Origin of the sequence: Massilia sp. Root351 (genome assembly GCF_001425045.1) — a bacterium.
Classification (GTDB): Bacteria; Pseudomonadota; Gammaproteobacteria; order Burkholderiales; family Burkholderiaceae_D; genus Rugamonas.
In genome coordinates this window covers 1-57671 of the sequence record NZ_LMDJ01000007.1, presented here as the reverse complement: position 1 = coordinate 57671, position 57671 = coordinate 1, and the positions used below count along the sequence as shown (strand labels likewise).

42 protein-coding genes (1 of these 42 running past the window's edge) are annotated in these 57671 nt (G+C 66.1%); 27 read left to right on the top strand and 15 right to left on the bottom strand.

The annotated features are described in order from the left end of the window. Positions 1-649, bottom strand: partial view of an SGNH/GDSL hydrolase family protein gene (locus tag ASD15_RS11365; RefSeq protein ID WP_229418152.1) — the 5' portion only. It extends 605 nt beyond the left edge of the window; the window shows 649 of its 1254 coding nt (coding positions 1-649); its start codon is at positions 647-649; its stop codon lies beyond the left edge, outside the window. 96 nt (positions 650-745) lie between these two features. On the opposite strand from ASD15_RS11365, the gene ASD15_RS11360 reads away from it, so the two are divergent. The 12 genes from ASD15_RS11360 (at position 746) to ASD15_RS11305 (ending at position 17481) form a co-directional block, all read left to right on the top strand. Then, positions 746-2134, top strand: a complete 1389-nt coding sequence (locus ASD15_RS11360) for an enolase C-terminal domain-like protein (protein ID WP_057154970.1) — start codon at positions 746-748, stop codon at positions 2132-2134. 21 nt (positions 2135-2155) lie between these two features. Then, positions 2156-3355: a fumarylacetoacetate hydrolase family protein gene (locus ASD15_RS11355; RefSeq protein WP_057154969.1), complete on the top strand. Its 1200-nt coding sequence runs from the start codon at positions 2156-2158 to the stop codon at positions 3353-3355. A 34-nt stretch (positions 3356-3389) separates the two neighbouring features. Beyond that, entirely contained in the window at positions 3390-4157 is a 768-nt protein-coding gene (locus tag ASD15_RS11350; protein WP_057154968.1) for an SDR family NAD(P)-dependent oxidoreductase, read from the top strand. A gap of 17 nt (positions 4158-4174) precedes the next feature. After that, positions 4175-5044 carry an SMP-30/gluconolactonase/LRE family protein gene (locus tag ASD15_RS11345; RefSeq protein WP_229418151.1) on the top strand — a complete coding sequence of 290 codons (870 nt, stop codon included), beginning with the start codon at positions 4175-4177 and terminating at the stop codon, positions 5042-5044. Next, entirely contained in the window at positions 5044-6810 is a 1767-nt protein-coding gene (locus tag ASD15_RS11340) for an IlvD/Edd family dehydratase (protein ID WP_057154966.1), read from the top strand. The genes ASD15_RS11345 and ASD15_RS11340 overlap by 1 nt, the downstream gene beginning before the upstream one ends. 40 nt (positions 6811-6850) lie before the next feature. Beyond that, entirely contained in the window at positions 6851-7861 is a 1011-nt protein-coding gene (gene xylF, locus ASD15_RS11335; protein ID WP_057154965.1) for a D-xylose ABC transporter substrate-binding protein, read from the top strand. Between the two features lie 15 nt (positions 7862-7876). After that, positions 7877-9400 carry a D-xylose ABC transporter ATP-binding protein gene (gene xylG, locus ASD15_RS11330; RefSeq protein WP_057154964.1) on the top strand — a complete coding sequence of 508 codons (1524 nt, stop codon included), beginning with the start codon at positions 7877-7879 and terminating at the stop codon, positions 9398-9400. Positions 9401-9493: 93 nt separating this feature from the next. Continuing rightward, positions 9494-10627 carry a sugar ABC transporter permease gene (locus tag ASD15_RS11325; RefSeq protein ID WP_057154963.1) on the top strand — a complete coding sequence of 378 codons (1134 nt, stop codon included), beginning with the start codon at positions 9494-9496 and terminating at the stop codon, positions 10625-10627. Positions 10628-10667: 40 nt separating this feature from the next. Then, complete coding sequence (locus ASD15_RS11320) at positions 10668-13055, top strand: glycoside hydrolase family 3 N-terminal domain-containing protein (RefSeq protein WP_057154962.1); 2388 nt, start codon at positions 10668-10670, stop codon at positions 13053-13055. Positions 13056-13144: 89 nt separating this feature from the next. Next, entirely contained in the window at positions 13145-15370 is a 2226-nt protein-coding gene (locus tag ASD15_RS11315) for a hypothetical protein (protein WP_057154961.1), read from the top strand. A gap of 145 nt (positions 15371-15515) precedes the next feature. Continuing rightward, the gene (locus ASD15_RS11310; protein WP_057154960.1) at positions 15516-16265 is read left to right on the top strand and encodes an ABC transporter substrate-binding protein; all 750 of its coding nucleotides are present in this window, start codon (positions 15516-15518) and stop codon (positions 16263-16265) included. Between the two features lie 82 nt (positions 16266-16347). Then, entirely contained in the window at positions 16348-17481 is a 1134-nt protein-coding gene (locus ASD15_RS11305) for a branched-chain amino acid ABC transporter substrate-binding protein (protein ID WP_057154959.1), read from the top strand. A 96-nt stretch (positions 17482-17577) separates the two neighbouring features. Here ASD15_RS11305 and ASD15_RS11300 read toward each other — a convergent pair whose 3' ends face one another. Beyond that, positions 17578-17802 (bottom strand): hypothetical protein, encoded by a 225-nt coding sequence (locus ASD15_RS11300; protein WP_157200902.1) that lies wholly within the window; start codon positions 17800-17802, stop codon positions 17578-17580. 202 nt (positions 17803-18004) lie between these two features. Between ASD15_RS11300 and ASD15_RS11295 the strand changes: the two genes are divergently transcribed. Next, positions 18005-19165, top strand: coding sequence for a zinc-dependent alcohol dehydrogenase (locus tag ASD15_RS11295; RefSeq protein WP_057154957.1), 1161 nt, complete (start codon positions 18005-18007; stop codon positions 19163-19165). Here ASD15_RS11295 and ASD15_RS11290 read toward each other — a convergent pair. Further along, positions 19162-19398, bottom strand: coding sequence for a hypothetical protein (locus ASD15_RS11290; RefSeq protein WP_157200901.1), 237 nt, complete (start codon positions 19396-19398; stop codon positions 19162-19164). The genes ASD15_RS11295 and ASD15_RS11290 overlap by 4 nt on opposite strands. A gap of 332 nt (positions 19399-19730) precedes the next feature. Between ASD15_RS11290 and ASD15_RS11285 the strand changes: the two genes are divergently transcribed. The 4 genes from ASD15_RS11285 (at position 19731) to ASD15_RS11270 (ending at position 23793) form a co-directional block, all read left to right on the top strand. Then, positions 19731-22766: a Calx-beta domain-containing protein gene (locus ASD15_RS11285; RefSeq protein ID WP_057154955.1), complete on the top strand. Its 3036-nt coding sequence runs from the start codon at positions 19731-19733 to the stop codon at positions 22764-22766. Continuing rightward, a complete protein-coding gene (locus ASD15_RS11280) occupies positions 22763-23131 on the top strand; it encodes a hypothetical protein (RefSeq protein WP_057154954.1) in 369 nt (122 codons plus the stop codon). Before ASD15_RS11285 ends, ASD15_RS11280 begins: the two co-directional genes overlap by 4 nt. A 17-nt stretch (positions 23132-23148) precedes the next feature. Further along, the gene (locus ASD15_RS11275) at positions 23149-23430 is read left to right on the top strand and encodes a hypothetical protein (RefSeq protein ID WP_057154953.1); all 282 of its coding nucleotides are present in this window, start codon (positions 23149-23151) and stop codon (positions 23428-23430) included. Positions 23431-23514: 84 nt separating this feature from the next. After that, a complete protein-coding gene (locus tag ASD15_RS11270; RefSeq protein WP_057154952.1) occupies positions 23515-23793 on the top strand; it encodes a hypothetical protein in 279 nt (92 codons plus the stop codon). Between the two features lie 5 nt (positions 23794-23798). On the opposite strand, the gene ASD15_RS11265 is transcribed toward ASD15_RS11270, so the two are convergent. The 3 genes from ASD15_RS11265 to ASD15_RS11255 form a co-directional block, all read right to left on the bottom strand. Continuing rightward, a complete protein-coding gene (locus ASD15_RS11265) occupies positions 23799-25163 on the bottom strand; it encodes a Gfo/Idh/MocA family protein (protein ID WP_200953958.1) in 1365 nt (454 codons plus the stop codon). A 38-nt stretch (positions 25164-25201) separates the two neighbouring features. Continuing rightward, the gene (locus tag ASD15_RS11260; protein ID WP_200953957.1) at positions 25202-28171 is read right to left on the bottom strand and encodes a TonB-dependent siderophore receptor; all 2970 of its coding nucleotides are present in this window, start codon (positions 28169-28171) and stop codon (positions 25202-25204) included. Between the two features lie 98 nt (positions 28172-28269). Then, positions 28270-31629: a TIM-barrel domain-containing protein gene (locus ASD15_RS11255; RefSeq protein ID WP_057154950.1), complete on the bottom strand. Its 3360-nt coding sequence runs from the start codon at positions 31627-31629 to the stop codon at positions 28270-28272. A 293-nt stretch (positions 31630-31922) separates the two neighbouring features. Between ASD15_RS11255 and ASD15_RS11250 the strand changes: the two genes are divergently transcribed. The 6 genes from ASD15_RS11250 to ASD15_RS11225 are packed head-to-tail and all read left to right on the top strand — an operon-like array spanning position 31923 to position 39263. Beyond that, entirely contained in the window at positions 31923-33059 is a 1137-nt protein-coding gene (locus ASD15_RS11250; protein WP_057154949.1) for an SIS domain-containing protein, read from the top strand. Then, complete coding sequence (locus ASD15_RS11245) at positions 33046-34005, top strand: ROK family protein (RefSeq protein WP_057154948.1); 960 nt, start codon at positions 33046-33048, stop codon at positions 34003-34005. The genes ASD15_RS11250 and ASD15_RS11245 overlap by 14 nt, the downstream gene beginning before the upstream one ends. Further along, entirely contained in the window at positions 34002-35423 is a 1422-nt protein-coding gene (locus tag ASD15_RS11240) for a D-tagatose-bisphosphate aldolase, class II, non-catalytic subunit (protein ID WP_200953956.1), read from the top strand. Before ASD15_RS11245 ends, ASD15_RS11240 begins: the two co-directional genes overlap by 4 nt. A gap of 35 nt (positions 35424-35458) precedes the next feature. After that, positions 35459-36226: a DeoR family transcriptional regulator gene (locus tag ASD15_RS11235; RefSeq protein WP_057154946.1), complete on the top strand. Its 768-nt coding sequence runs from the start codon at positions 35459-35461 to the stop codon at positions 36224-36226. Positions 36227-36229: 3 nt separating this feature from the next. Beyond that, positions 36230-37327, top strand: a complete 1098-nt coding sequence (locus ASD15_RS11230) for an N-acetylglucosamine-6-phosphate deacetylase (RefSeq protein ID WP_057154945.1) — start codon at positions 36230-36232, stop codon at positions 37325-37327. 13 nt (positions 37328-37340) lie between these two features. Beyond that, the gene (locus tag ASD15_RS11225; protein WP_082551760.1) at positions 37341-39263 is read left to right on the top strand and encodes an MFS transporter; all 1923 of its coding nucleotides are present in this window, start codon (positions 37341-37343) and stop codon (positions 39261-39263) included. Here ASD15_RS11225 and ASD15_RS11220 read toward each other — a convergent pair. From ASD15_RS11220 to ASD15_RS11195, 6 genes are all read right to left on the bottom strand, one after another. Further along, complete coding sequence (locus ASD15_RS11220; protein WP_057154944.1) at positions 39260-40126, bottom strand: T6SS immunity protein Tli4 family protein; 867 nt, start codon at positions 40124-40126, stop codon at positions 39260-39262. The genes ASD15_RS11225 and ASD15_RS11220 overlap by 4 nt on opposite strands. A 113-nt stretch (positions 40127-40239) precedes the next feature. Beyond that, on the bottom strand, positions 40240-41967 hold the full coding sequence (locus tag ASD15_RS11215; RefSeq protein ID WP_057154943.1) for a triacylglycerol lipase: 1728 nt from the start codon (positions 41965-41967) through the stop codon (positions 40240-40242). Between the two features lie 120 nt (positions 41968-42087). Continuing rightward, the gene (locus ASD15_RS11210) at positions 42088-44670 is read right to left on the bottom strand and encodes an MXAN_6230/SCO0854 family RING domain-containing protein (protein ID WP_082551759.1); all 2583 of its coding nucleotides are present in this window, start codon (positions 44668-44670) and stop codon (positions 42088-42090) included. A gap of 253 nt (positions 44671-44923) precedes the next feature. Continuing rightward, on the bottom strand, positions 44924-45670 hold the full coding sequence (locus tag ASD15_RS11205) for a DUF4386 domain-containing protein (RefSeq protein ID WP_057154941.1): 747 nt from the start codon (positions 45668-45670) through the stop codon (positions 44924-44926). Positions 45671-45696: 26 nt separating this feature from the next. Next, positions 45697-45954, bottom strand: a complete 258-nt coding sequence (locus ASD15_RS11200) for a hypothetical protein (RefSeq protein WP_157200900.1) — start codon at positions 45952-45954, stop codon at positions 45697-45699. 8 nt (positions 45955-45962) lie between these two features. After that, complete coding sequence (locus tag ASD15_RS11195; protein WP_057154939.1) at positions 45963-46295, bottom strand: helix-turn-helix domain-containing protein; 333 nt, start codon at positions 46293-46295, stop codon at positions 45963-45965. Positions 46296-46383: 88 nt separating this feature from the next. On the opposite strand from ASD15_RS11195, the gene ASD15_RS11190 reads away from it, so the two are divergent. Then, positions 46384-47568: a GGDEF domain-containing protein gene (locus tag ASD15_RS11190; RefSeq protein ID WP_057154938.1), complete on the top strand. Its 1185-nt coding sequence runs from the start codon at positions 46384-46386 to the stop codon at positions 47566-47568. Between the two features lie 66 nt (positions 47569-47634). Next, positions 47635-48390 (top strand): hypothetical protein, encoded by a 756-nt coding sequence (locus tag ASD15_RS11185; RefSeq protein WP_157200899.1) that lies wholly within the window; start codon positions 47635-47637, stop codon positions 48388-48390. Here the strand turns inward: ASD15_RS11185 and ASD15_RS11180 are convergent. Genes ASD15_RS11180 through ASD15_RS11170 form a run of 3 tightly spaced genes read right to left on the bottom strand, consistent with a single transcriptional unit; the run spans position 48387 to position 54275 of the window. After that, a complete protein-coding gene (locus ASD15_RS11180) occupies positions 48387-49304 on the bottom strand; it encodes a diguanylate cyclase (protein WP_057154936.1) in 918 nt (305 codons plus the stop codon). The two genes, ASD15_RS11185 and ASD15_RS11180, sit on opposite strands and share 4 nt — an antisense overlap. Continuing rightward, positions 49297-49731 (bottom strand): response regulator, encoded by a 435-nt coding sequence (locus tag ASD15_RS11175; RefSeq protein ID WP_082551758.1) that lies wholly within the window; start codon positions 49729-49731, stop codon positions 49297-49299. The genes ASD15_RS11180 and ASD15_RS11175 overlap by 8 nt, the downstream gene beginning before the upstream one ends. Positions 49732-49733: 2 nt before the next feature. Next, positions 49734-54275 carry a CHASE domain-containing protein gene (locus tag ASD15_RS11170; protein ID WP_057154935.1) on the bottom strand — a complete coding sequence of 1514 codons (4542 nt, stop codon included), beginning with the start codon at positions 54273-54275 and terminating at the stop codon, positions 49734-49736. 253 nt (positions 54276-54528) lie between these two features. Here ASD15_RS11170 and ASD15_RS11165 point away from each other — a divergent pair, with 253 nt between their 5' ends. Beyond that, positions 54529-55308, top strand: coding sequence for a hypothetical protein (locus ASD15_RS11165; protein ID WP_057154934.1), 780 nt, complete (start codon positions 54529-54531; stop codon positions 55306-55308). 1345 nt (positions 55309-56653) lie between these two features. Next, positions 56654-57520 (top strand): phage integrase N-terminal domain-containing protein, encoded by an 867-nt coding sequence (locus ASD15_RS11160; protein ID WP_057154933.1) that lies wholly within the window; start codon positions 56654-56656, stop codon positions 57518-57520. The last annotated feature ends 151 nt before the right edge of the window (positions 57521-57671 follow it).

The window sequence follows — 57671 nt, the reverse complement described above, 5'->3', positions numbered from 1 at the left end:
TGGCGCCATGGCCATCGGTGATGGAGTCGCCGATGGCGACCACCGCGCCCACGCTGCGCGGCGCCTGCACTTCCACGTCCGCCAGCGCGTACCAGCGTTCCACCTTGGTGGCGGCGGGCCATTCGGCGTCCATCAGGCGGTTGCCCTTGATGACGTAACTATTGGTGCGCGAACCCGGATGGCCGGTCTGGCGCGCCGGCTCGCCCTTGAAGTACATGGAAATGGCCAGGTCCGCGCCTGGCTTGTGCTCGATCGCTACCGGATCGCTGTAGTACTCGGCGCCGGAGGGAATCAGCACGCTGCTGCGGCCGTTGAAGGTCAGCGGGCGGGCGGTGGCGCCGTCGATCTCCGGCTTGCCGGGCGCCCTGGCCAGCGCCACGGCCGCGCCTTCCAGGACCAGCGGCGTGGTGCCGTAAGTGTTGCTGATGCGGACCCGCAGCTTGCTGCCGCCCAGCGAGAGGTGCACGATCTGGCGCAGGCTGCCCTCGCGCCAGTGTTCCGCCGCCAGTTCATTCTGGCCCTCGGGAACCATCACGGCCGTGCCCCAGGAGGCGACCCAGTGCGTGCCGCCCGCCTGGCCCGGCAGGTCCGCAGCCTTCTCCTTTGCTGCCACTTCGGCAACCGCTGCGAACGCACCGGCTGCAAACAACACGCCTGAAAACCAGGCGCACAACTTGTGTTGACTTGACCGCATAAATCCCTCACACTTGTGTTATGTTAGCGCTATTCATTTTAGGACAAAGCGATGGTACACGCAACAAATCAAAACGGTTCCCCCAGAATTATTGAAATGCAGGTCATCCCGGTGGCGGGTTATGACAGCATGCTGCTCAACCTGTGCGGCGCGCATGCGCCTTTCTTCACTCGCACCCTGGTGCTGCTGAAAGATAGCGCAGGCCATACCGGCATGGGCGAGGTACCTGGCGGCGCGGGCATCCTGCAGGCGCTGGAGAAAGCCATCCCGCTGGTGACGGGTACGGAAATCGGCCGCTACAACCGCACGCTGAACGCGGTGCGCCTGTCCATTGCCGGCAAGGGCAGCGGCCACCAGCACCAGGTCACCTCCGCTGCCGAAGCGGCGGTACTGAAGCAGCCGCACGAAATCAACCTGCGCCTGGAAAACGTGGTGACCGCGATCGAAGCGGCACTGCTGGACCTGATGGGCCAGCACCTCGGCGTGCCGGTGTGCGAACTGCTGGGCGCAGGACAGCAGCGCGACAGCGTGCCCATGCTGGCCTACCTGTTCTATATCGGCGACCGCCGCCGCACCGACCTGCCCTACCTGGACAGCACCGGCCCGCAGGACAGCTGGTACCACATGCGCCACCAGGAAGCGCTGACGCCGGAAGCCATCGCCGACCAGGCCGCGGCCACGGTGGAAAAGTACGGCTTCCGCGACTTCAAGCTGAAAGGCGGCGTGATGCACGGCGCCGAGGAAATGCAGGCGATCGCCGCCATCAAGAAGCGCTTTCCCGATTCGCGCGTGACGCTGGACCCGAACGGCGCCTGGTCGCTGGACGAATCGATCGCCCTGTGCAAAGGCCAGGGCCACATCCTGGCCTACGCGGAAGACCCTTGCGGCCCCGAGAACGGCTATTCCGGCCGCGAGATCATGGCCGAATTCCGCCGCGCCACCAGCATCCAGACCGCCACCAACATGATCGCCACCGACTGGCGCCAGATGGCCCACTCGCACCTGCTGGGCGCGGTGGACATTCCGCTGGCCGACCCGCACTTCTGGACCATGCAGGGTTCGGTGCGCCTGGCGCAGCTGTGCCACGACTGGGGCCTGACCTGGGGCTCGCACTCGAACAACCACTTCGACGTGTCGCTGGCCATGTTCACCCATGCCGCCGCCGCCGCGCCGGGCCGCATCACCGCCATCGACACGCACTGGATCTGGCAGGAAGGCCAGGAGCGCCTGACGCGCAACCCGCTGCAGATCGTGGGCGGCGAAGTGCAGGTGCCACAAGCGCCGGGCCTGGGCATCGAGCCGGACATGGACCGCATCATGGCCGCCAACGCGCTGTACAACAAGGTGGCCACCGGCGCCCGCGACGACGCGATGGCGATGCGCTACCTGGTTCCCGGCTGGACCTATTCGCCCAAGCTCCCCAGCCTGGGCCGCAACTGACAATAACCAAGGATAGAGACAATGACATTTGCCCAAGTTACCCAATCTCTGCCCGCCGACCTGGCCGGCGCCCTGCTGGTTGGCCGCGTATGGCGCGGCGGTGCGATCAACGGCCCGTGCGTGGTGGTGGTGCGCAACGGCGAAGTATTCGACATCACGGCGCAAGCGCCCACCGTGTCCGAACTGTTTGAACGCAGCGACCTTGCCGCCTTCGTGCGCGGCGCACAGGGCGAATCGCTCGGCCCCGTGCAGCGTTTGCTGGACGCCGCGCTGGCAGCGCAGCCGGATGCGGACGTGCCGCAACTGCTGGCCCCGTGCGACCTGCAAGCCCTGAAAGCCTGCGGCGTAACGTTCGCCGTGAGCCTGCTGGAACGCGTGATCGAAGAACAGGCCGGCGGCGACAAATCGCGCGCCGACGCGCTGCGCGCCTCGCTGCTCGAATCGATCGGCGCCGACCTGTCCAGCATCAAGCCCGGCTCGCCGGAGGCGGAGCAGCTGAAGCAGCAGTTCATCGCCCGCGGCGCCTGGTCACAATACATGGAAGTGGGCATCGGCCCTTACGCCGAAGTGTTCTCCAAGTCGCAGCCCATGTCTGCCGTCGGCTTCGGCGCCGATGTCGGCCTGCACCCTGAATCGAAGTGGAACAACCCGGAACCGGAAATCGTGCTGGCCGTAAACAGCCGCCGCGAAGTGGTCGGCGCCTCGCTGGGCAACGACGTCAACCTGCGCGACATCGAAGGGCGCAGCGCGCTGCTGCTCGGTAAAGCCAAGGACAACAACGGCTCCTGCGCCATCGGCCCCTTCATCCGCCTGTTCGACGACGGCTTCACCATGGACACCGTGCGCAACGCAGAAGTGCGCATGGTCATCGAAGGCAAGGAAGACGGTTTCCGCCTGGACGGCGCCAGCTTCATGCGCGAAATCAGCCGCGACCCGCTGGACCTGGTGTCGCAGACCAGCGGTGCGCACCACCAGTACCCGGACGGCTTCATGCTCTTCCTGGGCACCATGTTCTCGCCGATCAAGGACCGTGGCCAGGCCGGCGCCGGCTTCACCCACCACATGGGCGACCGCGTGACCGTCACCAGCCCGGCACTGGGTTCGCTGATCAACCACGTCCACCGCAGCAACGAGATCACCCCCTGGACTTTCGGCGTACGCGCCCTTTACAACAACCTGGCCGCACGCGGCCTGCTGAACAACTCGAATGGAGCGAATTAAGATGGTGGCGCCTGTATCAAATGAACGCAAACCCATGGTGTACGCCACCTACCACGACCTGGCCGAAAAGCTGGTGGTCATCACCGGCGGCGGCACCGGCATCGGCGCCGCCATGGTGGACGCCTTCGCCAAGCAGGGCGCGCAGGTGGTGTTCCTGGATATCGCCGAGGAAGCCTCGCGCGCACTGGAACAGTCGCTGGCCGGCTGCAAGCGCCCGCCGCGCTTCATCCGCTGCGACCTGACCGACCTGGACGCGCTGGGCAACGCCTTCGCCGCCATCCAGATCGACTTCGGCAAGGTCGACGTGCTGCTCAACAACGCGGCCAACGACAACCGCCACCACGTCAAGGACGTCACCGGCAAGTACTGGGACGACAGCCTGAACGTGAACCTGCGCCACCAGTTCTTCTGCGCGCAGGCCGTGGCGCCCGGCATGAAGGCCAAGGGCGGCGGCGTGATTTTGAACTTCGGCTCCATCTCCTGGCACCTGGCGCTGCCGCAGCTGTCGCTGTACATGACGGCCAAGGCCGCCATCGAAGGCCTGACGCGCGGCCTGGCGCGCGACCTCGGTCCGGACGGCATCCGCGTCAACACCATCATCCCCGGCTCGGTGAAGACCCCGCGCCAGATGGCGCTGTGGCATTCGGCCGAAGATGAAGCGGCCATCCTGGCGGCCCAGTGCCTGCACGAGCGCGTGGAAACCGAGGACGTGGCCGCGCTGGCCCTGTTCCTGGCCTCCGACAACGCCGCCCGCTGCTCCGGCCGCGATTACTTCGTCGATGCGGGCTGGTACGGCGCATGAAGCCTGAGGTGACCGCCATGCAGCCACAGTGCATCTGGGAGCTGGGCGCCAAGCTCGGCGAAGGTCCGTTCTGGCACGCCGCCGAAGCGGCGCTGTACTTGGTGGACATCAAGGGCCAGCGCCTGCACCGCTGCGCCGAAGACGGCAGCGCGCGGCAAAGCTGGGACATGCCGGCCGAAACCGGCTTCGCCCTGCCGATGGCCGATGGCGGCCTGGTCTGCGGCCTGCCCGGCAAGCTGCTGCGCTTCTCGCCCGAAACCGGCGAGTTCACGCCCCTGCTGCAGCTGGAAACGGACATCCCCGGCAACCGCCTGAACGACGGCTACGTGGACAGCCAGGGCGCCCTGTGGTTCGGCTCCATGGACAACGGCGAAAGCGCGCCTACCGGCTCGCTGTACCGCCTGTCCATCGACGGCACGCTGCAGCAAAAGGACAGCGGCATCATCATCACCAACGGCCCGTGCCACAGCCCGGACGGCCGCACCTTCTACCACACCGATACGCTGGCCAAGGTGGTGTACGCCTATGACGCCGCGCCGGACGGCTGCCTGTCCAACAAGCGCGAGTTCGTGCGCACGGCCGAACCGGGCCACCCGGACGGCTCGGTGGTCGACGCCGAAGGCTGCGTGTGGGTCGCCATGTTCGGCGGCGCCCGCGTGGACCGCTATTCGCCACAGGGCGAAGTAATCGACACCATCGCCTTCCCCTGCCCCAACGTCACCAAAGTGGCATTCGGCGGCGCGGACCTGCGCACCGTCTTCGCCACCACCGCCTGGAAAGGCATGCCGGACGAGGCGCGCGCCGCCCATCCGCTGGCCGGCGGTGTATTCTCGTTCCGTGTGGAGACCCCGGGACAGCAGCAACATAAATACAAAGGAAACCTGTAATGACTCGCCGCTATCGCTCGCAAGACTGGTTCGACAATCCAGACCATATCGACATGACCGCGCTGTACCTGGAGCGCTTCATGAACTACGGCATCACGCCGGACGAACTGCGTAGCGGCCGTCCCATCATCGGCATCGCGCAGTCGGGCAGCGACATCAGCCCGTGCAACCGCATCCACCTGGAACTGGCCAAGCGCGTGCGCGACGGCATCCGCGACGCGGGCGGCATCGCCATGGAATTCCCGCTGCATCCGATCTTTGAAAACTGCCGCCGTCCCACCGCCGCCATCGACCGCAACCTGGCCTATATGGGCCTGGTCGAGATCCTGCACGGCTACCCGATCGACGCGGTGGTGCTGACCACCGGCTGCGACAAGACCACCCCGGCCCAGATCATGGCCGCCGCCACGGTCGACATCCCCGCCATCGTGCTGTCCGGCGGCCCGATGCTGGACGGCTGGCTGGACGGCGAGCTGGTAGGTTCCGGCTCGGCCATCTGGAAGGCGCGCCGCCGCCTGGCCGCAGGCGAAATCGACAACGAGAAATTCCTGCAGATCGGCGCCGCCTCCGCGCCGTCGGCAGGCCACTGCAACACCATGGGCACCGCGTCGACCATGAACGCCATCGCCGAGGCGCTGGGCATGTCGCTCACCGGCTGCTCCGCCATTCCGGCGCCGTACCGCGAACGCGGCCAGATGGCCTACGAAACCGGCCGCCGCATCGTGGAGCTGGCCAAGCTGGATATCCGCCCGTCGAGCATCCTGTCGCGCGAAGCCTTCCTGGACGCCATCGTGGTCAACGCCGCCATCGGCGGCTCCACCAACGCGCAGCAGCACATCGTCGCCATGGCGCGCCACGCCGGCGTGGAACTGCGCGAATCGGACTGGATGGAATACGGCCACGACGTGCCGCTGCTGCTGAACATGCAGCCGTCCGGCAAATACCTGGGCGAGCGCTTCCACCGCGCCGGCGGCGTGCCGGCCATCATGTGGGAGCTGGAACAGAAGGGCAAGCTGCGCTCCAACCGCGCCACCGTCACCGGCAAGACCATGGCGGAGAACCTGCAGGGCCGCGAATCGAACGACCGCGAAATGATCACGCCGTTCGACGCGCCGCTGAAGACCAAGGCCGGCTTCTTCGTCCTGAAGGGCAACCTGTTCGACTTCGCCATCATGAAGACCTGCGTCATCTCGCCGGACTTCCGCGCCCGTTACCTGGAGCGCGCCGGCGCCGAGAACGTGTTCGAGTGCCGCGCCGTGGTGTTCGACGGCTCCACCGACTACCACAACCGCATCAACGATCCCTCGCTCAACATCGACGAGAACTGCATCCTGGTGATACGCGGCGCAGGTCCGGTGGGCTGGCCCGGCTCGGCCGAGGTGGTCAACATGCAACCGCCGGACGCCCTGATCAAGCGCGGCATCCTGAACCTGCCGACGCTGGGCGACGGCCGCCAGTCCGGCACCTCGGACAGCCCGTCCATCCTGAACGCGTCGCCGGAAAGCGCCGTCGGCGGCGGCCTGGCCTACGTGCGCACCGGAGACACCATCCGCATCGACCTGAACACCGGCAGCTGCGATATGCTGATCACGGAAGACGTGCTGGCCGCGCGCAAGGCCGAAGGCATCCCGGCCGTGCCGGCGAGCCAGACGCCGTGGCAGGAACTGTACCGCTCCACGGTGGGCCAGATGCACGACGGCGCCTGCATGGAACTGGCGGTGAAGTACCGCGGCGTGGCGGAGACCATGCCGCGCCATAACCATTGAGCCACTAAAAAAATAACATACCTACCTTAGGAGACCGACGATGAACACCAGACTGAAAGCAGTAGCAGCAATTGCGGGCGCGGTAATGGCCCTGTCCAGCGGCTTCGCGCACGCCGACGCCAAGAACCCGAAAATCGGCTTCTCGATCGACGACCTGCGGGTGGAGCGCTGGACGCGCGACCGAGACTTCTTCAACGCCGAAGCCGAGAAGCTCGGCGCAAAGGTGTTCGTCCAGTCGGCCGACGCCAGCGAGCAGCGCCAGATCGCGCAGATCGAAAACCTGATCTCGCGCGGCGTGGACGTGCTGGTCATCGTTCCCTACAACGCCACGGTGCTCAACAACGCGATCCGCGAAGCCAAGAAGGCCAAGATCAAGGTGCTCTCGTATGACCGCCTGATACTGAACTCCGACATCGACGCCTACATCTCCTTCGACAACGTGAAGGTCGGCGAGCTGCAGGCCGACGCCGTGGTCAAGCTGAAACCGAAGGGCAACTACTACCTGCTGGGCGGCGCGCCCACCGACAACAACGCCAAGATGCTGCGCGAAGGCCAGATGAAGGTGCTGCAGCCGCTGGTGGACAAGGGCGACATCAAGATCGTCGGCAAGCAGTGGGTGAAAGACTGGAGCGCAGCCGAAGCGATGACCATCGTGGAAAACGCGCTGACCGCCAACGGCAACAAGATCGACGCCATCGTCGCCTCCAACGACGGCACCGCCGGCGGCGCCATCCAGGCGCTGACCGCGCAGAAGCTGGGCGGCAAGGTGCCGGTGTCCGGACAGGACGCCGACCTGGCGGCCGTCAAGCGCGTCATCGCCGGCACGCAGGCCATGACGGTGTACAAGCCGCTCAAGCTGATCGCCTCCGAAGCGGCCAAGCTGGCCGTGCAGCTGGTGCGCAATGAGAAGCCCGCCTACAACTCGACCTACGAGAACGGCATGAAGAAGGTCAACACCGTGCTGCTCAAGCCTATCCCGCTGACCAAGGCCAACGTCAACGTGCTGGTCGACGACGGCTTCTACACCAAGGCCCAACTGTCCATCAACTGATTGCCGACGACGAGCATGGCCGATTATCTTTTAGAGATGAGGGGCATCGTCAAGCAGTTCGACGGTGTGAAGGCGTTAAACGGGATCGACATCCAGATGAAGGCCGGCGAATGCATCGGCCTGTGCGGCGAGAACGGCGCCGGCAAATCGACGCTGATGAAGGTGCTGTCCGGGGTCTACCCGCACGGCACCTGGGACGGCGAAATCCTGTGGAAAGGCGAGCCGCTGCGCGCCCAGTCCATCCGCGACACGGAGGACGCCGGCATCGTCATCATCCACCAGGAGCTGATGCTGGTGCCCGAACTGTCGGTGGCCGAGAATATCTTTCTCGGCAACGAGATCACGCTGGCCGGCGGGCGCATGGACTACGCGGCCATGAACCGCCGCGCCGCCGAGATCCTCACCTGGCTCAACATCCACGACGTGAACGTGGTCGAGCCGGTGAAGAACTACGGCGGCGGCCACCAGCAGCTGATCGAGATCGCCAAGGCGCTCAACAAGCGCGCGCAGCTGCTGATCCTGGACGAGCCGTCGTCCTCGCTGACGGCGTCCGAAATCCAGGTGCTGCTCAAGATCATCCGCCGGCTCAAGGCGGAGGGTGTGACCTGCGTCTACATCTCGCACAAGCTGGACGAAGTGGAAGCGATCTGCGACACCATCGTGGTGATCCGCGACGGCCAGCACATCGCCACCACGCCGATGAGCGAGATGAACGTGGACCGCATCATCGCGCAGATGGTGGGGCGCGAGATGAACCAGTTGTACCCGCAGCGCCGGCACGCGCCGGGCGATGTGGTGTTCGAGGCGCGCAACATCAGCTGCTACGACGCCGACAACCCGGCGCGCAAGCGGGTCGACAACATCTCGTTCACGCTGCGCAAGGGCGAGATCCTCGGCATTGCCGGGCTGGTGGGCGCCGGACGCACGGAGCTGGTGTCATCGATATTCGGCGCCTACCCCGGCGCGCACGAAGGCGAAGTATGGCTCGACGGCCAAAAGCTCGACACCGGCACGCCGCAGAAGGCCATCAAGGCCGGGTTGGCGATGGTGCCGGAAGACCGCAAGCAGCACGGCATCGTGCCCGATTTAAGCGTGGGCCAGAACATCACCATGTCGGTGCTGGGGCAGTTCGCGCGCGCCACGCGGATCGACCAGGAGGCCGAGCTGAAGACCATCAAGCGCGAGATCGCCAGCGTCAAGCTGAAGACCGCCAGCCCCTTCCTGCCGATCACCGGGCTCTCCGGCGGCAACCAGCAGAAGGCCGTGCTGTCCAAGATGCTGCTCACCAAGCCGAAGATCCTGATCCTGGACGAACCCACGCGCGGCGTCGACGTCGGCGCCAAGTTCGAAATCTACCAGCTCATGTTCGACCTCGCCGCGCAAGGCATGTCCATCATCATGGTCTCCTCCGAACTGGCCGAAGTGCTCGGCATCTCCGACCGCGTGCTCGTGATAGGCGAAGGCCAGCTGCGCGGCAACTTCGACAACGACAACCTCAGCCAGGAAACCGTCCTCGCCGCCGCCCTCGACCAAGCCTAGCGACCTGAGCCGCATTCCCCCAACTTCGGGGTCTGACCCCGAAGTTGGGGAAATGCGGCTCAGCTCGGTACAAACTGACAGAATCGATAGCCAATGACTATTAAGAAAATTTTCACGCAGTACAAGATGCTGGCCTTGCTGATCGCGATCGCGCTGATCTGGGGCTTTTTCAGCATGAAGACCGATGGCGGCTTTATTTCGCCACGGAACTTGTCCAACCTGATGCGCCAGATGGCCATCACCGGCATCGTCGCCTGCGGCATGTCGCTGGTCATTATCGCCGGCGAGATCGACCTGTCGGTCGGCTCGCTGCTGGGCCTGCTGGGCGGCGTCGCGGCCGTGCTGGATGTGACACACCACCTGCCGCTGCCCGTCAACCTGCTGCTGGTGCTGACCTTCGGCCTGCTGGTGGGCCTGTTCAACGGCTACCTCACCGCCTACCTGAGCATCCCCTCCTTCATTGTCGGCCTGGGCGGCATGCTGGCCTACCGCGGCATCGTGCTCGGCGTGACCGGCGGCACCACCGTGGCGCCGGTGTCGGACGACCTGGTTTATCTGGGCCAGGGCTACCTGCCGCCGCAGCTGGGCATCCTGCTCGGCGTGGCGCTGTTCGCCATCGCCGTGGCGCTCACCTGGCAGCAGCGCCGCAGCCGCGCCGAGCACGGCCTGGAAGCGGCGCCGCTGTGGCGCGACGCGCTCAAGGTGGTCGCCATCGGCGCCATCGTGGCGGCCTTCGTGGTCACGCTCAATTCCTACGAGGGCATTCCGCTGCCGGTGTTGCTGCTGCTCGCGCTGCTGGGCATCTTCACCTACATGACCACGCAGACCGTGTTCGGCCGCCGCGTCTACGCGGTGGGCAGCAATATGGAGGCGACCCGCCTGTCGGGCATCAACGTCAAGTCGATCAAGCTGTGGATCTTCGGCATCATGGGCCTGATGTGCGCGCTGGCCGGGGTGATCAACACGGCGCGCCTGGCGGCCGGCTCGCCTTCGGCCGGCACCTCGGGCGAGCTGGATGCGATCGCGGCCTGCTTCATCGGCGGCACGTCCATGCGCGGCGGCTCGGGCACCGTGTACGGCGCGCTGATCGGCGCGCTGGTGATGGCCAGCCTCGATAACGGCATGTCCATGCTGGACGTGGACACCTACTGGCAGATGATCGTCAAGGGCTTCATCCTGACCCTGGCGGTGTGGATCGACGTCAGCACGCGCTCGTCCAAGCGTTAAAAAAACAAGCGTCAAAAGATACTACAACGGAGACAACGCAATGAGCAAAAACCGCAGGCAGTTCCTGTCCACCGCAGGAAGCCTGGCGGGTCTGGCCGCCCTTCCCGCGCCCATGGCCTTCGCCGCCGCAGTACCGGTCTACAAGAATCCTTCCGCTCCCGTGGCCAAGCGCGTGCAGGATCTGCTGGGCCGCATGACGCTGCAGGAAAAAATCGAGCAGATGCAGTGCGTGTGGCAGGACAAGAAGAAGATTGAGGACAGCAGCGGCAACTTCTCGCCCGAGAAGGCCAGCCAGCTGCACCCGCACGGCATCGGCATGCTGGGCCGCCCGTCGGACCGCCAGGGCCAGGCCGCACCAGGCGGCGCCGCCGGCGACAGCGGCCGCCGCGTCAACCGCAATGCGCTGGAAACGGCGACCTATGTGAACACGGCGCAGAAGTGGGCCATGGAGCAGACGCGCCTGGGCATTCCGATGTTCACGCACGAGGAGGCGCTGCACGGCTACGCCGCGCGCGACGCCACCAGCTTCCCGCAGTCGATCGCATTGGCGTCCTCCTTCGATCCGGACATGGTGCGCAAAGTGTACGCCGTGGCGGCGCGCGAGATGCGCGTGCGCGGCTCGAACTTTGCGCTGGCGCCGGTGGTGGACGTGGCGCGCGAGCCGCGCTGGGGCCGCATCGAGGAAACCTATGGCGAAGACCCGCACCTGGCCGGCGAAATCGGCAAGGCCGCCGTGCTGGGATTCCAGGGCGAGAGCAAGCAGCTTGCAAGGGACAAGGTGTACACCACCCTCAAGCACATGACGGGCCACGGCCAGCCGGAGAGTGGCACCAATATCGGCCCGGCCGAAGTGACCGAGCGCACCTTGCGCGAGGAGTTCTTCCCGCCGTTCGAGAAGATCGTGAAGGAGACCAATGTGGCCGCCATCATGCCTTCGTATAACGAGATCGGCGGCGTGCCGTCGCACGCCAACCGCTGGCTGCTGCACAAGGTCACACGCGAGGACTGGGGCTTCAAGGGCGTGATGGTGTCGGACTATTTCGGCATCAAGGAGCTGATCACGCGCCACAAGCTGGCTGCCACCCCCAAGGAAGCTGCCCTGCGCGCCATCAAAGCGGGCGTAGACATCGAGACGCCGGACGGCTTCGGCTACAAGGAATTGGCCGCGCTGGTGAAGGAAAAGCGCGTGTCGGTGGCGGAGATCGACGCCATGGTGGCGCGCATCCTGGAGCTGAAGTTCAACGCCGGCCTGTTCGAGAATCCGTACGTGGACGCGAACATCGCCGACAGCCTGACCGCGACGCCGGACGCGGTGGCGCTGGCGCGCGAGGCGGCCTGCCGCTCGGCCGTGCTGCTGAAGAACGACAAGGGCATCCTGCCGCTGGACCCGAAAAAAGTGGGCAAGGTGCTGCTGCTGGGTACCCACGCCAAGGACACGCCGATCGGCGGTTATTCGGACGTGCCGCGCCACGTGGTGTCGATTTACGAGGGGCTGAAAGCCGACAGCGAAAAGCATGGCTTCCAGCTGACCTGGTCCGAGGGCGTGCGCATCACCGAGAGCCGCGTGTGGGGTGCGGACGAAATCGTGTTCACGCCGAAGGCCAAGAACGATCAGCTGATCGCCGCCGCGCTGGAGGCGGCGAAGTCGGCCGACACCATCATCATGGTGCTGGGCGACAACGAGCAGACCGCGCGCGAAGCATGGGCCGACAATCACCTGGGCGACCGCGAAACGCTGGACATGCTGGGCCAGCAGAACGAACTGGCCAAGGCCATCTTCGACCTGGGCAAGCCTACCGTGGTGTTCCTGCTGAACGGCCGTCCGCTATCGGTGAACCTGCTGGCCGAGCGCGCACCGGCGCTGATCGAGGGCTGGTACCTGGGCCAGGAAACCGGCTACGCGGCGGCCGACCTGCTGTTTGGCCGCGCCAACCCGGGCGGCAAGCTGCCGGTGTCGATTGCGCGCAGCGTGGGTCAGCTGCCCATCTTCTACAACCACAAGCCGTCCGCGCGGCGCGGCTACATCGACGGTTCCACCAAGCCGCTATACCCGTTCGGTTTTGGCCTCAGCTATACGACGTTTGCGATCTCCGAACCGCGTCTTGCGAAGGCGGCGATCCGCGTGGGCGAGTCGACCCAGGTGTCGGTGGACGTGCGCAACACCGGCAAGCTGCTGGGCGACGAGGTGGTGCAGCTTTACATCCGCGACGACGTCAGTTCAGTCACCCGCCCGGTGCTGGAACTGAAGGCCTTCAAGCGCGTGACGCTGGCCCCCGGCGAGTCGCGCACGCTCACGTTCGACATCAAGCCGTCCGACCTGTGGTTCTTCAATATGGACATGAAGCGCGTTGTCGAGCCGGGGTCGTTTACCATCCATGCTGGCCCGAACAGCGTGGAGTTGAAGTCCGTGAAACTGATGGTGAGCTAGGGCAAGCCGCCCTTGTGTTCGCCAGCCCACAGACGGGCGCGGCACGAGGGCGCATTCTCGCGGGATAAACTTGCCCGCAAGGTGATGCCATGCTGCCCCCGATCTCCAACGCGGCCGACGCCGCAGCCATTCCTCCCGTCCAGCCTATCGGCGCGCCGGCCGTCGGCTCTGCCGCAGAACCCGCGCCTGCGGTACTGGCCGCCGCTGCCACTGTCGAGTTTTCCGATCTGGCGCAGTTCCTGTCCACGGTGGCGCTTACGCGCAGGCAGTTGCTCGAGCTGCAGGGAACGCCCGAATCGCCGCAGCCCACCGAGGCGCAATTGCGGCTGCTGACCGATGCTGCCGACGCGCTGCGCCTGTCCTTCAACCAGTTGCCGCCCGCCTCCACTGACCTGACTCCGCTGCTGACCGACGATGACGGCAGCAGCACGCTGGCCGAACGGCTGGCGGACACGCTGCGGCAGCAAGGCGCCACCGGACTGCCAGGCTCCCAGCTCGCAGCCCGCACACTGGCGGACATCGGCCTGACACTGGATCCGCTGGCGCCCGAATCGGCCAGCGATATCCTGAACCTGAATACGCGCGTGCTGGAAGCGGCTTTCCAGATCGACCGCGAAGGCACGCTTAACGTGCTGACGCAAGCCAGCGATGAATTCAGCGCGTTGGGGAACGCGCTGGCGCGCCAGGTCAGCGCCAGCACCGCGCTGGAGGAAACCTTGCCCAGTGCGTTGCAAGCCGAGACCGCCGCGTCGCAGCTGCAGCTGTCCGACGAGGCGCTGCGCAACGCCATCCTGGAGAGCACGCCCGCGCTGACTCAAGCGGAGATCGTGCGCCAGCAGCAGCTTGAAGTCGCGCGCCAGGTGCTGGCAGAGCAGGCCGACAGTGTGCTGGCCGAGACCCAGGCCGAGCGCCTGGCCGCCAACCGCGCGGCGGAGGAACGTCAGCTCAACAGCACCCGGGAGCAGGACCTTGCCGCCACCGCGCTGGCGGACCGGCTCGAGAACGAGCGCCTGGCAGCGCAGCGCCAGGATGCGACGGCGCAAGCCATCCTGGCCGACCGCCTGGAGAACGAACGCGCCGCCGTCCAGCGCCAGCAAGCGGCGGACGCTGTCGCTGTCCGCCAGGCGGTGGAAGCCCGCGCCGCGCAAACCACTGCCGAGCAGCGCAGCGCCGGCCAGCAAGCGGACGAGCTACGCACCGCTGAGCAGCGCTTGTCCGAGCAACGCCTCGCAGACCAGCGCATCACCGCGCAGCGCACCGCCGAACAGCGCCTGGCAGACCAGCAGGCCGACGAGCAGCGCATAGCCGAACAACGCGCTGCGGACCAGCGCATCACCGCGCAGCGCACCGCCGAACAGCGCCTGGCAGGCCAGCAGGCCGACGAGCAGCGCATAGCCGAACAACGCGCTGCGGACCAGCGCATCACCACGCAGCGCACCGCCGAACAGCGCCTGGCAGACCAGCGGGCCGACGAGCTGCGAATAGCCGAGCAACGCACGGCAGACCAGCGCGTCACAGCCCAGCGCACTGCAAAGCAGCGTCTTGCGGACCAGCAAGCCGACGAGCAGCGCGTAACCGAACAACGTGCCGCAGACTTGCGCGTCACCGCCCAGCGCGTGGCCGACCCGCGCGCTGCCGAATTGCGCGCACCAGAACGCCGCGAAGCGGCGCAAGCGGCCGACGCCCAGCGCGCCGAAACGCAACGCGCAGACGCCGACCGCGAAGCCGGCCGCCAGCTTCAGTTGCGCGCCGCGCAACAGTCCGACAACCCTGCCAATCCCGCCTCGCCAGCTGCCCAGCGCGCGGCTGAACAGCGGGCCGCAGACCTGCGCCTGGCTGATGACCAGCGCGTTGCAGACCAGCGCATCGCCGACCAGCGCGTGGTGGCAGACCAGCGCCTGGCAGCGGAACAGCGCATAGCGGCCGAGCAGCGAGCGGCCCGTAACGCCGCCACGGCCGCCGCAAGCGCCACTTCCGGCACCGCCGCCGCTGCCGCCGCTGCAGCAGCTGATGCCGCAGCGGCGGCCGGCGCCGCCGATGCAGCCGCCCAGGCCGCCGTGCAAGCAGCCGAAGCCCAGCGCGCCAACGCCGCCCGCGACGCCAACCGCCAGCAAGCGCCCAACGCCGCCGACCCGGCCCTGGCCGCCGCCATCGCCGCCTACAATTCCGCCAACATCGCCGCCGCCTCCGGGGCCCGCCCGCCCGGCCCGCCTCCCGCCGCCGACCGCATCCGTCCGGTAGCCCCGGTCACCGCCGTCACACCCGCTCAGCCGGCGGACAGCGGTGGCGGCGACACCACAAGAACGCCGCGCTGACAGCCGCCCGGCCACTGATCCACGCAAAACTCTGCAATAATCAGTGGTCGATGAAATACACGAGTCCCGCATGCCGACCTTCAGCAAGCGTACCTTTCTGCTAACAGGCTCCCTGCTTGCTTGCACCGTGCTAGCCGCAAAAGCAGTGGCACAGACCGCCACGCGTCCGGCAGCGCCGCCGCAGATGCAGTCGCCGTCCCAGCCGCAGACGGTCACGCTGCTGCTGGGCGACACGCTCGACCTGACCGGCAAACAACAGCCGCCAAAAGCCGCGCGCCGCAAGCTGTTCGACTACCTGGAACAAGAGCTGAATGTCAGTTTCGACATCAAAGCCTACCCCTGGCCGCGTGCCGAGCGCCACGCGCGCGACGGCGCCGGCCTGATCTTCGGCCTGCCGAAAAACGCCGACCGCTTGCGCGACTTGCGTTTCTCCGACCCCGCCTCCAGCAACACGCTCTGGCTCGTCACCCGCAGCGACGCCACCTTCCCCTTCCGCACCATCGACGACCTGCGCGGCAAGACCATAGGCGCGGTGCGCGGCTACAGCTACGGCGACGAATTCGAACGCGGCCGCAACAAGCTGTTCAGGGTGGACGACGACATCGCCTCGCGCGCCACTCGGCTGCAGCGCCTTCTGCTGAAGCGGGTGGACGCGCTGCTGCTGTATCAGCCCTCCTCGGAAAGCCAGGCCGACGTCGAGACGTCGCTGGACCAATTCATCCGCCCGCACCTGAAAGACCTGACCCTGCCGCCCGGCGTCCACCTGGCCGTGCTGCCCAAGCCACTGCAAGTGGAAAACGGCATGCATTTCGCCGTCTCCCGCAACCATGACGACGGGCTGATAGACCGCATCAACGCCGCCCTTGCACGCCAGCGCAAGCTCGCGCAGCGCTAGTGAGCGCTCCCACAAGTTTTCAGTTGCCCTGCCCCCTCCACTTGGCGATAATGCACCCGCATATCGACCACAAGGAGACGCAATGAATTTGAAACTGACCACGGGCGTACTGGCCCTGCTGGGCGCCATCAGCGCCATGAACAGCGCAGCGGCGCAGGACACCATCGTCAAAATCGGCCACAGCGGTCCGCTGTCCGGCCCACAAGCCTTTTCCGGCAAAGATAATGAAAACGGCGCCCGCCTGGCGGTGGAGGAACTGAACGCCAAGCCAATCACCGTGGCCGGCAAGAAGCTCAAATTCGAACTGCAATCCGAGGATGACCAGGGCGACCCGAAAGCGGGCGTGCAGGTAGCGCAGAAGTTCATCGACAGCGGCATCAAATACGTGGTCGGCCCGTACAACTCCGGTGTGGCCATCCCCGCCTCGCGTGCCTACAACGACGCCGGCGTGATCTTCGCCACCGTTGCCACCAATCCGAAAATCACGCAGCAGGGCTACAAGGGCCTGTACCGCGTGAACGCCAGCGACACCCAGCTCGGCTCCAAAATGGCCATGTACGCCGCGCAGGAACTGAAAATGAAAACGGTGGCCGTGATCGACGACCGCACCGCCTTCGGCCAGGGCGTGGCCGAGGAATTCAAGAAGCAGGCCAAGGCTTCCGGCATGACCGTGGCCGGCCATGAGTTCACCACCGACAAGGCCTTCGATTTCACCTCGATCCTGACCAAGCTCAAAGCCAAGAAGGTGGAAGCGATCTTCTTCGGCGGCTATGCGCCGCAGGGCGCCCCGATGGCGCGCCAGATGAAGCAGCTGGGCATCAACGCCAAGCTGCTGGGCGGCGACACCATCTGCACCGCTGAAATGGGCAAGCTGGGCGGTGACGCTGTGGCCGACAACGTGCTGTGCTCGCAAGGCGGCGCCATCCTGGACAAGGCCGCCAGCGGCCCACAGTTCAAGGCAGCGTTCAAGAAGCGCTACAACCGCGATGCCGACGTGTATGCCGCGTCCTACTACGATGCCACCATGATGTACGCGCAAGCGATGCAGAAGGCCAATTCGATTGATCCGGCCAAGGTGGGCGCGGTGATTTCGTCCAGCGCCTACAAGGGCGTGGCCGGCACCTACGCCTTCGACGCCAAGGGCGACATGAAGGAATCGCCGGTGACGATCTTCACCTTCAAGAACGGCCAGCCGGTGGCGCTCACCAGCTACTAAGCAGCAACTAAGCAGCAACTAAGCAGCTACTAAGCAGCTACTAAAAAACAAAAAGGGCAGCCACCATGGTTGCCCTTTCTTCTACAGCGCTATGGATTAGCGGCTTTTGCTGCCACCGCCGCTACCGGTTTCCCGGTTCATCTCCTGATCATCCAGGCGCCCGCCCTGCGTCGTACCCTTTTGGCCGCTCTGCTGGCTCTGTCCCGGGCGGCTGCCGCTCTGCTGGTTTTGCTGATCTTGCTTGCCACCCTGCTGACCACCCTGGCGGCTGCCCTGGTTCAGGTCGCGGTCTTTATCGATATCGTTTTGATTGCTAGCCATGTTCATCTCCTTGATGTTATGGATGCCTCGCCCAGCCATGCGGCAAGGTGGAATCATGGTAGACCCGCCGCCGTCGCGTTCGCATAGGCGCGCGGGCAAGTGAAAGGTAGGAATGTTCCTACTTCGTATTCAGCGGAACACCCCTGCCGGGAGGCCGCAGCCGGCACTACCCTGAATGCCTAAACCTGCCAAGGAGGCTTTCATGCGCGCACTCGTTTACCATTCCGCACACGACGTGCAGGTCGACACGGTTGCCGACCCCATCATCCAGGAACCGGACGACATCATCCTTAAAATCACCGCCACCGCCATCTGCGGCTCCGACCTGCATCTGTACCGGGGCAAGGTGCCCGGCATGAAGGAAGGCGATATCATGGGCCACGAATTCATGGGCGTGGTGGTGGACGCCGGACCCGGCGTAGCCCATTTGCACAAAGGCGACCGCGTGGTCGTGCCGTTCGTGATCGCCTGTGGCAGCTGCTTTTTCTGCGACTTGCACCTGTACTCGGCCTGCGAAACCACCAACCCCGACCGTGGCGCCATCATGAACAAGAAAGATCTGCGGCCCGGCGCCGCACTGTTCGGCTTCAGCCACCTGTATGGCGGCGTGCCCGGCGGCCAGGCGGAGTACGTACGCGTGCCCAAGGCCAACGTCGGCCCCATCAAGATTCCGGACACGCTGGCGGACGAAAAAGTACTATTTCTCAGCGACATACTGCCCACCGGCTACCAGGCGGTGCTCAACGCCGGCGTGACGCGCGGCTCCAGCGTGGCCATTTTCGGCGCCGGGCCGGTCGGTCAGATGGCGGCGGCGTGCGCGCGCATGCTGGGCGCCGAGCGCATTTTCATGGTCGACCACCACCCCTACCGGCTGGAATTCGCGCGCGCCACCTACGGCGTGATCCCCTTCAATTTCGACCAGGTGGATGCGGCCGAAGCCATCATCGAGGCCACCAGCTTCCGTGGCGTGGACGCGGTGATCGACGCGGTAGGCTTCGAAGCCAAGGGCAGCGCATTGGAGACCGCGCTCACCAACCTGAAGCTGGAGGGCAGCAGCGGCAGCGCGCTGCGCCAGTGCATCGCGGCCGTGCGGCGCGGCGGCACCGTCAGCGCACCGGGCTTGTACTCCGGCTTCATCCACGGCTTCCTGTTCGGCGACATCTTCGAAAAGGGCATCAGCGTGCGCGCCGGCCAGACCCACGTGCAGAAGCACATGCCGGAATTGCTGCGTTTCATCGAGGAAGGCAAGCTGCACCCGGAAGTGATCATTTCGCACCGCCTGCAACTGGAGCAGGCCGCAGACGGCTACCGCATGTTTGACAAGAAGGAGGACAACTGCCGCAAGGTGGTGCTGCGGCCTTAAGCGGGACCGATGTTGGGCGCCGGCGTTTCCTCAGGGTATGGGCGCGCCACGGCGCGCCGGTCCGCATCCGGCACCAGCATGGCCGTGTAGCTGCGCACCTGCCCCAGCGGGCGCGCCAATACCTCGCAGATCAAGCGCTTGGGGATGCCGGACAGTTCGGCATAATTGAGCGCGGTGCCGACGCCAAAAGCGGCCCGCGTCAACAAGGCAACAGAGACCCTTTCAGCTGTCATTCCATCAACACGTCGGCTCATGGCCACAGTCTAGAGCAGCGAGCTCAAGTCCGGCGCATGATAGGCGTGGCTGGCTACCATCTCCCACGATGCAAGCTAGCCCAACGATGGCAAGCCTGGCGACGCGTTCCGCCGACGGCGCGCTGACGGCTGAGCGCGGTGCTGTGTCATGCGGGCCACACCGGCAGCAGGCATTGATTGCACTGATGCAACTGCGTGCGGTAGACTGCTTTCCGGCCCCAACACTGCCACCTCTCGCCGGAATGCCGGCATGCCTATCTTAATTTTCCGTCACATCAATGCCGTGACTCCACTTTCTCAGGAGTCTCGTCATGGCCAATACCACTGTCTCAGTCTCGTTCGCCAACGGTTTCGTTGGCGACGCAAGCCGCAACAACGAAGCATCCAATGCGGCCTACCTGACCGCCAAGGGCTGGTCCAATTTCCAGTTTTCGCAAGTGACCAATAACGGGCAGTTCGGCGGCTCCCAAGGCAATGACTACTCGGGCACGATACTGATCACCGACGCAGCCGGCGTGCAGCATGCGATCGACGGCGTGATCAACTGGCGCACGCCGAGCGGCGCGGTCAGCACCATCGTGTTCTACGCCACCGGCAGCGCCCACACGCTGGCAACCGCGGGCGGCGGCAGCTACGTGATCGATCCCTACACGGAAGTAAACGGCGACGCGCGCAGCTTCATAGGCCTCACCTTCAATAACGCCACGCTGGCGATCAACAACGGTTCGGTGACCGGCAATGCCGCCACCAACGGGCTGATGTCGGCGCTCAACACCTACCTGGCCGACCAGCCGCAGCTGAGCGTCAGCGACGCGACGGTCGACGAGGCGGCAGGCACGGTCAGCGTCACTATTTCGCTCAGCAAGGCGAGTGCCGACACGGTAACGGTAAAGTACGCGACGGAAGACGGTTCGGCCGGCGCCGGCACGGACTACGGCGCGGCCAGCGGCACGGTCAGCTTCGCACCGGGGCAACTGACCCGGACCATACAGATTCCCATCACCGACAACGCCGTCGTGAACGGCGCCAGGGATTTCACCGTGGTCCTCAGCGACAGCGCCTTCGCCGCCATTATCGATAATACCGGCATGCTGACCATCACGGATAACGACGTCGCGCCCGCCGTGCCGATCATCAGCAGCGTGCTGGCCGAAGACGCGGCGCACACCGGCGCCAATCCGGTGGACAGTTCGGTCGGGGAGACCGGCACGCTGCTGTACACGGTTACCCTGAACGTCTCCAGCCCCTCCCCCACCGAATACAGCCTGGCGCTGAGCGGCTCGGCCAGCGGCGCCGACCTGGGCGCCGTTAGTTTCAGCGATGGCGTCGACTGGAAAAATGCGGATGCATCGACCGGCACCGTGGCCATCGCCGCCGCCGACGACAGCGTCATCGAACAAGCTGAGAGTGTGGTGCTGACCGTGGGCGGTGTGAGCGCCACCGGTACCATTACCGACAATGACAGCCAGAGCGTAACCAGCGTGCGGGCCGAGGACGCGGCCGCCACCGGGGCCAATCCGGTCGACAGCACCGTCGTGGAGGGCGGCAGCCTGCTGTTCACCGTGGCGCTGAATACCATCAGCCCCGCGCCAACCGAGTACGCGTTTGCGCTGGGCGGCTCCGCCACGGGCGCCGACCTGGGCAGCATCGCCTTCAGTTACGGCGTCGCCTGGAAAAATGGCGATCCCGCGACCGGCACGATAGTGGTGTCGGCCAATGTGGGCAGCTTTGACGTGCTTATCGCTACTACTGACGACAGCGCGATCGAAAATGCCGAAAGCGTGGTGCTGACCGTGGGCGGCGTGAGCGCTACCGGCACTATCACGGACAATGACACGGCTCCCCCGGTTGTGCTGCCGCCAGTGGTCCAACCGCCCATCGTACAGCCGCCCATCGTTCAGCCGCCCATCGTGCAGCCGCCGGTGGAACCACCGGTCACCGAGCCGCCGGTCGTGCAGCCTCCCGTGGTGCAGCCTCCCGTGGTTCAGCCTCCCGTGGTGCAGCCGCCCGTGGTTCAGCCGCCAGTGGTTCAGCCTCCCGTGGTGCAGCCACCCGTGGTGCAGCCACCCGTGGTTCAGCCGCCCGTGGTGCAGCCGCCAGTCGTGCAGCCACCGTCGATCAAGGCAACGCTGACGCAGGCGTCAGACAACGGCGCCAACGCCAGCGACGGAGTGACCAGCCTTGTGCGGCCCGAATTTTCCATCGCCGCAGGCAGCTACCTGAGCGAAGGCGGCTCGGTGCGGCTTGTGCGTCCGGACGGCCAGGTGGCCGGCAGCAGCGTCATCACGGCGGCGGACGCGCAGTCCGGCAGCATCACCGTGGGTACAGCGCAACTGGACGACGGCGTCTATCAATTCGTCAGCGAGATCCTCGACAGCAGCGGCAAGGTGGTGGCCTCCTCGATCGTCAACGTCACCATCGTCACCGACATCGACGGTGTCGCGCCGTCGGTCGAGATGGCTGCCAACGGCGGCGACTTCAATCATGATGGCGTGGCAGACTGGCAGCAGCACACCGTGGCCCAAATGCCGCTTGCGTCGCTGGCCGATTTCCTGGCGGGCAAGAATGCGGCGGCATCGTCATTCGGGGCCATCCTGGCTGGCGACGTCCATGCCGGCCAGCCAGGCGGCGGCGTTCAGCTGAGCACAGGCGCCCAGTTGCTTGACCTGAGCCTGAGCGCAGCGCCTGCGGCCCTGCCGGACAATCTGACCCCGGCCTCCCCCATGTTCAACTTTTCCGTCACATCCGAAAGCGGCGCCGCGCCGCTGGCCGACATGGACGCGTCGCGCGAAGGCCTGCAGACTCGGGTGGTGATCGACCTGGCGTCAGGCGGCGTGCTGTCCAACGACTTCATGAAATGGGACCAGCAAAATCAGCGCTGGTACAGTTTCCTGGACGACGGCCGCCTTGACACCTACGACAACGGCGCCACACTGCTTGACACCAACCGCGACGGGCGTACCGACCGTATCGTCATCACCCTGACCGACGGCGGCTGGGGCGACGAGGACGGCGTTGCCAATGGCACCATAGTCGATCCCGGCATGCTGGCCTACAGCATGGACCCGCAGCGCGCGCCCGTATACAGCGTGCTGCTGTCCACCGGCGACCGCTACTACAGCGCCCATGCGGCCGACGCCGCACGCATGGCGGCGGGTTCGGGCAACGTGTTCGAAGGCGTACGCTTCGACGGGCTCGATGCCAGCCTTGGCGGCCGCCACGTTGGAGCCTATTTCCAGCCCTTCACGCGCGACTGGGCATTCGCGGCCGATGGCGAGAGCCTGCCTTACGCGTGCTACGGCAAGGTAGTCACGGAAACGGGCTTTTCGCTGCGGCCGTTGGCGTGAGCGAGAGCGACTATCATCTTTATAAGAACGCATGCGGACTGACGCAATATGCCACCACCGCAGAAGCACAAGCCATGCAATTGCAGGCGGCAGGCTACAGCGACCTGGGCGCCAGGTTCAGCACCACCGCGCACAATGCCTTCAGCTTTGACGCCGATGGCTACCTGCTGGCCAACAAAACAAGCACCGCGGTTCAGCACCTCGTGCTATCGTTGGCAGCACAGTACGGCTCCACGTCCGACGCTGGATTTATCGACGCGGTGGAGCAGGACTACCTGGCCCAGGTGCAGCTTGTCGGCACCGTGCATGCCGGCAGCGCCACGGCGGCCGACCTCAACGCGGCATTCGGTACATCTTTTGCTTGAAAACGCGGAGGATACAGATGACATATGCTTTTGCAGCGGCGCTGCTCGCAGTGGGAATCATGGCCGAGGCGGCGGCCGCAGAGGCGCCCGGCTATTACATCGGTGCGCACGCGGGGCGCAACAATCCGGACGGCTGGCGGCCCAGCGTCGACCTCGGCGCCGGCACCGCATTCGAAGGAGAAGCCACTCTGCGCCGCGGCAGCCATGCAGGCCTGGTGGCGGGACGCGAGCGCGGGCACCTGCGCTACGAAGCCGAATATGCACGGGGCCAGCTGCGCTTCACGCGCCTGGCCCTGTAGGGACTGGAACAGCAGGCCAGTGGCCGCGGCCATCATGATCTGCTGTTCGCCAACATCTACCGCACCGACACGCTGGGCGGCGGCTTGGGCAGCTTCATCGGCGCCCGCGCCGGCTGGGCCAAGGTCGACTTGCCGGAACTGGGCTTTACCGGCGGCTGCAGCTGCTTCGGCCCCGCCAAGGAAAGCGGGTGGGGATGGCAGCTGCGCGCCGGACTGGCCTACCGCGTCGCGCAGCAGCACCGCGTCAGCCTGCAGTACACCTACCTCAGCCTGCCCGGTGCCAGCCGCGGCGCCGAACCATCCGTCACCTACCGGCGCGAACGCTTCGGCGCCCTTGGCGTCGGCTATGCCTACGCGTTCTGAGCCGCTTACAGCGCAAAGATGGGCTTGCGGGTTTTCCACAGGCCGTTGGTGAAGTCCGGGAAGTCCAGCGTCTGGAAGTTCTGCGCGATGGACATCTCGGACAGCGGCGTGATGGCGCTCCACGCCACCGCGTCATAGATATCGATCGGCATCGGCGCCTTCGCCTTCAGCGCTTCGACGAAATCGTGGATCACGAAGAAGTCCATGCCGCCATGGCCCGCCCCTTCCGCGCGCGACGCGTACTTGCGCCACAGCGGATGGTCGTACTTCTCCTGGTAGGCCTGGAAGTCCTCCCACTGGTGCGGCTTGCTCTTGCCTTCGATATGGATCGAGCGGTTGATATCCATCCATAGCCCGTCCGTGCCCTGCACCCGGAAGCCCAGCGAGTACGGGCGCGGCAGCGATGTGTCGTGCTGCAGCAGGATCGTCTCGCCGTTCTCGCAGGCCAGCGTGGTGGTCACGATGTCGCCCAGTTTGAATTTCGTCTTCGCGCTTGGGTGCTGCGCGCCGCCCGGTTGCTTGACGATATAGTCGTGCAGCCCGCGCGCCTTGCTGGCGAAGGCGTTGATGCGCGTGAAGCGGTTACCCCGGTTGATGTTGGTGTACATCGCGCACGGACCGATGCCGTGGCTTGGATACAGCTCGCCGTTGCGCTGCACCGAGTGCTCGGTGCGCCAGCGCGCTTCGGAGAAGCCCTTGGCGCCGTATTCCAGACCGCTGCCGTAAGGCTTCGCCGGGTCGCCATTGTTGAACTTCACCGCGCGCAGGTCGTGCTGGTAGCCGCCCTGCAGGTGCACCAGCTCGCCGAACAGGCCGGCGCGCACCATCTGCAGCACCGCCATCACGTCGCGCCGGTAGCACACGTTCTCCAGCAGCATGTAGGGCGTACCGGTCTTGAGCTGGGTGTTCAGCACATCCCAGTGGTCCTGCAGGGTCACGCCGGCCACCACTTCGCAGCCCACCGCCACTTTGGCCTGCATGGCGGCGATGGACATCTCCGCATGCCATTCCCAAGGCGTGGCGATGATGACGCCATCGAGCTTGCCCGCCTTGCCGCCATCAAGCAGGCGGCGGTAGGCTTGCGGGTCGCGGTCTTCGCCGAAGGTGGCCGGCTTGGCCTTGCCTTCCTTTTCCACCTGCTTCAACGCGCGGCCCAGCATCACCGGGTCGATGTCGCACAGCGCCACCACATCCACGTCGTCGCGGCGCAGCAGTTCCTTGAGCAGCACCTGTCCGCGCATGCCGGTGCCTATCATGGCGATGCGCTGCTTTTCACCGCCGCCCGCCGCGAACGCGCGCGGCAGCAGCAGGCTGCCCGCCAGCGCGGCGCCGGCGGTGAGGAAATGTCGTCGGTCCAGTTTCTTATCCATCTGTTCAGCCTCGAATGTTATGCGTTGATTGTAGCGGGTCACCAGAACTTGTAGCTGGCCGAAACGGCGAACTGGCGGCCGAACAGGTTCTGGCTGTGGTTGTAGCCTTCCCAGCCGTTCGGGTCGTAGTAGGGTTTCTTGTCCAGCACATTCTTGATGTTCAGGCCCAGGTCCAGGTTCTTCACCGGTTTCCAGCTCAGCGCCAGGTTCACCGTGGTGTATGACGGCGCGCCGTCGCACAGCGTTTCAGGCAGCGCCACCGACGCGGCGGTGCACTTGCCCGGTGCGTTGTCCTCGTCCCATGGACCGTAGGCCCACTTGGTTTTGCCCGAGTAGTTGACGAACACGCTGGTGACGAAGTTGCGGTAGCTCCAGTCGGCGTTCACGGTGGCACGGAAGCGCGGCGAATCGTAGTAGCCCACGCTGTTGCCGTTGAAGCCTTCGCCGTTGTCGCTGCTGACCGTTTCGCGCTTGCGGATGGTGGCCGAGATGCCGGTGCCCAGTTTGCCCATGTCGCCCAGCGAGAAGCGGGTGCGCGCGTCGATGTCCACGCCGTCGATCAGCGTGCGGCCGCGGTTCGAATAGGAGTTGATCAAGCCGCCCAGGTTGCCCACCGAGTAGCGCGGGATGCCGCCAGAGCAGGACGCCGCGTTGGCGGGGTTGGCGCACATGGCCGCCACGGCCGCCATGTTGCCACGGTCGGCGTCAGTCAGCTCGCTGCGGATCGCCTGGTCGGTTCCTGCCAGGGTCGGGCCGTGCTTTTCCACCAGCTGGGTGAACAGCTCGTTGAAGTCCTGGCGCACGATCTCGTTGCGGCGATAGACGAACCAGTAGTCCACCGAAATGCTCACGTCCTTGGCCGGCTGCAGCACCATGCCCAGGGTCGAGATCTTCGCCTTTTCGGGGCGCAGCTCCGGGTTGGGTGGGGTCAGGCCGCCCACCGTGGTGGAGCAGTTCGAGTTCAGCAGGGTCTTGCCCAGGTCGACATCGGTCGGCGTGACGGATTTCATCAGCATGCGCGCGATGGCGTTGGTTTCGTCGCAGCGCACCGTGTCGCGGATGCCGCCCACTTGCGCGAACACGCCGCCGGTGCCGGATTCGGCCAGGTTGGGCGCACGGAAACCTTCAGAGTAGGTACCGCGCAGCAGCAGCTCGGGCCGCGCGCGCCATTGCACGCCCAGCTTGGGCGCCAGGTTGGCCGAGAAGTTGGGGTACTTGTCCAGGCGTGCGGCGGCGTTCAGTTCCAGCTTGTCGGTGACCGGCACCACGACTTCGCCGAACACCGCGCCGACGGTGCGGGCGCCGTCGAACCACGAGCCGCCCTGCTGCGTGATGAGGCCATTGGCCGCATCCGCGTTGCCTGGGGTGAGGAAGCTCTCGCGCATCAGGCTGGCGCCGAAAGCGGCGCGCACCTCGCGTTCGCCCAGCTTGAACAGCGTGCCTTCCACCTTACCGTCCCAGGTGATCAGCTTGGTCCAGGACTGGATGTCGAAGGTTGGATAGGCTTCGCGCAGCAGCGCGGCGTTGGCTTCGTTAATCTGGCCGAACTTGTAGGCCGGGTTATCGGAAATGTAGGTGCGGCCGGTCAGCGGGTCTTTGGTGAACGGGCCGAAGGCCTTTTCAAAGCCCTTGGTGTTGACGTTGATGGTCTGGTACAGCGTGGAGTGGCTGCCGGCCACGCTCAGCGCGGTCTCGAAGTCCCAGCCGCCGCCGATGCTGCCGCGCAGGCCGGCCAAGGCGCGGTAGTTGGCGTCCTCGTTTTTCTGGCCGAAGTGGCCGGGCGCATCCTGCATCAGGTAATTCAGGCCGGCGGCGCCGCCCATCTTGGCCGCCATGTCGGCGCCCAGCTTGCCTTGCAGGTAGCTGTTGGTTGGGCTCAGGTAGGGGTAGGCGAAGGTGTTGAGCTTGGTGCCGGTGTTGCGCGCGAACCAGTTGTTGGTGCTGCCGCTGTTGAAGCTGCGCGGGCCATTCTCGCCGCGCAGCTTGATGTGGGTGTAGGCCGCCTCCGCAAAGCCTTCCAGGTCGCCGCCCAGCTTCACGCGGCCGCTGACGAAGGCGGTGGCGCGGTCCGAGGTGGGGCCGGTGTCCAGCGCGTAAGGCAGGTTGTTCCAGATGCAGCGGGTGCCGGAGGCTTCCGTCAGCGTGTTGGTGCAGCCGTTGACCGCGCGCTGGGTACGGGCGTTGTTGTTGGCCTTGTCGAACACGAAGAAGGTGCCCGGGTTCATCACACCAGGCTCGCTGCCGGTGCCGATGCGGAAATTGGGTACGAAGGTGGGATTGTTGACGTAGAAGTAGTCGGGGCGCTTCAGGTAGGTGTCGGCCAGCGAGATGCGGTCGCGCTGGTAGACGTTCACCGAGCCGTAGACGTTGTAGCCGTCGGTGTTCAGGTCGCCCTGGCCGTAGATCAGGCTGGCCTGGCGCTCGCCGTAGGACTTCACGTCCGGCGAGAAGTCGGCATTGGCGCGCGCTTCCAGGCCCTGGTAGTTTTTCTTGGTGATGACGTTGATCACGCCGGCCACCGCGTCCGAGCCGTAGACTGCCGATGCGCCGTCGGTCAGCACTTCCATGCGCTCGATGGCGGCGGCGGGGATGGCGTCGATATTGACGAACATGGTCTGGAAACCGGCCGGCGCGCCGTAGAAGGACAGGCGGCGGCCGTTCAGCAGCACCAGCGTGCCTTGCGCGCCGAGGCCGCGCAGATTGGCCTGCGAGCCGCCGTCGGAGCCGGTGAACATGGAGCGGAAATCCTGCTGGGCGGGACGCGCCGCCGGCAGGTTGTCCAGCACCTGCAGCAAGGTGCGCGCCCCCATGTTTTCGATCTGCTTGGCGTCGATCACCTGCACCGGCGACGCGGTTTCGGCGTTGATGCGTTTCAGGCTGGAGCCGGTGACTTCAACCCGTGTAATTTTTTCGGCCTTGCCGGCCTTGTCTTCCGCCTCGTCGGCTGCAATCGCCGAAGAAGCCAGTCCCACCGCCACCATCGCGGCCATCATTTTTTTCAATTGCATGGTTCTCTCCCTTTTATAAGTGGTTTGTTATCGTGAGGCTGCAAGACTCCCTCCCCGGTCCGGAGAGGGGCTCGTTTCTTGGTAAAGATGGGTTGCAGTCAGCGCGGCTGGACGGTGGCGCCCTCGGTGCCGAGCAAGACGGCGTTGGCCCAGTTGCCGCACACCTGCGCCGGCTTGCTGCCGCGCGCGCCCAGGGTGCGCAGGCTGATCTGGCCCAGGCCGCGTACATCGATCTCCGGCTTGACCACCGCCGGGGCATTGACCAGGCCACTGTCGTACAGCAGGCGCTCGCCGCTCCAGACCTGGAACTGCAGGCCGCCAGCGCTGCGGCAGCTGTCGTCCACGCCCAGGTCGGCGCGCAGCAGTTTCCAGTTGCCGTTCAGTTGCAGGTCGATGCGGCTGGACGGGCCGACGCCGAGGCCCTTGCGGAACCACAGGCCGTTCATGCGCATGTCGTTCGTCTTGCTTGCAGGCTTGTCGCGGCCGACGCTTTTCGGCAGCGCCAGGTCGGACAGGTAGCGCTGCAGTTCCGGGCCGTCCGGCAGCTGGTGTTCCATCACGCGGAACTCGGACAGCGTGATGGGCGACACTTCGCTCGGCACGGCGGCATTGAAGGCGCGCGCCGGCGCTGCAGCGCCCGGCTGCACGGCGGTCACCATGGGATCGGTGCTTGCCGCAGCATCGCCCTCGGGGTTCTGGGTGCTGAGCACGCGGAAGCGCAACAGACGGCCGGCTGCGGGAGGGAAGCTGATAGCTTGCACGCCCTGCTGAAGTTTCAGCTGGCCGCGCTTGATGGGCGCGCCCCAGTCGCCGTTGTTGTCGCCAATGTAGATTTCATAGTCGCGGATCTGGCCGTGCTTCCAGTGCTCGCCGGTGCGCGGCGCCAGTTCGATGCCGTCGACCAGGCGGCGCTCGGTGAAGCCGATCACCCATTCGTGCGGGCCGCCATGCATGGCCGGGCTGCGCGGCGTGCGGAACCAGGTTTCGGGCTTGCCGTCGAACGCGTTCTCCATTGGATGGCCGCTCTCTTCCGCAGGGCGGTTGAGCACCATCATGGTGTCCGCCGTCAGCGCGCGGCCGGTGGCTGGCGCAGCCGGGAAGTCGTCGTCGGCCTGGGCCAGCAGGGTCGTATCCGCTGCGGCGCTTGTTGCCTGCACGCTGAAGACCAGCGGCTGGCGGATGTCCTGCTTGGCAGTCTTGACGTGCAGCGTGCCAAGGCGGTCGGCAGCGTCGAAGTACCAGCCCTCGGCAGCGGCCTCGAACGCGGCGCGGTCCGCCAGCGCAGCCAATGCCCGCGCCGGCGCGGATGCGGCGCCGGCGGCAATCTGCACGCCGGCCGGCTTCTGCCGCGCCAGGATGCGCAGCGCATAGCTGCGGCGCGCTTCCTGCCCCGCGTAGCTGCCCTTGACGGCGCCAACCTCGACGCGCACGCCGCCTGGCGCACCGGCTGGTGCCTGCATGCGGATTTCCTGCTCGCTGAACGCGCCCTCCTGGTATTTGCGGCTGTTGCCGTCGTCCTCATACAGCGTGAACGACGACTCGCCTTGCGGGTACAAGTCCAGCGTCAGCTGGTCTTTCGGCTTCTCGCCGTCGAACAGCACTTCGGGATACATCGGCAGGATGGCGCCGGCGCGGACGAACACCGGCAGCTTGTCCAGCGTTACCTGCAGATCGATATCGCGCCCGCCCGCGCCGGCCGTGGCCTGGCGGCCGTCCCAGTAGTCGAACCACTGCCCTTGCGGCAGATGGATGGCTTTGCGCCAGCCCGCGCTCACCGCCTGGCTGCGGTACACCGGCGCCACCAGCAGGTCGCGTCCCAGCAGATACTGGTACTTGTAAGCTTCGGTGTAGGCCGCCGGATCGGTCGCGTTGTCCCACATCAGCCCCCGCACCAGCGGCGCGCCGCTTTGCTCGGCCTCGCGCATCAGCGTGTACATATACGGCGTAAGGCGCAGCTTGAGCTTGAGGTAGCGGCGGTTGATGCTGCGGTACGGCTCGCCGAACCACCATGGATGCTTGCGTTCCGCCGCCGCCCAGCCGGACATCCCCATCAGCACCGGCGTAAACGCCTTCCACTGCAGGTCGCGCGTGTAGGTCTCCGGGCTGCCGCCGAAGATCGCGTCCACGTCGCCGGTGGCATAGGCCTGGCCGGACAGGCCGGAGCCGATCAGTGTCGGGATATGCCAGCGGATGTAGTCCCAGCTTGCGCTCTGGTCGCCGGTCCAGGTAACCGCGTAGCGCTGCGTGCCGGCCCAGCCCATCACGGTCCAGATGAATGGGCGGCCGTCGGAGTGGTTCAGGATGCCGTCGTAGGCCGACTTGTTGGCGTCCAGCGAAAACTGGTAGCCCTTGCCGGTCCACGCCACGTCCAGCTTCTGCGCGCGGCTGCCGGCGGTGCCGACTTCCCACGCCATTTTCTCCACGCCGTTTTCGGTCCACAAGCCGGTGCGGAAGCCATACTTGGCCAGCCCCTGCACCGTCTCCGGCAGATGGGTGTAGCCGCAGCCGTAGCCGTCGTTCGGCAGGATCCAGCCGCCCGGCATGTCGTGCTCGCGGTAGCGCCGCGCCACCGACTCCACCACGTCCGGCGTCTTGCCGGTGGGGCCGTCCGACCAGTCCTTCGGCACGGTGCCCGGCTTCTTCACGTTGTCGCCGTCGTTGTAGCAGTCGGCGTCGCCGTATTCCAGCGCCCAGCGCGGCAGCATGCGCGCGCGGCCGGTCCATTCGGTATAGCGCGACAGCACGTCACGCACGTTCTTGCCCACGAAGTAATAGGCGTCGAAGCGCCCTTCCGCGTGCTCCAGCGAGATCTGCTCGTTCTGGCGCAAATCGTAGCTGCCGTCCGACCAGGTGTTGCGCAGCACGCCCCAGCCGCGTGAACTCATGAGGAAAGGCGCAGGGCTGGGCCGGTCGCCCTCTTCCCAGCCGCCCGAATAGGACACCTGCAACTGCTTGCCCTTGAATTCGTAGCGGCCGTTCTGCTGGCCGCCGCCGAAAAAGCGTTCGGTCTTATCAGTCGACAGGGTTTGCACCGCCTGTTTCGCGCCCAGCTCCAGCGGCTGCACTTCGCTCCACAGCGGCACGCTGTCGCCGGCGCGGTACAGGGTGAAGCGCAGCGGCTTGCGGTCGATGCGCAGGGACAGCGCGTCTGTGCTGATCAGGATATGGCCGGGCTGCTCGCTCACGCTGTGCCTGACCTGCGCAGCCGGGGCGGCCACCACGATGGCGGCGGCCTTGTCGCCGGCGCCGGTCAGCCCCGTGCCTTTCGGTCCGGCCCAGATGCGCACCACGTCCGCGCGCGGCAGGCTAAGCTGTACTACGGCACCGGTATCGGTGACCAGGTTCCACTGCTGGCCGTCGCCAGCAGCAATGCTGCGCAGGTTGCCGACCGGCGCGGCCATCGCTGGTGCGCAGGCCACCAGGCAGATCAAAGGAAGAACAGGCGAAAGACGTTTCATATCGAAAGTTTTTATATGTCTGATACGACCACTCTAGGAACAAAAACAAACAAGGTCAACAAAAAGAAAGCGAAAACACGAAAAAATGGCAGAAATCGCCAAACAATCGCATCATTTTCTTTCGTATTGCAGTGTTATTGCGCTACACACTTTCGATTTCGTAGTAAAACAGACACAGGAACCGCGCGAAACGCGACGTTACCCGGCGTTACAACTTTCTTTTATCTTTCGTATTTGACAGTTCGAAATTTTCACCTTATGATTTCTACGACTCCAACCTATTCTTTCTTTCGATGACTACCCTACTGCAGCGTGCTCCTCAAGACTGGCGTGACATTGGCGGCCTCGACACCGCCGAAGAGATCGCCCACCAGCCGGCCATGTGGCGCGAACTGGCCGCCGGCCTGGCCGCCGAACAGGCGCGCGTGGCGGCCTTCCTGGGCGACTGCCTGAGCGATCCGCGCCAGCGCGTCATCCTCACCGGCGCCGGCAGCTCCGCCTATGCGGGCGAAATCATCGCCGACGAATTGAACGCCGCATGGCCTGCGCAAGTGCGCGCCGTCGCCACCACCAGCCTGCTCACGCACCCGGAGCTGTACCTGGAAACGGACGCACCGACGCTGCTGGTTTCCTTCGCGCGCAGCGGCAACAGCCCTGAAAGCACGGCGGCCGTGAGCCTGCTGCGCGACCTGGTGCCCGGCGCGCGCTTCCTGAACATCACCTGCAATGCGGACGGCCACCTGGCCAAACAAGGCGCGGACGATCCCTCCGTGTGCAACCTGCTGATGCCCACCGCCAGCTGCGACCGCGGCTTCGCCATGACCAGCAGCTTTACCTGCATGCTGCTGGCCGCCTTGTCCGTGCTGGGCCGCGAACCGCAGCTGGAACGCATCGGGCAACTGGCCGCGCTGGCAGACGAAGCGCTGCGCGACTGGGCCGCGCCGCTGGCCACACTGGGCGCGCAGCCGGTGTCGCGCGTGGTCTACCTCGGCAGCGGTCCGCTGGAAGCGCTGGCGAAGGAAGCCGCACTGAAGATCCTGGAACTGACGGGCGGCCGCGTGCTGGCTGTCGCCAACAGCCCGCTCGGCTTCCGCCATGGCCCGAAAGCCATGCTGAACGAAGACACGCTGGTGGTAATGTTCCGCAGCGCCAAGCCGCTGGCGCGCAAGTATGAACAGGACTTGCTGCAAGAGCTGCAGCGCGAAAAAGTGGCGGGCCGCTGCCTGACGGTAGGAACCGGTGCGCATATCGGCGTCGACACCCCGGCTTGGCCCGACTCCTGGCTGGCGCCACTGTGGCTGCTGATGGCGCAGCAATACGCGCTGCACCAGTCGGCGCTGCTGCAACTGCGTCCCGACAATCCATTCACCGGCGGCACGGTCAACCGTGTCGTCCAGGGCGTCACCATTTACCGCCATGACGACTTCTGAACAGCGCGGCTACCACGGCATCGATATCGGCGGCAGCAAGATCGAGCTGGTAGCCTTCAAGGACGGCGACTCCGGCCTGGCCGAAGTCCACCGTGAACGCATCGCCACGCCGGGCACCGACTTCGACGCCTTCGTGCATGCCATGACCGCGCTGCTTGAGCGCGGCGACGCGGCGCTGGGCATGCGCGCCCCCGCAGGCATCGGCCTGCCCGGCATTATCGACAGCGCCACCGGCCGCCAGGTCAGCTCCAACGTGCCGGCGCTGAACGGGCGCCTGGTAGTGTCGGCCCTGCAGGATGCCTTGCAGCGCCCCATCGCCATCGGCAACGACTGCCAGTGCTTCGCCCTGTCCGAAGCGCAGGGCGGCGCGGCGCAGGGCCTGCCCAGCATGTTCGGCGCCATCATCGGCACCGGCGCGGGCGGCGGCTACTGTGTGCAAGGCCGCCTGCTGCGCGGCATGAACGGTATCGCTGGCGAATGGGGCCACTGGCCCGTGCCGGCGCCGCTTCTGATCCAGCACGCCGTGCCCATCCTCGACTGCCCGTGCGGGCGCAGCGGCTGCATGGAACGCTACGTGTCCGGCCCCGGCATGAGCAGGCTGCACGCCCACTTCGGCGGCGGCAGCGACGGCGTGGGCGATCCGCCACTGGCGATCGCCGCGCGCGCCCGGGCCGGCGACAAGATTGCCGAGCATACGCTGGCCGTACACCTTGACCTGCTGGGCCACGCGCTGGCCACGCTGGTGATCACGCTCGACCCGCACGCCATCGTGCTGGGCGGCGGCCTGTCGCAGCTGGCGCACCTGTACGAACGCCTGCCAGCGGCCATGCGGCGCCACCTGTTCGCCGGCGTGCAGGTGCCGCCCATCCTGCCGCCCCGCTTCGGCGACGCCGGCGGCGCGCGCGGCGCGGCCCTGCTGGCTAAACAGACTTTGGCCAAGCAATGACTTCATCATCAACCGACTGCGTGAATACCATGACCGCTCCTGCACCCTCCTCCCCCATCCAGCAAGTCATTGCCGCCCACCGGCGCGGCGCGGCGGCCGGCTTGTACAGCGTTTGCTGCAGCCACCCGCTGGTGCTGCGCGCCGCCATGAAGGTGGCGGCAGCCTACGGCACGCTGCTGCTGGTGGAGGCGACCTCCAACCAGGTGGACCAGTTCGGCGGCTACACCGGCATGACGCCTGCCGTGTTCCACGACTACGTGAAGACCATGGCGCGCGAGGAAGGCTTCCCGCTGGAGATGCTGGTGCTGGGCGGCGACCACCTCGGCCCCAACGCCTGGCAGCACCTGGACGCCGCCACAGCGATGCAGAACGCGGACACGCTGATCGCGGCCTACGCCGCAGCCGGCTTCCACAAGATTCACCTCGACTGCAGCATGCGCTGCGCCGACGACCCGGCCATCCTCAGCGACGACACCATCGCCGCGCGCTCGGTGCGCCTGGCCATCATTGCCGAGGCGGCCGCCGGACAGGCAGGCCTGCCGCCGCCGGTATACGTGATCGGCACCGAAGTGCCCATCCCCGGCGGCGAAGCGGAGCTTGCCAAAGCAGGCCAAGTCACTTCGCCCGCAGCGGCGGCGCGCACGCTGGACGTGCACCGCAAAGCCTTCCTGGACGCCGGCCTGCACGCGGCCTGGCGCCGCGTGGTGGCCATGGTGGTGCAGCCGGGCGTGGACTTCGACCACAGCCACATCCAGCACTACAACGCCGGACAAGCGGCGGCGCTGTCGGACTTCGTGGCAGACCAGCCGGGCCTCGTGTTCGAAGCCCACTCTACCGACTACCAGCGCGAGACGGCGCTGCACCAGATGGTGCGCGACCACTTCGCCATCCTGAAGGTCGGCCCCGCCGCCACGTTCGCGTTGCGCGAAGCCATGCTGTCGCTGTGCCGCATCGAAGAAGAACTGGTGCCGGCCGGCCAGTGCTCGCGCCTGATGCAGGTGCTGGACGAGGTGATGCTGGCGCAGCCGCGCCACTGGAGCAAGCACTATCCGGGCAGCAGCGCCGAGCAGCGCCTGCTGCGCCGCTACGGGCTGAGCGACCGTTGCCGCTACTACTGGGGCGAAGCGCCGGTGCTGGCCGCCGTGGACAAGCTGTTCGCCAACCTGGACGCGCTGGAGATTCCATTATCCCTGCTCAGCCAGCATCTGCCGGAGCAGTACCTGGAGGTGCTGCAAGGCCAGCTGGCCACCGGCGCCGGAGCGCTGGTGCAGCACAAGATCGGCCGCCTGCTGGCGCAGTATGCGCGCGCCTGCAACCGCAACGCGGCCGATGCCGTTGCCGATCCCGCCGCAGCGGCGACGGCAGCAATGGCAACTGCGGCGGCCGAGGCCTCCACCGGCCCCGCATCGATCTGGTAAGCTCGACGTTTTTTAAAGTCGACCGAGACGCCACCATGCGAAATACCAGCCAACGCCGCGCATCCATCCTGCAAATGCTGACCCAACACGGCTCCGTCCAGGTGACGCCGCTGGTGGAGCAGTTCGGCGTGTCCGCGGTAACCATCCGCAGCGACCTGAGCGCACTGGAAAACCAGGGTGTGGCCACGCGCAGCCACGGCGGCGCCATCCTGACCCGCACGGCGGTCTCGGAACAGACCATCCACCAGAAGGATGCGCTCAACCAGCAGCAGAAGGACCGCATCGGCGCACTGGCTGCGACGCTGGTCCAGCCGGGCGAGAACATCATCATCGATTCCGGCACGACCACCATCTCGCTGGCGCGCCACCTGCACGAAGCGCAGGACGTGACGGTGCTGACCAATGGCCTGAACATCGCATGGGAACTGGCCAGCGCGCCGGGCGTGGACCTGATCATGACCGGCGGCCTGCTGCGCAAGCAGTCGCTGTCGATCCAGGGCGCGCAGGCTGAAGCCTGCCTGCAGGCCTACAGCTTCGACAAGCTGTTCCTTGGCGTGGACGGCTTCGACCTGCAGTTCGGCGTGACCACGCACCACGAAGCGGAAGCGAGCCTGAACCAGAAAATGGTGGAGCGCGCGAAAAAAGTCATCGTCCTCACGGACGCCTCCAAGTTTGGCCGCGTCAGCCTGCACCGCATCGTGCAGCTGAACCAGGTCCATACCGTCATCACCGACGCCAGCATCAGCCCCGAGTACAGCCAGGGGCTGCGCGAGCTTGGCATCGAATTACTTATAGCGGAATAGAGCGTGCTACACGGCAGAATACTTACCCCCACAGGTTGGATCACAGGCAGCATCGGCTTCGGCCAGCGCATCCAGCAAATACAGGAAGATCCTGCCGCAGGCCAGAATGGTTTGACCATACTGCCCGGTTTCGTCGACCTGCACGTGCACGGCGCCTCCGGCGTCGACATCATGCAGGGCGGCGACGCCGGCGCCACCGTAGCGCGCACCCATGCCCGCCACGGCACTACCTCGCTGCTGGGCACCACGCTCACCGCCAAGGAACCGTCGATACGGCGTGCACTGGCCGGGCTGGCCGGCGTGATCGCCGCACGTCCCACGGGCGGCGCGCGCATGCTCGGCGTGCACCTCGAAGGCCCCTTCCTCAACCTCCATCGCCTGGGTGCGCAGCCGCCGGACGTAATGGTGGCCAGCATGGAGCTGGTGCGCAGCCTGAACGGCGTCGCACCGATCCGCGTGCTGACGCTGGCGCCGGAAGTTGACGGCCACCTGCAACTGATACCGCAACTGAAGGCCATGGGCATCCGCGTGCAGATCGGCCATAGCGCCGGCACGTATGAGGACGGCGTGGCCGCCCTGAACGCGGGTGTTTCCGGCTTCACGCACTTGTTCAACGGCATGACCGGCATGGACCACTACAACCCCGGCATGGTGGGCGCCGCGCTGGCGCATGCCGAATACGCCGAAGTGATACCTGACCTGATGCACGTGAGCGCCGGCGCACTGCGCAGCGCCCTGCGCACCATTCCGCGCCTGTACGGCGTGACCGACGCCACCAGCGCCACCGGCATGCCGGACGGCGAGTATGCGCTGGGCACGCAGCGCGTGTTCAAGTGCCTGGGCTGCGTGCGCCTGGCCACCGGCTCGCTGGCGGGCAGCGTACTGACCATGGACCAGGCGCTGCGCAACTTCGTCGGCCTCGGCCTCGATCTGGCCGACGCCTCCCACCGCCTGTCGCTCTACCCCGCCGACTATCTCGGCGAAATCCAGCGCGGACGCCTGGCGCCCGGCGCCTGGGCCGACATGGTGGTGCTCGACGCCGAGCTGCGGCCGGTTGCCGTCTACGTCGAAGGCGAAGCCATCGACCTTTCCCCAAACTAGTCACGGAGCCACGATGTCCATCGCCCAGCAAGCCGCAACCGCATCCGCGGAATCCGCGTCCCCGACGCGCGCCAAACGCTTCATGCTGTTCATCGCCGGCATGGGAGGCCTGCTGTACGGGATCGATATCGGCATCATCGCCGGTGCGCTGCCCTACCTCGAGTCGACCGCCTCGCTGGCGTGGAAGCTCAGCGCGCAGCAGCTCAGTTTCATCGTGGCCGCGGTGCTGCTCGGTTCCGTGCTGTCCTCGCTGTTCGCGGGCGCGCTGGCGGACCTGATCGGCCGGCGCTGGGCCATGGCCTTGTCCGGCCTGCTGTTCACGCTCAGCATTCCGCTGATCGCGCTGGCGGACGGCTACACGCCGCTGCTGCTGGGCCGCCTGCTGCAAGGCGTCAGCGGCGGCCTGATCGGCGTGGTGGTGCCGCTCTACCTGGCCGAGTGCCTGCACGCCTCCCAGCGCGGACGGGGCGCCGCGCTGTTCCAGCTGCTGCTGACGATAGGCCTGGTGGCCGCCGCCGTGATCGGCCTGGCGCAAGCCCATTCGGTGGATGCTGTTACCGCCGCAGCGCAGGCGCTGCCGGAAGCGCAGCGCGCCGCCACCGTGTTCGCGGCCAAGGACAATGCGTGGCGCAGCATTTTCTGGATGTGCCTGTTGCCGGGCCTGGTCTTCACCGCCGGTGCGCTGCTGCTGGCCGAGTCGCCGCGCTGGCTGGCCCGCCGTGGCCGCGCCGAGGCGGCGCTGGCCTCCCTGCTGCGCACCCGTCCCGCCGCCGAAGCGCAAGCCGAGCTGCGCGACATCCTGCAAGCCCAGGCCGCACCGGCTACCGATCCCGCCGCCGCGTCCAATGCAGATGCGCGCGCCGATGCCGGCGGCGGCAGCGCAGGCGCATGGGCGGCGCCGGCCAACGCCGCCTCCGCCAGCGATCCGCTGCTCAGCCGCCGCTACCTGCTGCCCTTCCTGCTGGCCTGCCTGGTGCTCGCGCTGACGCAAGCCACCGGCATCAACTCCATCCTGGCCTACGTGGTCAACATCCTGAACCAGGCCGGCCTGTCCGGCGCCACCGCCAACATGGCCGACGTGGGCCTGAAGGTGGTGAACGCGGTGATGACCGTGGTCGCGGTGGTCCTGGTGGACCGCAAAGGCCGCAAATTCCTGCTGATGCTGGGCAGCGGCGGCATCGTGGTCGCCCTGCTGGCGGCCGGCCTGCTGTTCCGCAGCGCCGAATCCGGCCAGCAAGACGTGCGCGCCGCCGTCGAAACCCGCATTCATGACGACAGCCTCGCGCTGCGCCTCGACGGCGCCACCTTGCGCGCGCTGGGCGGCGCGGAGAAAGACGGCGCGGCCCAGCCGGGCGGCGTTGCGCAGCAGCTGGTGGTGGCTTATGCCTATGGCCCGTTCACCAACGTGCAGACGCGCCGCAGCGACGACCCGGCCTTGCTGGAACTGCGCATGACGCGCGGCGATACGGTGCAGCCGGACAGCGTTATCGGCGCCTTCTTCCGCCGCCTGCACCTGAATCCCTTCGCCAACCCGGCCGACGCCGTGAACGCACCGCTGCGCATCGACAAGGCTTACCTGGCGCAAGTGCCGCCCGTCTCGCACGGCTGGCAGGTGGCGCTGGCCATCTTCCTGTTCGTGGCCAGCTTCGCGGTCGGCCCCGGCGTCTGCGTTTGGCTGGCGCTGTCCGAACTGATGCCCACGCGCATACGCTCAAACGGCATGAGCATCGCCCTGCTGATCAACCAGTTCGTATCGACGGTGATTGCGGCCGTATTTCTGCCCACCGTGGGCCAGCACGGCTACGCCACCATGTTCTTCTACGGCGCCGGTTGCGCGGTGCTGTACTTCCTGACCGCCGCCTTCCTGCTGCCGGAAACGAAAGGGAAAACCCTGGAAGCGATCGAAGCGCACTTCGACCGCAGGCGCTCCGCCTAGTTCCCCGCGCGCGGGCGGATGCTGCGGCTGACGCTGTCCCACAGCGCCACCGCCTGCTCCTGGCTCAAGCCGCTCTCGCCGCGCTTGCCCGCGTCGAATTCCAGGTGCAGCGAAGGCTGCAGCGGCCCCGGCGCGGGCCGGCGCGTCTCCAGCGCGAAGCTGTACTGCTTGCGCGCGCTGTCGTCCTCCGGCTGTATCCACGCCAGCCACTCCTGCGCGTTCATGCCGGCTACCTGCAGCTCGCCCTTGCGCAACACCTTGGGGTGCGCGCCCATGCGGGTGAGCAGCGAATCGCCTCCGCTCACGCGCTGCAGCAGCGACTTGCTTTCATCGGGCGCATAGGTATCCACCACCACCGACACCTGCACATCCGGCGCCGCCTTGCTGCGGAAACTCAGCTTGCCGTACTCGCCCGCATAGCGTCCGTTTACCACCACCGGCCCCAGGCAAAAGCCTTTCGGCGCGTTCGGCCCATCGCCCGCCTTTTCCACATGGCCGGCAAACTCCAGCAGCCGCGCCTCGGCCTTCTGGTAGCTGTTCTCGTACGAATCGGTGGACGCCACGATGTAGACGCCGTCGCGCAGCAGATGCAGCTCGTCGTTGTACGCGTCGTCGATTTCCATCACGCGGAAGATGGTGGCTTCCTTGCTGACGCGGATGACCTCCTTCAGCACATTGGTGGCCTTGCGCTGCGCCGCCAGCAATGCGCCGCGGCGCAGCTCAACCTGGCGCTGGAACTCGGCCGCATCGACTGCGGCAGCCTTCACCTTCACGTCGATCGGCGCACCCGCATCCGTCAAGCCCGGCGGCGTGAAGATCGACGACGATCCCATCGCCTGCTCGAAATCCTTGGGCAGTTCCATTTGATGCCTTCCCATGCACACGGCACGGGTTTCCTTGCTGATAGCCACGGGTTTAGCCTCCACCAAAGGGCACGCCGCCAGCAGGACGGCCATGCCCGATATCAGTATTTTCTTCATGCCAGCTTTGCGATAGCCGCGATCTTGGTGATCGCGTAGTGCGTAACCTTTTGCGCGATGGCGTCGCCGTAGGCCGGCTCGTGCTCAAACCCGCTCAGCCTGAACTGCTGCTTGATATTGCCGCCGCCCGACTTGCGCGGCGCCTTGCCGGAACTGGCCGGCACCGTGCCGTCGCCGTGGCCGTCCTGCATGCCGCAGGAGATCTCGTAGAAACTGGTTTCATACACATGGCCGCCGGCGCCGTAGCCCGAATAGTCCGGCATGTATTCCGTCTGGCCGCCCATGTAAAGCTTGTTGCTGCCGTCGGTGCGCACCTTGTCGTGGCCGTACTCGAGGGCGCCGGCCAGGTCCGGCGCCTTGCCGCCCGGCGACATGCCGCGCTTCATGTTCCAGTGTATCTTCTCGAAGCTGTCGAAGCCATCGCCATTGCCCACTTTCCCGCCGTAGAACACATAGGTCTGCGCATGGTACTGGCCCGCCAGCTCGTCGTGGAAGGCCTTGGCCAGCTTGACGTTCTTGGCGAACTCGTTCCACTTGATCGCCAGGCCGTCCTTGGGCGACAGCCATTCCTCGCGCACCAGGCCCCACCACGCGGAGCGCTCCAGGTAGATTTCCGCGTACGGATCGGCCTTGGGCAGCGGTTCGGCCGGGTGGCCCTTGTCGTCCTTGATGTTCAGCCAGTGCGGGCCGTATTCGATGGAAGGCAGCAGCTGCAGCGCGCCCGGCGCCTGCGCGAACACCGCCGTCACCTCGCGCCCGTTGGAGCCGATCACCAGGCCCGCAGCGAAGCTTTCCTCGCGCATGCCGACCTTGCAGCGCCGGTACGCCACCGCCGCCCCCACCGCCGGCATCACGCCGTGCACGATGCCGGCGATCTTGCCCGCCATGCCGTCCAGCTGCGCGCAGCAGCGCGCCACCAGGCCGCCCATGGAGTGCGTCACCAGGATCACCTGCTCGCACTTGTACGCACCCTTGTTGTTCTCGGCGATGACTGCGGCGATGCGTTCCTTCAGCGCGTCGGCCGCCTCGGTATTTGAGGCCAGCCAGTTGTAGCCGCAGGCGTACACCGGGAAACGGCACTTGGCGCGCTTGAGCAGGTCGTCCGACAGGATGGGCGTAGTGAAGTGGTCGTCCTCGGCCACGCGCGGCAGGCCGCTCATGTCCATCGTGATCCCGGGCGGCAGCTTGCGCGGCGGCGGCTTCTCGCCCGGCTTGGGCGTGGCGCTCACGGAGGTATAGGAGAAGTCGTCCCAGTAGGCCGGGTCGTAGCCTTCGGCGTTCATCTTCTGCTCCAGCCACAGCAGAAACTTGTGATAGCTGGCTTCGGACACCTCGCCCCAGCCGCGCTGGATGAAATGCGCCTTGTCGCGGATGGTGCCGACGCCCTTCTTGGGCACCGCGCCTTCGCGGTAGACCTGGGTGCGTTTCGGGTGCAGCACTTTCTGGCGCGTGCCCGAACCGCGCTTGGCCCACATCAGCGCCAGGCCGAGCGGCGCGCCGGCGGTCTTGTTCAGCACCCAGACCTCGTCGCCGTCGGTGCTGGACAGGTTGGAGCCCATGATGCCCGGCACAAAGATGATGGGCAAAATGTGCGACGGCGGCATGGTGAGCTTGACCGCGTCCGCCAGCAGGGAGCTGGTGGTCTGCCAAGTAAATGTCGGCATGCCCTTGGCATCCGGTATCGATTGCTGGCCGCGCTCGATTTCATCAGGCACGCTGGCCATCAGTCCCGTCTCACTTTCATCATGCTATTAACGCCCCGCTCGCATAGTTGTTTAATTCTACATAATTTACGCGATTCAAAAAAATTGTGCCGCGCGGCTGAGCTAGCGTGCGCACCGGGCTCAGGACAGGAAATCGGCCGGCGACAGGGTGCCGGCGCTAATGCCGGGTTGGAGTATATAGGCCTGGCTGCCCGCCGGCAGTGCTATGTCGCCCTCGAGCAGGGCTGCGCAGACCGGCCTGTCGTCCGGCAAGGCCGCGCAAGGCGCTCCGGCCCCTGACCGCAGCCGCTTGAGGAAAGCCATGCCGTCCTCGCCGCCGCGCCGTTCAAAGACGGCATCCTGCTCTCCCCGCAGCACGACGCGGTCCGCGCGGGCAGCGGCGTGCAGCAGCACGAGCTGGTAGAGCGAGGGCCGGATACCGCTGGCAAAGTACCCGATCAGCGTAGGACAAATGGCGGTGATGGCGGCATTCGAGCTGTCGGCATTGTTGAAAGCCAGTTCGCCTTTCGAATAAACGTCCAGCCAGTGCATCCGCCGGGCGGACAAATCCAGCACCAGCGGCATGAAGATGCCGTTCTCGCCCTGCAGATCGAATTTCAGCTTGACCGCCCTCGCATCGAAGTGCGCGCCATGGGGATCGTCAAGCTGCATCAATCCTGCGTAGGCATGCTCCAGTTGCTCGAACGGCATGCCGGCATAGTTGTTCAACACGGCCACGGCATAGCGGATCCCGTCCGCCTGCGCGCGCCCGCAGTCGATGTCGATGAACTCGGTGGCGCCGCCGGGATAAGGCGCGCTGCGCAGGTCGCCGGCGCTGCGCGCGATCTCCCCGCCGCTGGCGGAATCGAACTTCAGCTGGTAGTACGAGCAGGTTCCGCAGAACCGCCAGTCCTTGTCATAGAACGCCACCGAGAGATCGAGGTCCGTGACGCTGCCTCCCGACTGCGGCTCGCACCAGTGCAGGAACAACCGCATGGTGCCCGCCAGCGCCACGTCCATGGCCGATCCCCTGGGCATCTGGATCGCCGAGCGGCTCGCCGTGCGCTCGTTGAAGGGAACCATGACGTCCTTCAGGCGGGTATCGATCAGGAACACAGGAAAGCGCTCCTTCCCGGCGAAGCGGCGCAGCAGCTCGCTTTCCAGCACGGCCAGCGCGCGCTCAATCGCCCATGCAGGCAATGCCGGCCGCTCATCCGGCGCGAACACGCCCTTGCTGACTTTCCCTTTCGGCCAGTAGACGCGCGTCCTGCCGGCCACCGCGCGGGTAGGCAGCAAGGAACACAGCGTCAGCAGCACCGGGGTCGCCAGGCGCGGCGCGGCGGCCGATAGCTCCGCCAGCAGGCAATCGACCGCACCGGCGTCGCTGCCCGCCACCCGCAACGCATGGTCGAAGCGGCGCGCCAGCTCGCCGGGACGCTGCGCCAGCAAGGCGGTCATGCCTCCTGCGTCTTGCCGCAGGGCGGCGCTTTCAAGCTTCGAATAGTAGCCCTGGAACGGCGCCGGCCGGGTTCCATCAGGAGCCTTCTTGCGCACCACCTCGAAGGCCCGCGCCGTGTTGGGGAAACGCGCGCGGTACTCATGCGGATGCAAGAACTCCCCCAACCAGACCCAGTACGAACGGTGGCGCAGCATGTCTTCGGTCAAGGCATCCGGGTTCATGCTCTCCAGGCAGGCCAGCAAGGCGCGGCGCAGCGGGCGGCCCAGCTTTGCCACCTTGAAGCGCTTGACCAGCACCGGCAGTTGTATCGACTGCTGCTGGCCCCAGTGAGACCAGGCGGAAAACATATGCTTGTACTTCGCCATGCCGCGCAATTCGGCGGTCTTGCGCGCGCGGTACACGGTCTGGCCTTGCAGCGCCACATCCGCATCCGAGTAGGCAGCGATCAGGCGCGCGACGTCGGTGGCGCTGCTGAAGTAGCGTCGCGCCGCAGCCAGGACGGGTTCGGCCGGCATCCGTTTCAGCAGCTCGCCGAACAACGTGGCCACATTTTCACGCACCGGGATCTCGGCGGGCAGCCAGTCCAGGACTGCTGCCCCCCTGTCCCGGACCAGCGCGGTGAAGTCATCCTTATCCACCGGCGACAGGACTTGCTTGCGTACGCACAGGGACAGGAACAGCTCCCGCGCGGATGCCTCCAGCGACTCGCCCAGCGTAAGCAGTGCCAGGATGGCGGGCGCACCTGATCCGGTCCGCTCCGGCGCCGGCTTGAAAAAGGGGGATGACGTGTCGACATGCTGCTCGCATACCGGGCAAGCCGAATAGTTACTGCCGTCGAAGCAGGCGTCGCACACCACGTGGCGGCACGGATTGAGCACGTGCGTCGTGCTGGTCTGGCCGCAGTGCAGGCAAGGCTGGCCTTCCGCCTGCATGAAGTGGCTCAAGACCTTGCGGCACCACAGGTCGAAAGTGTCGTCCGGCACGCCGTCGGGAAAATGCCGGAACAGCGGCACGTGCTTGTGCTGGCCGCCCACCTTGGCCAGCAGGACCTCAAACAGATGCGCTTGCAGCGCGCCCAGCTCCTGGGGCGTGCGCGTGCGCAAACGCTCCCGCAGCGATGAAGAGACGGCGTATCCAGCCCCGGCCAGATTGACTTCGAACGCTTCCAGACAAGAGTCCGGAACGCTCGCCGTCCCCGGGGAAACGCAGACCTGGGCATGCCGCCGCAGCAGTAAGGAATCGGTTGCGGAGTAGCCGCTTGTCATCGTGCGAAAAAGTGGAGAAGGGAAGCGGCCAGACTGAATCGGAGGTAGAAGGAAGTCCGGCCTAAGCCTTCTCTGCTGGCATCGTAACCGATCCCGCACGGCGTTTCAAACTTTTTACACCCAGTCGGGCAAGCAAGCGCCCTTTGCAAAGTGCTGCCGGACCTGGGACATGGTTCTATCAAGGCGCGCGCAAAGATTCCCTGGTCGCGTGCTGAAAGATGGATCGTTTCTTCGCGCATCCTCCTGCCTCGTTTTACGGCAGTTCGCGCGAAGCCTCGCTGACCAAACTGAATTGCGGCGCCGCGCCCCTGATCAGCAGCCACAGGCAGAACGCGCCCTCCCCCACCAGCGCGGGCAGCAGGATGGCCGGGAACAGCAGGCTGGCCAGCGCTGGGCTGAGCACCATGCTGAAGCTGTTGATCAGGTAGCAGGCGCCGGCCACCTGCATCAGCACGCCGATGCTCTTGGGGATGAAGCCGGACTTCCGGATCAGGTAGCCGACGATCAGGATTTCGACGCCGAAAAAGACCAGCGCCAGCCCGAACGCCTGGGCGTGCGACACCACCGTCAGGTAGGCCAGCGTGTGCAACTGGTGCAAGTCCTCCGGCTTCAGGTATTTCGCCATCGCCAGCGTATCGAGCATGGCCTGCAGCTGCAGCGCGCTCACGCTTTCCACCGCCAGCGAGGTGATGGCGAACAGCACCAGCAGCAGGCTCAGATTCTTGCTCACGGGCCGCAGCAGCACGTAGAAGATCCATGTCAGCGCCACCGCGCACACCAGCAGCACAATCTGCCCCGCCACGCCCAGCCGCCACAGCCATTCCGATGCCTGGATGCGGCGCACGGTGGCGGCCGGATCGCCGCCCACCACCAGCGTGCCCCGGATGAAGGTCTCGCCCAGCAAGCCGATGACGATGATAACCAGGTACAACAGGCCGCCCAGCCGCGCATAGGTTTGCAGCGCTGCGCGCGGCGGGTGTATCGGATTACTGCCGTCCATATCTGCTCCCGGTGAGAGACTGCGGATTATTCGACTTGCTTGAGGATTTTTTCCACCGACGCCAGGCTGGAAGACAGCTTGGCCACTTCCGCCTGCATGGCGGCCAGGGCGGCTTGCTGGGCCGCCTGCGCCTGCACCGCCTTCTCGGCCAGCGCGCTGTAGGCCGCGTCGCTGTCGGCGCGGGCACGGGCGGCGAACGCCGCCGAGAAATACTTCATGCCGAAGATGATCACGGCCGCGCCCAGCGGCAGGCAGATCGTCAACAGGTATATGCTTTCAGACATGGCAACCCCTACTGTTCGTTGTGGACTTGGAGCGTTTTGGCCATCTCCGCGATGGACGCGGGCGACAGTTCGATGCAAAAGCTGCTGGGCTCAAAATAGTTGAGCGCCTTGCCATCCTTCGACACTTCCATCTGGCTCACCACCAGGCCGGCGTCTTCCAGCTTCTGCAGATGCAGATGCAGCAAGGGCCGGCTGATGCCGAGCTCGCGCGCCAGCTGGCTGACATAGTTGCGCCCGCCCGCCACCAGCGCCGCGATGATGCGCAGCCGGTGCGGGTTGGCCAAGGCCGCCAATACCGCCAGCAGCCGGTCGCCTTCAAGGGGATGTTTGTTTGCGCTCACCTGTCAACAATATCTGACACATGACATAAGGTCAAGCAAATTCAATGAGGTAAGATTCAGTTATGCAAGTCATCGGGAGGGACCGGCGATGTCGTACGAAATCGTGCATACATTCGGCAGCACCACCTACTTCATCTTTATCCTGCTGTTTCTCTGGATCAGCCGCGTGCCCCGCACCAATTCCGGGGCCGGCTGGTGGGCCATTTCCATCTCCTGCGCGCTGATGGCCCGTTTGAGCCTGTTCGTGCTGCTGGCCATGGCGGACCAGCGCCTGGCCATCGCCGTGTACGTGGTGTTCAACGTGCTGGAAAAGCCTTTCCTGATGACGGGACTGGTGCGCTTCCTGAACCTGGACGCCGGCATGCGCTGGTTCTGGACCGCCGCGCTGGCGGCCGAAGCCTGGCTGTTCCTCGCGCTGGGCGCCGACTTTCCCGCCTGGGCGCGCACGCTCGGCTATGCGCTGGTCAATGCCGGCTTCATGCTCTGCATGGCCCGCTTCATCTTGAAAAAACGCGCCGAGTTCCCCGGTCTGCCGCTGGCCATCACGGCGGCCGCCTGCATCGCCCTGGCCGCGCACTGGCTGGCCGCGCCGCTGATACTGTATTTGTTCCCCAGCTGGTTCCGGAACGGCTTTGTGCTGGGAACGGTGCTGGTGCTGGTGCAATACCTGTCGCTGCTGGCCGCGGTCCTGGCGCAGTTCCAGGCGCGCCTGCTCGAGGCCGAGGCCAAGGCGCTCGACCTGGCCTTCCTCGACCCGCTGACAGGGCTCAACAACAAGCGCTACATGAACACCCTGTTCGACCAGGCCCTGGTGCTCGCCACCCGTCCGCACCAGGTGGTCGGCGTGTTCTACATCGACCTGGACAACTTCAAGCCCATCAACGACACGGCCGGCCACGCGGCGGGGGACGAAGTGCTGAAAACCGTGGCGGCCCGCCTCAAGGGCAACACCCGCAGCACCGACATCTGCGCGCGCGTGGGCGGCGACGAGTTCGTCGTCATCGCCACCCAGCTGGACAGCGAGGAGCAGGCGGCGGAGATCGCCAGGAAACTGCTGGCCCAGCTCACCCTGCCGGTGCAGGTCAACGGGCAAAGCCACAGGCTGGGCGCCAGCATAGGCATCGGCCTGTATCCCCAGCACGGCAACAGCCTCTCCGAGCTGATCCAGTGTGCCGACCAGGCCATGTACCACGTGAAGCGCAACGGCAAGAGCGGTTGCGAGATGTATAAGGGAATCCAGGCTGATGAGGGCAGGCAGGCTGCGGCCACGTAACTAGCAATCCGCTACGGAGTAGAATGGAAGCAAGGTCTGCATCCCCATTTCCCACCAGGAGCGATCGTGAGATCCGCCGTCTTGTTGACGTTGTGCGCGAGCCTGTTCTTCGGCAGCGGGGCCAGTGCGGGCGACACCATCGTGCTGGCCCACCCTTTCCCCAAGGAAGCCAGCTTTGCGCCCGGGGTGCTGTCGCTGATCTGCGCGGACGCCTTCCAACAACTGGGCATGAGCGCGGAAGTGCGCATGTTTCCACCGCTGCGCGGCACCATCGAGGCCAACGCCGGCAAGATCGACGGCGAGGTCGGACGGGCCTACGCCTACGCCGACAGCCACCCGAACCTGGTGCGGGTGGAAGAAGCCCTGCTCTCGTTCCGGGTGGCCGCCTTCACCCGCCTCCCCGGGCTGAGGATCACCGGCTGGGATAGCCTGAAAGGCACGGCCTACCGGGTGGAATACCGCAGCGGCTACGTCACCTTCAAGGCGCGCCTCGAGCAGGTGCTGCCGCCGCAGCAGATTTCCTCGGTGGTCGACAGCCAGATCGGGCTGCAGAACGTGGCGCTGGGCCAGACCGACATCTTCGTCGACCTGGAAGAGTTCGGACAGCGGCAGCTGGCCCGGCTGCACCATCGCTACGGCGGCATTTACAACGCGGGTCTGGTGCAGGACACGCCGGTCTACATCTATCTGCACCAGCGGCACGCGATGCTGGCGCCGCGCCTGGCGGGCGTCCTGTCGAAAATGAAATCCAGCGGCGCCATCGCGCGCCATGTCGCCGCCGCGCTCGCGGACGACCGCAGCGAAGAAAGCGGCCATCGCTAGCGGCGCTCGGCCAGCACCACGCAGTTGCGTCCGGCCTGCTTCGCCTGGTACAGCGCCGCGTCCGCCGCCGCGACCAGGCCGGCCAGGGTCGCGCCGGGCTGCGGCACGCAGGCGGCGCCGCCTGCGCTGATGGTCACCACGCCCGCCGCGGAGGCCGCGTGCGGCAGGGCCAGCTGCTCGACCGCTTGCCGCAGCGACTCGCCGCAGCCGGCCACCCCGGCCGCATCGCCCAGCGGCAACAGCGCCACGAACTCCTCGCCGCCGTAGCGGGCCACAAAGTGGCCGGCGCGCCGCGCGCACTGCTGCAACGCCCCCGCCACGGCGATCAGGGCGGCGTCGCCTGCCTGATGGCCGTTCTGATCGTTGTATGCCTTGAAATGATCGATATCGATCATCAGCAGTCCCAGCGCCAGGCCGTGGCGCTGGTGGCGCGCGAATTCGGCCTCCGCATGGGTATCGAAATGGCGGCGGTTGTACAAGCCGGTCAGGCCGTCGCGCCCAGCCAGCTCGGCCAGCGCCCGCCGCTGCCGCCACAAGCGCAACTGGGTGCGCACGCGCGCCAGCACCACGGGCGGATTCAGCGGCTTGGTGACGAAGTCCGCGCCCCCCGCTTCCAGGGCCCGGACCTCGCATTCCATGCTGTGGTTGGCGGTGACGAAGATGACCGCCGTTTCCGCGCCGGCCTGGTCGGCCTTGAGCTGCTGGCACACTTCGTAGCCATCCATGCCGGCCATGTGCACATCCAGCAGCACCAGCGCCGGGCGCCGCTCGCGCGCCAGCCGCAGGCCGGCCTCGCCGCTCAAGGCGAACACGATATCGCCTTCGCCCTGCAACATGGCGCTCAACAGCCTCACCATCTCGACCGTATCGTCGATAATCAGGATCAGCTCGCGTCCTGCCGATTGCTCAGTCATGCTCTTCCTTCCCTTGCAGTGCGTCGTAGCGCCGCGTGCGTCCTTGCTGCATGGCGTTCTGCGCCGCGCTCAGCGCGTCCAGCACCGTGCCGCTGTTGAACGGCTTGATGATGAAGCCCAGCGCCCCGCGCGCCAGCGCCGCGTGCACCGAGCCTTGCTGGTTTTGGCCGCTCACCATCAGCACGCCGATGCCGGGCAAGCGCGCCACCAGCGACGCCAGCACTTCCAGGCCGTCCCGATCCGGCATCTGGATATCCAGGCAGACGATGTCCGGCTTGAGCTGCAGCGCCCGCTCCAAGCCGGCTTCCGCCAGGGACGCTTCGCCGACCACGTCGTAGCCGTTGCCCTGGATGATCATGCGCAACACGGTGCGGGTCAGCTCGTTGTCATCGATGATCAGCACCCTGGCAGGTTTGCTTGTTTCCATCCTCATCCCTCCGCGCTCATGTCGCACGACGCCAGCACGGCCAGGGCCGCTTCAAAGTCCAGCCGGTCCATGGCCCAGCGCAAGGCGGCCGCACGTTCAGCGCCCAGCTCCTGCAGCAAGGCCTGGTGGATCTGGTCGTAATGGGACACTGCCGCCACATTGTACTCAGCGAGCTGCTTCCGGAACAAATCCAGCGCCTGCGGCGAGACCGCCCCGGCTGTCTCGCCGGGATCGGCCGCCTGCTGGGCCAGCCACGCGCCGGCCGCCGCCAGCGCCGCCTCGAACTCGGCGGCGGCCAGTGCGAACAGGCTGTCGATGCGCGCCGCGTCGCCTTGCGCCAGCGCCTCCTCCAGCGCCAGGCTGGCGGCGGCAAAGCGCTGCGCTCCCAGCGTGCCAACCCCGCCGCGCGCCGCATGCAGGGTCCGCGCGGCCGTCTCGCCGTGGCCGGATTGCCACGCTTGCCGGGCGCTGTCGATCGGGGCGGCGCCGCCATCGACAAAGGCGCGGACCAGCTGCGTGATGGTCTGCATGTGGCCGGGATAGCCGGAGATGGCGCCCAGCAAGGCGCCGATGTCGAACACCTTGGACCCGGCCGGCACCGGCGCCGGCTGCGCCGGCACGGCGGGTGCGGCGGCGGGCAGGTGGCGCTGCAGCACGTCGCGCAGCTGGGCCGCCACGACAGGCTTGCCGATGAAATCATCCATGCCGGCGGCGACACAGCGGTTGCGCTCGCTTTCCATGACCCCGGCCGTCATGGCCACCACCGGCAGGCTGAGCGCCAGCTGCTGCCGGATGGCGCTGGCGGCGGCAAAGCCGTCCATCACCGGCATCTGCACGTCCATCAGCACCAGCGCGAAATCGTCCGGCCGCGCCCGCAGCACGTCCAGCGCCAGTTGGCCGTTGCCGGCCACTTCGACGGTCAGGCCGAGCGCCGACAGCATGGCCTTGGCGATGTATTGATTGAGCTCATTGTCCTCCACCAGCAGCACCCTGCCGCTCAGCGGCGCCGGTGCGGCCGGCGCCGGCGCGCTGCGCGCCGCGCTTCCCTGCCGGCGCCGCAGCGTGACGCTGCGCACGCCCGCCTCCAGGCTGGCCGCGGTGACCGGCTTGTCGAGGCACAGATCGGCGCCCAGCGCAGCCAGGCCGGGCTCGAGGCGGGCGCGCTCGTGGCAACTCAACAGGGCGATGACGATGGCCGGCGGCCCGCCGCGCAAACGCCGCAGGATGGCCTCCGCGCCGCCGCCCGCGCAGTCCCGCCCGTCCAGCAGCACTATCCCTGCGGCCGGCGCGTCCGCTTCGGCGAGGTCCGCCGCATGGACGCGCCAGCCCAGGCGCTGCACCGCATGCGCCAGCGCCGCGTGCGAGGCGGCATTGGCGGCGAACAGGCGCACCGCCGGCACGGCGGCGCCGGGCTCCCCGGCCTGCGCCGGAACGGCCTCCTCCTGGCCGGCCACCGGCAGCGTTAGCGTCACGGTAAACACGCTGCCGGCGCCTGCGCGGCTCTCCACCGCGATCTCGCCGCCCATCGCTTCCACCAGGCGGCGCGAAATGGCCAGGCCCAGGCCGGTGCCGCCAAAACGCCGCGTCATCGACGAGTCCGCCTGGGTGAACGCCGAGAACAGCCGGCCCAGCTGCTCGGGCGACATGCCGATGCCGGTGTCGTGCACTTCGAAGCGCAGCGCGGCCAGCCCCGCCGCAGAGACCGTGCCGCGCACCCGCAGCGCGACGCTGCCGTGCGCGGTGAACTTGATGGCGTTGCCGGTCAGGTTCACCAGCACCTGCTGCAGGCGCAGCGCGTCGCCCAGCAGCATGGCCGGCAGCGCCGGGTCGGCGTCGATCAGCAGCTCCACGTCGGCGCTGCCGGCGTTGACGCCCATCACCACGGCCACCGCCGCCAGCAGCGCGTCCAGATTGAAGGGCGCCACCGACAATTCCATCTTGCCGGCCTCGACCTTGGAAAAATCGAGGATGTCGTTCAGGATCCCGAGCAGGGTGTTGCCCGACTGCCGGATCAGGTCCAGGTCGCGGTGCTGCTCGGTGCTCAATTCGGTCCGTTTGAGCAGCTCGGCCAGGCCGAGCACCGCGTTCAGCGGCGTGCGCAGCTCATGGCTCATATTGGCGACAAACTGGCTCTTGGCCTCGCTGGCCGCGTCGGCCCGCTGCTTGGCCGCGCGCAAGTCCTGTTCGGTCTGTTTTTGCGCGGTGATGTCTTTGGCGATGCCCAGGAAGCCGGTCACGGCGCCGTGCTCGTCGCGGATCGGCGTCACGGTCAGCCGGACCGGCAGCGTGCTGCCATCGCGCCGCACATAAGTCCACTCCCGGCTCTCCTCCCATCCCAGCAGCGCGGGCTCGACAAACACGGCGAAGCCGGAGACCTCGCGGCCGAGTTCCCGGCCCAGCTCCGCGCCGCGCCGCGCAATCTCCTCCGGAACATGGATCAGCGCCGGGGTCTGCCGCCCCACCATGTCCGCCGTGTCATAGCCCAGCATGCGTTCGGCGCCCACGCTAAAGACTTCGATCACGCCGTCGATGTCGGTGGAAATGATGGAAAAGGCGATCGCCGACTCGACCAGGGTGCCGAACTTGCGTTCGGACTGGCGCAGCTCGCTGGTAATGGCCAGCGCGCGCTGGATCGCCTCCTCCCGGTTGGCGGTCAATGCGCGCACCACGCTGAAGAAGAGCAGGCTGATCATCATGCCCGCCACCAGCACGATCAATGCCTTGTCGTGGTCGATTTCGGACTCGAACTCGGGCCGCGAGGTCACCCGCAGCGTCCACGTGGCATCGCCCACGCCGACGCTGACCACGCCCGAGTAGGGATGCAGATAAGCCGGCTGTTGCCCCGGGCCAGCCGCGTCGGAGTAGATCCTGGCCTCCGGCGAGGTCGATTGGCCATCGAACACTTCCAGCGCCACCTTGGGCACCGGACTGGGAAACACGCCGCGCATCAAGTCGTCCATCTGGAAGGCCGCGTACACGAAGCGCTCGATGGCCTGGCGGCGTTGCTCCGGCGTGGCGATCGGCGCGCCGTTGCGGAAGATGGGAACGAAAATCAGGAAGCTGGCGCGCGGCGTCTTGCGTGCCGCCTGCACCAGGGTCACGCGGCCACTGGTGGCCAGCGCGCCGCTCTCGACCGCCCGCTCCAGCGCGGCCCGCCGCACGGGTTCGGACTGCAGGTCGAAGCCCAGCGCGCGCGCGTTCACCGCATCCAGCGGTTCCGGGAAGGCGACGGGGACATAGCTGTCGCGCTCGCCTTCCGGCCACACCCGGTAGCCGGCCAGCCCCTGGGCCGCCATCCTGCGCGCGATCTGCTCCCGGTCCGTGACGCGCTCGGCCACGCCCAGCACCTGGATACCCGGATACTTTGTGCCGACGTCCAGGCTGGAAACATACTCGTGCCAGTCGTGGCGGCTGATCGCGCTGGACGCATGGAACAAGGCCTTGCCGCCGGTAAGCACCTGGGTATAGGTTTCCATGCGCTCCGAAACGCGGCGCCGGATATCCTCCACCTTGGCCTGGAACAGGTCCCTGGCGCGCTGTTCGGTGCCGTTCGCCACCGAGTGCCACACCAGAATCGTCAGCGCCAGGCACACGAACAGCACCGACCAGTGGAACAAGTACAGCAGGTTCGCCCGCCGCAGTGCCTCGCGGGCCTGCCCGGGGCGCCGCAAGTGCGCTTCCCGGTCCGACGCCAGCACCATGCCCACCATGCAGCTCAGGGCGATGAACACCTCGAGCGACGAGAGCGCATCGTTCAGGGCGCCGGTGCTGAAGGGGCCCAGGCCCTGGGTGGTGCCGACCACGGCGGCGCCGTTCAGCAGCAACAGCAGCAAGGTCACGCCGCGCATGCCGTAACGGAAACTGGCCCAGCCTACCGTGGGCAACAGCAGCAGGGCCAGCGCCCGGTGCGATTGCACCGCGTCATAGTGGCGGCCGAACAGCAGATGCAAGGCCAGTCCCAGCACCAGCAGCCCGGCGCCGGTCACAATCACCACCCGCGCGTTCCAGCGCCCAGCCCAGGGACGCCGCGACCACGCCAGGATAAACGGCGTGACCACCAGGATGCCGGCCGCGTCGCCCAGCCACCAGATCAGCCCCACCTGCCGCAGCGCTTGCAGCGGGACCACGCCGGACACCAGCAAGCTGGCCATGCCCGCCGAGGCGCCGACCAGCGACATGACGGCGGCGGCGGCCACGAAAGCATAGACCCGCTTCGGCTCGTCGAGCAGCGGCCCTGTCCCAACGAAGCGGCGGAGCAGCCACGTGCCGCACAGCGCTTCCAGCGTATTGCCCGCGGCGATGGACAGCGACGCGGCAAACGCCGGCACGCCGCTCAAGGTGCCATTGACGGCGAATTCGACGAAATTGGCCGCGAATGCTCCCAGCAGGATGCCCGGCCAATAGCGAAAACCCAGCAGAAGCAAGGCGGCGAAGGCGATGCCGGAGGGTGGCCACACCGGCGACACGTTGGTCGAGGCGAAAGCCAGCAGCAGCCCCAGGCGCGCGGCGACGTAATAGGCCAGCGCCAAGGCAATGTTGATCATCAGCAAAGATGAAAAGGGCATCCGCTTCAAGCTCATCCTCCGGTGGGTAGCGCCAGCTTATCACCGCCGCTGCTGGAATTGATGCCAAATAGCAAAAAAGGAACACATGCGCGCGGTACATTAATGTGCGGGCCGGGGCCGCATTCATGATTCTGGCCTACAGCAACGGCAGGCCGAAAGGTACATGGCCTGTCATATAGTCTGGCTAAGCAAAAGGAAATAAGTCCGGCGCTCACCGCTGGCATAGAATGAAATGATGAAAGCCATTCCCGCCTTCTTATGGCGCAGCCCGCTACTGCTGCTGGCAGTCGCGCCCCTGCACGCCGCGCCGCCGCTGCCGCCGTTGCGCTTCCTGGTGGTCGATGGCCACGGCATGCCGCTGGCGCAGCCCCGCACGGGCACGGCGGGGCAACGCAGCGCCCTGGGGCCAGGCATCATCAAGAAATGGCAGGATGCGCTGGCGGCTGAACTAGGGCGCACGCCGGTGAACCTGGTATTGCCGCGCAAGCGGCAGGACCAGGCCGTGGCCAACCGCCAGGTGGATTTGCGCTGCTTCGTCAGCCCGGAATGGCTGCCGGCCGAACTCGCCGCCCAGTACGAGTGGCCTCAGGCTTTCATGGAAGTGGAAGAGCGCATAATCGGCAATGCGGACGCAGCGCCCGTGCAGCGCATGGCCGACCTGCACGGCAAGCGCATCGGCACCGTGCACGGCTACCAGTATCGCAAGCTGGCGCCGCTGTTCGACGCCGGCAGCGCGTGGCGCGACGATGCGCCGTCCGAGGCGGCGCTACTGGCCAAGCAGTTGGCCGGGCGCACCGACGTCTCCGTCATGCGCACACTCGATTTCGCCTACCTGAAGCTGCACGATCCGCGCCTGGCCAGGCTGGCGCTGGCGCCGCTGGCGGTGAGCCGTTTCTCGCTGTACTGCGCACGAACCCACTACAGCAGCGTGACGTTGGCGCAGTTGCAACTGGCCCAGCAGCGGCTATTGCAAGGCGGGATACTGGAAAAAATACTGCAATCCTATCGGTAAGCCACGCGCCAACTCAGCTGGCCCTGGCTGTTGAAGCTAGCACGATGAAAAGGTACTGGATCAAGCGGATCGGATGGGCTCAGCCCCTGTCTGCTAGTGGAAATCGGCTGGGAAAAGGCGGATAACACTGCTGTTCCATTCCCTTAACCGGCGCATGGACCCAGAACGCCAGCGGCGCCGTGCGCCAGTCCTTGCAGAAACTGAAATGGTAGATTGTGCTCATGCCCGATGCTGGCATAAAGCCGCCAATTTAAAAAGAAAAAAGGGCTGCATGCTCGCGCATACAACCCTTTTTCTTCCTACTGGTGCGCTGACCGGAACCGCACTGCAGAGGGAGATTTCCGCCACTTTTTAAAAAATACCGCCAAAGATACCGCCACATCTTCAGGTGCTCCGCGATTGAAGCTTTCGGACAGTGCCCACTGCGAATCCCTTGCAAACGCCGCCGCCCGGCTTAGAATGAAGTTTCTCAAGTGGAGGGATTGCTCCCACCCCCACGCTATCGAGCGTGGTCCCATGCAAATCATGGGCGTTGCGGTCGTTACCCGCCTCCATACCGGACGCCAAGCGCGTCTACGTTATCCAGCAAAGCAAGCCGTCATTGCACGGCACCGTGGCCTGAACTTCGCGCCACAGAATCCGGGAAGCATACGCTCCCGATCAGCGCCAAGCGGCGCGCATGGCAAGGGCAAGCTCCTTGCCTGGATTGGCCCGCCAGCTCCTCGTGATAGCGGGCCGCGACAAAGCCCTGCGTTGCACTCTGCGCGATTGGCCGGCACTACCAGCAGCGGTATCGCTGGCGGCCAGCATCGCGCACGAACCGCCAACGCGGGCGCTTCCAAATCGCCGCGACCGTCGCACACCGTGCGATAGCGGCGTCACCAAAGGTGATTGTCACGGATGCGAGCATGCGCGTCGTTACTGGCGGTGTGCTGCCAGTGACGACGCGCCGCCGACGGCATAGCCTCAGGCGGCAAGCGGCTTACTTCCGCGTGATGGTGTTCAGAGACGAGGCCAAGCGCCTCCATCGCAAGCAAGCCTTGCGATTCCCTCGGCCCGCTTCGGGCTTGGTTGTTGGAGTTTGATCCGTGCACGAGGTGCACTCCATGGACCTTGGGTGATTGGTCCCCGCTGCGGCAGTTCCCTCCGGGACCGCGCAGCGGTGCCACAAGCGCATGCGGCGCAGGCAAGCAGTATCGGCAACCGCATACACGGGAGTGGTGTCCCGAGGCCCTAGTTCAACTTGTCCTGCTGCGGCAGTACGGGTGGCCAGAAACACTTACCTGACAAACCTACACCATGCGGCATTGATGTTGAAACCAGAGATCGAAGGGAGGGCTTTGCCATGCGCGACTTGAACTACCAGCTCAAACAGCTCTGTCACCGCAACCGCGATGGCAGCTTTGCGACGCAGGCCGACCGCGAGCGCTTGTTGAACCTGTGCGCGAACGACCTGGCGGAACGGGGCTTCCGGCATATGAGTGCGGACAGCCTGAAGCCGAAACATGTGGCGGCGCTGCTCGATAAATGGAAGCAGGACGGCATCAGCACCGGGACGCTCAAGAACCGCATGAGCGCCTTGCGCTGGTGGGCCGAGAAGATCGGTAAGGACAACATCATTGCGCGCACCAACGACGCGTATGGCATCGCGGAGCGCGTGTTTGTCACCAATGTGTCGAAGGCCAAGGTGCTCGATGCCGACATGCTCGCCCGCGTGACGGATCCCTATACCCGGATGTCCTTGCAGTTGCAGGCCGCGTTTGGGTTACGGCGCGAGGAAAGCATCAAGATCAAGCCGGGGTGGGCCGACTGCGGAAGCGTCTTGCGGCTGCAGGATAGCTGGACCAAAGGCGGCAAATATCGGGAGGTGCCGATTACGACTGCGCAGCAGCGTGCCGTGCTGGATGCGGCCAAGACCCTCGCGGGGAAAGGCAGCCTGATCCCGGCGCAGATGCGCTATCGGGATCAGTTGAACCGCTTCCGGGCGCAATGCGACAAGGCGGGCGTCCATGGCGTGCATGGGCTGCGGCATGAGTATGCCCAGCGGCGCTACGCCGAGTTGACCGGCTGGGCAAGTCCCGCGAGTGGCGGGCTCACGTCCAAACAGCTGGATGCGGCCAGCAAAACGATCGATCAAGCTGTGCGGCTGCAGGTGTCGGCGGAGATGGGCCATTTCCGCGAACAGGTCACTTCGATTTATTTAGGTAGATGACCTATGACTTGAAGCAGGCCTTTTTGGGCAATGCTGGCCCGACCTTGCGTACTAGGGAGCCGCTGAACAATTGAGTTTTTAGCGGCTCAAAGCTTGCTCAGTAGGGGCAATTCAAGTTCAGCGAGCGAAAAATACGGTGAAAAAGTGGCGA

What these genes read in the sequence shown, in the direction of transcription:
- ASD15_RS11360 (WP_057154970.1), top strand. Translation starts at nt 746, where the DNA reads ATGGTACACGCAACAAATCAAAACGGTTCCCCCAGAATTATTGAAATG.
- ASD15_RS11355 (WP_057154969.1), top strand. Translation starts at nt 2,156, where the DNA reads ATGACATTTGCCCAAGTTACCCAATCTCTGCCCGCCGACCTGGCCGGC.
- ASD15_RS11350 (WP_057154968.1), top strand. Translation starts at nt 3,390, where the DNA reads ATGGTGTACGCCACCTACCACGACCTGGCCGAAAAGCTGGTGGTCATC.
- ASD15_RS11345 (WP_229418151.1), top strand. Translation starts at nt 4,175, where the DNA reads ATGCAGCCACAGTGCATCTGGGAGCTGGGCGCCAAGCTCGGCGAAGGT.
- ASD15_RS11340 (WP_057154966.1), top strand. Translation starts at nt 5,044, where the DNA reads ATGACTCGCCGCTATCGCTCGCAAGACTGGTTCGACAATCCAGACCAT.
- xylF (WP_057154965.1), top strand. Translation starts at nt 6,851, where the DNA reads ATGAACACCAGACTGAAAGCAGTAGCAGCAATTGCGGGCGCGGTAATG.
- xylG (WP_057154964.1), top strand. Translation starts at nt 7,877, where the DNA reads ATGGCCGATTATCTTTTAGAGATGAGGGGCATCGTCAAGCAGTTCGAC.
- ASD15_RS11325 (WP_057154963.1), top strand. Translation starts at nt 9,494, where the DNA reads ATGACTATTAAGAAAATTTTCACGCAGTACAAGATGCTGGCCTTGCTG.
- ASD15_RS11320 (WP_057154962.1), top strand. Translation starts at nt 10,668, where the DNA reads ATGAGCAAAAACCGCAGGCAGTTCCTGTCCACCGCAGGAAGCCTGGCG.
- ASD15_RS11315 (WP_057154961.1), top strand. Translation starts at nt 13,145, where the DNA reads ATGCTGCCCCCGATCTCCAACGCGGCCGACGCCGCAGCCATTCCTCCC.
- ASD15_RS11305 (WP_057154959.1), top strand. Translation starts at nt 16,348, where the DNA reads ATGAATTTGAAACTGACCACGGGCGTACTGGCCCTGCTGGGCGCCATC.
- ASD15_RS11300 (WP_157200902.1), bottom strand. Translation starts at nt 17,802, where the DNA reads ATGGCTAGCAATCAAAACGATATCGATAAAGACCGCGACCTGAACCAG.
- ASD15_RS11295 (WP_057154957.1), top strand. Translation starts at nt 18,005, where the DNA reads ATGCGCGCACTCGTTTACCATTCCGCACACGACGTGCAGGTCGACACG.
- ASD15_RS11290 (WP_157200901.1), bottom strand. Translation starts at nt 19,398, where the DNA reads ATGACAGCTGAAAGGGTCTCTGTTGCCTTGTTGACGCGGGCCGCTTTT.
- ASD15_RS11285 (WP_057154955.1), top strand. Translation starts at nt 19,731, where the DNA reads ATGGCCAATACCACTGTCTCAGTCTCGTTCGCCAACGGTTTCGTTGGC.
- ASD15_RS11275 (WP_057154953.1), top strand. Translation starts at nt 23,149, where the DNA reads ATGACATATGCTTTTGCAGCGGCGCTGCTCGCAGTGGGAATCATGGCC.
- ASD15_RS11265 (WP_200953958.1), bottom strand. Translation starts at nt 25,163, where the DNA reads ATGGATAAGAAACTGGACCGACGACATTTCCTCACCGCCGGCGCCGCG.
- ASD15_RS11260 (WP_200953957.1), bottom strand. Translation starts at nt 28,171, where the DNA reads ATGCAATTGAAAAAAATGATGGCCGCGATGGTGGCGGTGGGACTGGCT.
- ASD15_RS11255 (WP_057154950.1), bottom strand. Translation starts at nt 31,629, where the DNA reads ATGAAACGTCTTTCGCCTGTTCTTCCTTTGATCTGCCTGGTGGCCTGC.
- ASD15_RS11250 (WP_057154949.1), top strand. Translation starts at nt 31,923, where the DNA reads ATGACTACCCTACTGCAGCGTGCTCCTCAAGACTGGCGTGACATTGGC.
- ASD15_RS11245 (WP_057154948.1), top strand. Translation starts at nt 33,046, where the DNA reads ATGACGACTTCTGAACAGCGCGGCTACCACGGCATCGATATCGGCGGC.
- ASD15_RS11240 (WP_200953956.1), top strand. Translation starts at nt 34,002, where the DNA reads ATGACTTCATCATCAACCGACTGCGTGAATACCATGACCGCTCCTGCA.
- ASD15_RS11235 (WP_057154946.1), top strand. Translation starts at nt 35,459, where the DNA reads ATGCGAAATACCAGCCAACGCCGCGCATCCATCCTGCAAATGCTGACC.
- ASD15_RS11225 (WP_082551760.1), top strand. Translation starts at nt 37,341, where the DNA reads ATGTCCATCGCCCAGCAAGCCGCAACCGCATCCGCGGAATCCGCGTCC.
- ASD15_RS11220 (WP_057154944.1), bottom strand. Translation starts at nt 40,126, where the DNA reads ATGGAACTGCCCAAGGATTTCGAGCAGGCGATGGGATCGTCGTCGATC.
- ASD15_RS11215 (WP_057154943.1), bottom strand. Translation starts at nt 41,967, where the DNA reads ATGGCCAGCGTGCCTGATGAAATCGAGCGCGGCCAGCAATCGATACCG.
- ASD15_RS11210 (WP_082551759.1), bottom strand. Translation starts at nt 44,670, where the DNA reads ATGACAAGCGGCTACTCCGCAACCGATTCCTTACTGCTGCGGCGGCAT.
- ASD15_RS11205 (WP_057154941.1), bottom strand. Translation starts at nt 45,670, where the DNA reads ATGGACGGCAGTAATCCGATACACCCGCCGCGCGCAGCGCTGCAAACC.
- ASD15_RS11200 (WP_157200900.1), bottom strand. Translation starts at nt 45,954, where the DNA reads ATGTCTGAAAGCATATACCTGTTGACGATCTGCCTGCCGCTGGGCGCG.
- ASD15_RS11190 (WP_057154938.1), top strand. Translation starts at nt 46,384, where the DNA reads ATGTCGTACGAAATCGTGCATACATTCGGCAGCACCACCTACTTCATC.
- ASD15_RS11180 (WP_057154936.1), bottom strand. Translation starts at nt 49,304, where the DNA reads ATGACTGAGCAATCGGCAGGACGCGAGCTGATCCTGATTATCGACGAT.
- ASD15_RS11175 (WP_082551758.1), bottom strand. Translation starts at nt 49,731, where the DNA reads ATGGAAACAAGCAAACCTGCCAGGGTGCTGATCATCGATGACAACGAG.
- ASD15_RS11170 (WP_057154935.1), bottom strand. Translation starts at nt 54,275, where the DNA reads ATGATCAACATTGCCTTGGCGCTGGCCTATTACGTCGCCGCGCGCCTG.
- ASD15_RS11165 (WP_057154934.1), top strand. Translation starts at nt 54,529, where the DNA reads ATGATGAAAGCCATTCCCGCCTTCTTATGGCGCAGCCCGCTACTGCTG.
- ASD15_RS11160 (WP_057154933.1), top strand. Translation starts at nt 56,654, where the DNA reads ATGCGCGACTTGAACTACCAGCTCAAACAGCTCTGTCACCGCAACCGC.